Below are 57,671 nucleotides of genomic sequence, written 5' to 3' on the forward strand. Positions count from 1 at the left end.
GTCCGCCACGCGGCCCCGGTCGCCCGCGCCCCAGGCGTAGCCGAGCACGGGCTGGCCGCCGAGCGCGAAGCCGATCACCGGCAGGGTGCCGAGGGTCATCACCCGGAGCGCGATCCCGATCGCGGCGATTCCGGCCTCGCCTGCATGGGCGCCTGCGCTGCGGTAGAGGATGGCGAAGGCGGCGCCGGTCAGCGCGCTGGAGGCCGCGATCGGCAGGCCGATGGCGACGACGGGTCCGAGCACTCTTCGGCGCAGACGCGCGAGCCGCGGCGCCACCCGCAGCACGCCCCAGCGGCGGCGGAAGTAGAGCGCGTAGACGCAGAGCACCACGACCTGCGAGATCAAGGTGGCGAGCGCCGCGCCCGCGACGCCGAGACCAAACCCGAAGATCAGCACGGGATCGAGCGCGACGTTGAGGCCGAAGCCGCCGATCAGCGTCCACATGCTGAAGCGGGTGTTGCCTTCGGAGATCGCGACGAAGTCGCAGATGATCTGCAGCAGGATCAAAGTCGACCCGAGAGCGGCGACGATCAGGTAGCTCTCGGCCATCGGCAGCGTCGCCTCCGGCGCGCCGAACAGCTCCAGCAGCGGCCTTCGCGCGAGGATGGTCACGGCCGTTAGCAGCAGGCCGAGGGGGATCGCGACCGCGATCACGGTGGAGGCGACGACGCCGGCCTCCGTCTTGCGCCGGGCCCCGAGCAGGCGCCCGATGGTGGCCGCCGCGCCGACGCCGAGGCCCTCGCCGACGGCGGCGATCAGGATGACGATCGGCAGCGCCAAGGTGACCGCCGCGATCGCCTCGACGCCGATCGCCCCTACAAACAGAGCGTTCGCGGTGTGGTGGGCGGCGTTGGCGGACAGGCCGATGACGGCGGGCAGGGCCAGCCGGACGACGAGGCGCTTGAGGTCCGGCGCGCCGAGGTCGGCGGGGGCGAACAGGCCCGCGCTCATGCTGTTTTTTCCGGAGCCCACAGCCGGTCGCCGAAGAAACGCTCGCGCAGGAGCATCACCAGCAGCGCCCGTTTGTGCGGAAAATCGAAGTGCTTGACCTTGGCGAAGCCGGCCTTGTCGAGGTTGCGGATCTGCTGGGCGTGGGTGGCCCTGGGCTCGCCGACGATGCGCCGGGTCCGGGGGTCGTCCAGGAACATGTAGTGCATCAGCGAGGGCAGCCAGGCGGTGATGAAGTCCTTGCCGCGAAAGGCGTCTTCGCCGATCAGCACATGCCAGCCGCGGTCGTGGTCGTCGGCGTCGTAGAACGGTCCGAGCCGATTCTCCTTGGCCCAGTAGAGCTCGAAATAGCCGAAGGGCGCGCCGTCGAACTCGCCGATCAGGGTGAGCAGGTGCGGGTCGGCCGCGCGCTCCTCCAGCGAGGCGCGATGGGCCTCCAGCGTCCCCGCCTCCTCCCAGACCGCGTCGACCCGCGGGTCGTTCATCCAGCGGTGGAACAGGGCAAGGTCGCGGTTAACCTCGAGGGCGCGGAAACGCAACGTCTGGTTAACCCAAGGGATACTCCGGGCGTACACGACGCCGCGCGGTTTCGAAGGTCGGAGCGGATGGCGGCGCCCGGCCGTGACGACCGGCAGCTCCGGGTAGACGGGCCGGTCGCGCTCCGCGAGCCAGGTCGAGGGCCGCTGCCAGAGCAGCTCCGGCCGGACCACCAGCCGCCCGGCGTCGGGAACGACGATCGCCTCCGCGATCAGCCGCGCCCGCCCGGCCTCGTCGGCGCAGACGACCTCGATCGTCGGGGCCTCCCGGTCCTCCGCGGTCAGAGCTTCCGCGACCGCGGCGACGGCCTTCGCAAGCTGGCCCGGCTCGGCCGGCTCCGGCGCGAGGACGACGCCGGCCTCCGACCGCTCGATCCGGACGTCCGGGGCCAGGGAGTGCGCTTGGGCGAGGCTCGGGGTTTTGGCGACGACGTTCATGGCGGTCCTCGGAGTGCTCCCTGATGCGGGAGGCGATTTCGGGGCCTGTTCAGAGCCCGGACGACCGGTTCAGGAGCGCAGCGCGTGCTTCGAGACGCCCCCATCGGCCGCTCCAAACGGGCCTTCACGACCCAAGACGAGGTCCGCACCCCGGAATTTAGGTTCGGATGAAAAATTCGGCGCCGGCCTAAATCCCGGGCGCTCGGGTCCGTCTTGGGGGTGTTCGCTCCGGACATCTCTTCCGAGGACCCAAGCCCCATGACAGACGACGAGCTTTGGCAGGTCGTGCAGGACCGCGAGGGCCGATACTCGGTCTGGCCGCAGGACCGCGCCGCCCCGCTCGGCTGGACCACGACCGGCTTCGCCGGCCGCCGCGCGGCCTGCGTCGCGCACATCGACGCGACCTGGACCGACCCGCTCCCCGCCCGCTGGCGGGCCGTTCTCGACGCCCGGACAACGGCTGAACCGAAGGGGTCCGCCCATGCGTGAACCCGTTCTCGCCGCGCCCGCCGACGTGGTGGACCTCGCCCGGCCGGCGGAGACCGCCGCCGGCTTCCCGCTGTCGGTCGCGCAGAAGCGCATCTGGTCGCTCGGCCTCGTCGGCGCCCACGGCGTCTTCCCCGCCCAGACGCTGGCGCTGGTCTTCGCGCAGGCGCCGGACGACGCCGCGCTCCGCGCGCTCGCAGCCATCCACCCCTCGCTCCGCACACGCTTCCGGCGGTTCGCCGGCGGGCGCATCGAGCAGGTCGCGGCGCCCGCGGAGGAGTTGGTCGTCGAACGGCTCGACCTCGCCCTGCATCCGGCCGAATCCGAAGAGGCCGGCCTCGCCCGCCTGGTCGACGCCTTCGCGGCCCGCCCGTTCGATCTCGACCGCGAGCCTGCGGCCCGCATCGCCCGCATCGCCCTCTCCGGCGGCCGTTCGGCCATCGCCCTCACGCTGCACCCGATCGTCGCCGACCCCGCCTCGCTGCGCGTTCTCGCCCGCGACCTGGCGGCGGCGGCGAACGGGGACGCGCCCGGCGAGGTTCGCGACGCCGCGCTGACGCTGGCCCCGGCCGAGCAGGCGTGGCTGCGCGCGCCGGCTTTCGCGGACACCCTGGAGTACTGGCGCGCGGCCTTCGCGGGCGAGCACGCCGCGGCGACGCTGCCGCTGAAGAACGGCCTCGGCGCCGCCGCGGCCGGCGTCCGCGGGCGCAGCGCGTTCCGGATCGCGCCCGAGACCGTGCGGGGCCTTGAAGCGCTTGGCGCCCGCGAGGGCCTGCCGCTCCCGACGCTGGTGTTCGCCGGCTTTCACACCCTGCTCGCCCGCTACTCCGGCCAGTGGGCGCTCCGCACCGGCATCGTGATCGAGAACCGGGCGGACACCGCCCGCGCCGGAACGGTCGGCCGCTTTGAGGACGTGGCGCCGCTGCACCTCGACCTGGCCTCAAGCGCGAGCTTCGTCGCTCTTGCCCGCGCGGCGCAGGCTAGGCTCGACGACGCCCTCGCCCACCACGCGCCGATCGAGCGGCTGGCGCAGGAGCTGTGGCGCCACGAGGGCGACGCCAGCGAAAGCCTGGTGAAGACGCTGTTCGAGTTCCGGGAGGCGCTTGGTCTGGACGAGGCGGCCCCCCTCACCCGCCCCCTCGCCGCCCGGGCGGACACCGACTTCATCCTCACGGTTCAACCCGCTGCGGACGGCGGGCTGGACGCGGTGATGGACTACGCCGAGGGGCTCTACGACGCCCGGCTCGTCGCCCGCGCCGCGAACGGCCTGACCCGGATTCTTCGGGCCGCCGCCGAGAACGGCGCGGTGCGCCTGCGCGACATCGCGCTGGTCGAGGCCGACGAACTGGACTGGCTCTCCGCGCCCTACCCCGACGACGTGATCGACGACGACCGTCCCGTGCACGAGCTGATCGCGGACCACGCGGCGCGGACCCCCGACAAGGTCGCGATCCTCTACGCCGAGGAGAGCTGGACCCACGGCGAGCTCGACCGCTTCGCGAACCGCCTCGCCCATCGGCTCGTCCGCGAGGGCGTCGGTCCCGAGGACTGCGTCGCGATCGCGGTGAAACGCAGCCCGCAGGCGATCGGCGCGATGCTCGCGACGCTGAAGGCCGGCGGCGCCTACATCCCCGTGGAGCCCGACCACCCGGCGGTCCGCAACGACCACATCTTCCGCGACGCGGGCGTGAAGGTCATCGTCACCAACAGCTGGCTGACGGCGAAGATCCCGACCGGGGTCGACGCCGTGGTGCTGGAGCTCGACCGCATCGACCTCGAGGCCGAGCCGGCGGCGGCCCCCGAGACGCCTCCGGTCCACGACGACCAGCTCGCCTACGTGATGTACACCTCCGGCTCCACCGGCCTGCCCAAGGGCGTCGGCGTGGAGCACGGGCCGCTGACGCATCACCTGCAGTCGACGGCGCGGGTCTACGGCATGACCGAGATCTCGCGGGAGCTGCCGTTCCTGCCGTTCTCCTCCGACGGCGGGCATGAGCGCTGGATGAACCCGCTGATGGTCGGCGGCTCCATCATCCTGCCCGACCAGCCGCTGTGGACGCCGGAGGAAACGCTCGCCGCGATGCGCCGGCATGGGGCGAACAACGCCTCGATCCCCACCACCTACCTCCAGCAGCTGGCGGAGGAGGCCGACGCCAATGCAAGCGCGCCGCCCATGCGGCTCTACTCCTTCGGCGGCGAAGGTCTGCCGCAGACCACCTTCGAGCTGCTGTCGCGCTCGCTGAACTCCGAGTGGCTGATCAACGGCTACGGCCCGACCGAGACCATCATGACGCCGATGGTCTGGAAGGTGCGCGCCGGCGCCCGCTTCGAAGGGACCTACGCCCCGCTCGGCTGGTGCGTTGGCCGCCGCCGCGCCTATGTGCTGGACGCCGACCTGAACCCCTGCCCGATCGGCGTGACCGGCGAGCTCTATCTCGGCGGCGAAGGCGTGGCGCGCGGCTATCTCGGCCGGCCCGGCGTCACCGCCGACCGCTTCATGCCGGACCCGTTCAGCGCCGAGGGCGGCCGGCTCTACCGCTCCGGCGACATGACGCGCTGGCGCGAGGACGGCTCGGTGGAGTTCGTCGGCCGCGTCGACCACCAGGTGAAGCTGCGCGGCTTCCGCATCGAGCTCGGCGAGATCGAGGCGGCGCTGCTGGCGCAGGACGGCGTGGGCGAGAGCCTCGTCATCCTGCGCGAGGACGACGGCCGCAAGGCGCTGGTCGCCTATGTGGTCCCGAAGGCCGGGGCGACCCTCGACGGCGACGCGCTTCGCCGCGCGCTGGTGCGGGAGCTGCCGGACTACATGGTCCCGGCCGCCATCGTGCCGCTGGAGCGCATGCCGACCAACCCCAACAGCAAGCTCGACCGCATGGCGCTGCCGGCGCCGAAGCTCAAGCTCTCCGAGAGCGTTCCGCCCGCGACGCCGCTGGAGGAGGAGCTGCTGGCGCTCTGGAAGCAAGTGCTGAACGTCGAGGCGCTCGGCGTCACCGACAACTTCTTCGAGATCGGCGGCCATTCGCTCGCGGCGGTCAAGATCGTGAGCCGGCTTCGCGCGCTGAAGCCGAAGGCCAAGGTGACCATCGCCGACCTGTTCAACGAGGCCACGGTGCGCAAGCTCGCGGCCTCGATCGAGCGCGGCGGCGAGGCGACCGGCGGCCAGGTGATCCGCCTGCGCGAGAGCGGCTCCCGGCCGATGCTGTACTGCTTCCCCGGCCTGCTGGTCTCGACCCGCGAGTACGTCAAGCTCGTCGACTTCCTCGGGCCGGAGCAGCCGGCCACGGGCTTCATCTGCTACTCGCTGTCGGAGGAAAAGAAGCTCGACGCATCGGTGGAGGAGATCACCGGGCGTTACGTCGACCACATCCGCAAGGAGAGCGCTGGCCGCCCCTGCTTCTTCCTCGGCTGGTCCTGGGGCGGGCTGCTCGCCTACGAGGCGGCGCGGATGCTGGGCTCCGACATCGACCTCCGGCTCGTCGGCATGATCGACGTCTGCGACCTCGGGACCGAGTTCGCGATCGGCGCGACGCCGCAGTTCGCTCCGGGCGAGCGCGACGAGCTGCAGCGGCTCGTCACCGAATGGCTGGGCCGCACGAGGATGCGCGCCGACTGGGACCGCCTGCTCGGCTCCATGGACGCGCGCACCTACGACCAGTTCCTGCGCTTCGTGGGCGACGAGGAGGAGAGCCTGCCGACCGACGGGCCGGACATCTCCAGCCGCGAGCACACCTTCTGGATCCTGATCGACAACGCGCTGATCTTCCGCCGCCACGTGCTGCAGCCCTTCGACGCGCCGATCCACTCCTGGGCGGCCGAGGACAGCCTGCACCGCGGGCTCAACCTGATGGACTGGCGCCGACTCTCGCGGCGGGCGAACCCGGCCGAGATCATCGCCGGCACCAACCACCTCCACGTCATCGGATCGAGCGCCTTCCACAGCCGCTTCGCGGCGCGGATCGACGAGGCGATGGCGGGGCTGGACGGGACCGAGAGGCGAAAACGCATGAGCGGGTGAGGCGTCCCCCGCCCGCCAAACGCCTTTCCCAACAAAGCCCTTCCTGTCCAAGGACCTGACGACGATGAGCGACACCGCCCGTACGACCGACCTCGACAGCATCGAACCCCTGGACCTCGCCGGCGTCGGCGTCGGCCCGTTCAACCTCAGCCTCGCCGCCCAGCTCGACAGCGTGCCGGAGCTCTCCGCACGCTTCTTCGAGCGCCGCCCGCGCTTCGACTGGCACCCCGGCATGATGCTGCCGGACGTCGAGCTGCAGTCGTCCTACCTCAAGGACCTCGTCACCTCGACCAACCCGACGAGCCCGTGGTCCTTCACCTCCTACCTCGTCCAGACCAAGCGCTTCTTCGCCTTCCTCAACGCGCACTACGACGCCGCGCCGCGGAAGGAGTTCGCGCGCTATTTCGCCTGGGTGGCGGAGCAGCTGCCGACGCTGACCTTCGGCGCCGACGTGAGCGAGGTCGACCACGACGGGCGCGACTTCGTGCTGACGGTGGACGGGACGAAACGGCGCGCGCGCAACCTCGCGATCGGCGTCGGCATGCAGCCGCAGCTGCCGGACTGGGCGCAGGGCTTCGACCGCGGCCGCTGCTTCCACGCGAGCGAGGCGGTGGACCGGCTGCCGGGCCTGCCCGCGGGCCGCGTCGCGGTCATCGGCGGCGGGCAGAGCGGCGCGGAGATCGTGCAGCATCTGCTCGCCCAGGAGACGCCGCCGCAGGCGCTGAGCTGGCTCAGCCGCCGCCACAACTTCGAGCCGCTGAACGACACGCCGTTCTCGAACCAGGTGTTTTCGCCGGAGTACGTCGACGCCTACCGCAAGCTCGGCGACGAGCGGAAGACCGCGGCCTTCGCGACCGCGGTGCTGACCAGCGACGGCGTCTCGCCCTCGACCATCGACGCGATCTACCGGCGGCTCTACGCCATGCGCTACCTCGAGGACAGCCCGGTCGACGCCGCCATGCTGCCGAGCCGCGACGTGATCCAGGCCGAGGAGCGCAACGGCGAGTACCGGCTGATCGTGCGCAACGGATTCGACGGCGGCATCGAGGTGCTGTTCGCCGACGCGCTGGTGCTCGCCACCGGCTACCGCTTCCGCCTGCCGGACGCGCTGGCGCCGCTGAAGCGCCGGATCGCGACCGACCGGCAGGACCGGCTGATCCTCGCCGACGACTACTCCGTCGCCTGGGACGGGCCGCGCCACGCCCGCATCTTCGCGCTCAACGCCGGCCGCCACAGCCACGGCATCGCCGAGAGCCAGCTCAGCCTGATGGCCTGGCGCAGCTCGGCGATCGTGAACGCCCTCGTCGGCTACGACCGCTTCGACCTGGAGCTGCCCGAGCCGATGGTGAACTGGGCCTCGATCGCCCCGGCCGTCGCCGGCGCCGCCCGGGCCGACGCGTGAGAGACGTCGCCCCCTCGCCCGTGTCGCGCCTTCGCGGCGCGCGGCTTCCCGCACGGAAGCTTGACGGCGGACGCCGGCCAAGCGAGGGGGCGCGCCCAACCTCGAACCGCCGGACATCGCCTTGACCGACCTTCCCGTGACCCTGCCCGGCTGCGTCCGGTTCGACCTCGCGCCCGCTGCGGGCGGCGCGCCCTACCGCATCTTCCTGCGGACGCCGCCGGGCGAGGCGCCCGCCGCGGGCTGGCCCGTGATCTATCTCCTCGACGGCAACGCCGTGTTCGCGACCGCCGTCGACGCGCTCCGGTCACAGACGCCCTGGCCGATGGGGACGGGGATCTCCGACGCCGTGGTCGTCGCAGTCGGCTATCCCACGGACGGGGCCTACGACAGCGTGCGCCGCTCCTGGGACTACGGCCCGCCGCCCGGCGCGACCTACCCCCGCCACACGCCGGACGGTCCCGAGGTGCGGACCGGCGGCGCGGCCGACTTCCTCGCCTTCCTCGCGGACGAGCTGAAGCCCGAGATCGCCCGCCGGGTCGCGACCGACCCGGCCGGGACCGCGCTGTTCGGCCACTCCTTCGGCGGCCTCTGCGCGCTCTACGGGCTGTTCACCCGGCCCGAGGCCTTCTCGCACTGGATCGCGGTGAGCCCCACGATCTACTGGGAGGACTTCAACCTCCTCCCCCACGCCGACCGCTTCGGCGCCCGCGCCGACCGGCCCGCCGGCCTCAAGGTGCTGATCTCGGTCGGCGAGTACGAGGAGCGGCTGGCGCCCTTCCAGATCGGCGCCGCCGACGAGGACAAGCGCCGCGCGGCGCAGGCGCGTGCGCAGACTGAAAGCCACGCGCGCGCCATGCACGCGCGCCTGGGCGCGCTCGACGGCGTGACTAGCGCCTTCGCGCTGATCCGCGGCGAGACCCACATGTCGGTGCTTCCGACAGCAGTCAACCAGGCCATCCGCTTCGCCTTCGGCGCATGGGACTGATTTCGTTTGATTGTAAAAATTAAAAACGCCTCACGCGATAGTTCACGACCGCGTCATCTCGAGGGTCTGACTTCGACGGCGCACTGAAATAGAACGGCGCGACTGGACGTTCCGGTCGGGGATCTGCGGGACATACTGAGACTGGGGATGGCGATGAAGGCTGATGTACTGAAGTTGACGCGCGCGGCGTCTCTGGCGGGCGCGGCGACGGCCGCGGTTCTCTGCGCCGGCGGGGCTCAAGCCCAGGAAGGCGGGACCACCGCGCTGGAGGAGATCCAGGTCACCGGCGAGGGCCGCAAGGACACCGCGCGCGGCCCGGTCGAGGGCTACGTCGCCACCCGCTCCAGCGCCGGCACTAAGACCGACACGCCCATTCTCGAGACCCCCCGCTCCGTGGAGGTGATCGGGCGGCAGGAGCTCGAGGACCGCGGCGTGACCACGCTGCCGGAGGCGGTGCGCTACTCGCCGGGCGTGACGACCAACGGCTCCGGCTTCGACCCCCGCTTCGACCAGATCTCGATCCGCGGCTTTGCGGTCAACACTTATGGCGACTACAAGGACGGCCTGCGGCAGACGCAGGGCCAGTTCGCCACCTTCCGCAGCGAACTGTTCGGTCTGGAGCGCATCGACATCATCAAAGGGCCTGCCGCCGTGCTCTACGGTCAGACGACGCCCGGCGGCCTAATCGACCGCATCTCCAAGCGTCCGACCGAGGCGCCCCGCCTCGAGATCATGACGAATATGGCGAGCACCGGCCGCTACGAGAGCGGGGTCGACGTCAGCGGACCACTTAACGCGGCGGGCACGGTGCTCGGCCGAATGGTGGCTCTGGGTCGGATCGGCGAACTCGACTACGACATCAAGGACGAACGGGCGATGCTGGCGCCGTCGCTGACCTTCGCGCCCAACGATCAGACGAAGTTCACGATCTACGGGCTCGTGCAGAAGGACGAGACCGACAGCAACGTCGCCGTGATGAACACGTCGAGCGGCGACCCCTTCAATGTCAGAGCGAGCGATCCAAGCTACGATCACCTGAAGCAAACCCAGTATCAGGCCGGCTACGAATTCTCGCATGAATTCAATGACACGTTCACGTTCCGGCAAAACGCTCGCTACAACTACCTCGACATGGACGCTCGTTACCTGACAGCGAACGTCTCTGGCGGCGGATACGATCCAACTCGCCCCAACGTCTATCGACGTGGCTCATACGCGATCGAGGAAACCGTTGAAGCGACGCAGATCGATAACCAGCTCGAAGCGAAGTTTGAAACCGGCTTCGTTCGACACACCATGCTGTTCGGCGTGGATCATCAGTGGTCCAAGTCCAAGCAGGGAACCGGGTCGCTCGCGGCCAATCCGGATTACGAACTCGATGTCGACGACCCCAATTTCGGCCTAGATGGGCCGACCCCGCCCATCACGACGCGGACCGATGTCGGCTTGAAGCAACTCGGCCTCTATGCGCAGGATCAGATCAAGATCGGCGATCACTGGAACATCGCCGCAGGCATTCGGCATGACTGGGCGAAGCGGACATCCGACGTCACGCGGTACGACGGCTTGCCGCTCACGTCTTCGCAGTCGCCGGTCGAGCGCAAGGACAAGGCGCTGACCTACAACATCGGCGTGCTCTATGCGTTCGACAACGGCTTCTCGCCATACGCCAGCTACGCCACTTCGTTCCTGCCCGCAGCGGTGCGCGCAAGCGGCGGAGGCGGCCTTCTCAAGCCGACCGAGGGCGAGCAGTTCGAAGTGGGTTTGAAGTATCAGCCGCCGGGCACCACCAGCCTCTTCACTGCGGCGGTCTATCATCTGACCGAGAAAAACGCGGTGAAATATGACCCGACAACCAGCGCGCCCCTTGCGATCGGCGAGATCGAAACAAAAGGCGTAGAGTTGAGCGCGCGCGTCGACTTGTCCCTAGGGGCAAAGATTATCGCATCCTACAACTACAACGACGCTGAGATCACGAAAGACTCCGTTGAGGCCAACATCGGCAACGAACCGCTTGTGACGCCGCGACACACAGCGTCGCTTTGGGCGGACTACACCTTCCAGAACGGCGTTCTTGAAGGCTTTGGCCTAGGCGCTGGCGTGCGTTACGTCGGCAGCACCTTCTCCACCAACTCCAACGTGACGAACATACCTGGAAACCTCGCGCGAAAGAACGACGCCTACACGCTGTTCGACGCCGGCGCGCGCTACGACTTCGGAAAGGCGAGCCCCAAGCTTCAGGGCGTCACGCTCGCCGTCAACGCCACCAACCTCGCCGACGACGAGGCAGCTGTCTGCAACAGCGGTCGGTGTTATCTGAGCCAGGGCCGCACCGTCATCGGGACGCTGCGCTACCGCTGGTGACGTTCCCGCCTGCGCGGTCTTGCGCTAAGGGGCTGCCTAGACATTGAGAACGGCTGCTGGAGCGAGGTGCGTGCTTCGAGACCCCGACCTCCGGTCGGCTCCTCAGCATGAGGACGTTGGTGTTTCGGGAGATAAAGCTCCTCATGCTGAGGAGCCCGCCTCTTGGCAGGCGTCTCGAAGCACGCAACGCGCCCGTCAAAACCGCCCCTCCCATGCGGGCTCCAAGCCTCGGCCAAACAGGCTCTTTCCACAGAAGGCCTTCGACCTGAAACCGCCGTTCGCACGTCCCTCGCTCCCCTTCCCCGGCCCGGCGCTCACGCGCCGGGCTTTTGCGCGTCTGGCGGGGATGGCCGTGCTGGCGGCGCCGGCGGTCGCGCGGGGGCAAGCGGTCGCGCCGCCGCAGCGGGTGGCCTCGCTCGATTACGCCATCGCGCAGACGCTGATCGAGATCGGCCGCCCGCCGATCGCGCTCGCGGGCGCCGACGGCTGGGACAAGTGGTGCGTGGAGCCGGCCCTGCCCGCCGGCCTCGTCAATCTCGGGACCGCGCGGGAGATCAACCTCGAGATCCTGCAGCAGCTGAAGCCCGACCTGATCCTCTCGACGCCCTATCTCGAACGCATCAAGCCCAAGCTAGAGCGCATCGCCCGAGTCGAGACGCTGCCCGTGCACGCCACCGGCTCGTCGCCCTGGCCGCACTTGGTCGAGGCGACCCGCCGGCTCGGCGACCTGCTGGGGGCGCGCGACGAGGCGGAGGCCTTTCTCGCCCGCACCGACGCGACGCTCGCGGGCTACCGCGATCGGGTCGCGCCGTTCCGCGACCGGCCTGTCCTGCCGGTGTTTTTCCAGACCGCCCGCACCGCCTGGGTGTTCGGCCGGAACAGCCTCTACAACGACGGGCTCGTCCGGCTCGGCCTCGTCAACGGCTGGCCGCGGCAGCCCAACGCCTGGGGCTTCTCGCAGGTCGGTCTCGAAGCGCTGGCGGAGGCGCGCGAGGCGCGGCTGATCGCCTTCGAGCCGGTGCCGGCCGACGCGCTGGCGCTGCTCCGGGACAGCCCGATCTGGCAGGCGGTGGGCTTCGCGGAGCCGGGGCGGACGATCCGTCTGGCGCCGACGCTCGCCTTCGGCAGCCTGCCGGTGCTCACCCGCTTCGGCCGCCTGCTGGCGGAGGCCGCCGACCGTGCATGACGGCTTTCGACCGGCGCTGGCGGCCGCGCTCGCGCTGCTGGCGCTGGGCTGTCTCGCGCTCGGGCTCGGCCTCGCCGCCCGGCTGCCCGCGGCCGACTGGCCGCAGGCGCTGTTTGCGCCCGACGCCTCGAGCCTGCCGCAGCTTCTGGTGCACTACAGCCTGGCCCCGCGGGCGACGCTGGCGCTGCTGGTGGGCGCGGGCCTCGGCCTCGCCGGCGCCGCGCTCCAGCAGGCGCTGCGCAACCCGCTCGCCTCGCCCTCCACGCTCGGCGTCTCGGCCGGGGCGCAGCTCGCGCTCAGCGTCGCGACGCTTTTCGCGCCCGCCCTCGTCGGCGCTGCGCGCGAGCTGGTGGCGCTCACCGGCGGCGCGGCGGCGGCGGCGCTGGTCTTCCTGCTGTCGTGGCGCGCGCGGTTCACGCCGCTCACCGTCATCCTGTCGGGCATGGTGATCACCATGTTCGCGGGCGCCGCCGCGGCCGGGCTGACGCTGTTCAACGAGCATGCGCTGATGGGCGTCTACGTCTGGGGCAGCGGCGCGCTGAATCAGCAGGACTGGTCGCTGGTCGGGCCGCTGGCCTGGCGCGCGGGCCTCGCCGCCCTGGCGATCGCGCTGCTCGCCCGGCCGTTGCAGCTTCTGGAGCTGGACGAGCCCGCCAAGAGTCTCGGGCTCTCGGTGACGCGGCTGCGGCTCATCTGCCTCGGCGTCGCCGTCGCGCTCTCGGCCTCGCTCGTCAGCGCGGTCGGCGTCATCGGCTTCATCGGGCTCGCCGCCCCCGCGCTCGCGCGCGGGCTCGGCGTGCGCCGGCTGAAGCATCGCCTGGTCTGGAGCGCCGTGCTGGGCGCCGGCGTGCTGTTCGCCACCGACGCCTGGCTGCAGACGCTCGAAAGCTGGACCGCGATCAACATCCCGACCGGCGCCGCGACGGCGCTGATCGGCGCGCCGGTGCTGCTGCTGCTCGCGCCCCGGCTGAAGCGCACGCCTTCGCCGGAGGCGGCGTCCGCGCCCGCGCCGCGCGGCGAGCGCGCCGGGCTGGTGCTCGCGGCGCTCGCGGTCAGCCTGCCGCTGCTCGCCCTCGTGGCGCTCGGCCTCGGCCGCACGCCGGACGGCGGCTTCAGCTTCGCCTCCGGCCCGGAGCTCGGGGCGCTGCTGCCCTGGCGCTGGCCTCGGGCGCTCGCCGCGGTCGCGGCCGGCGCGATGCTCGCGACAAGCGGCCTCTTGCTGCAGCGCCTAACGCGCAACCCGATCGCGAGCCCCGAGGTGCTGGGCGTCAGCTCCGGCGCAGCGCTCGGCCTCGTGCTCGCGCTGATGTTCGCCGCGTCCCCGACCTACGCGGTCCAGATCGGCGCGGCGGCGCTGGGCGCGGGGCTCACCGCCGGCGTGCTGCTCGCCTTCGGCGCCAAGGCGCGGGCGCCGGAGCAGCTGCTCATCGGCGGCGTCGCGCTGGGCGCCATGGTGGCGGCGGTGCTCGCCATGCTGATGGCGACCGGCGACCCCCGCATGCTGCTGATCGCCAACTGGATGGCGGGCTCCACCTACGACGTCGAGCCCGGCACGGCGCTCGCCGTCACCGCGATGGGGGCGGCGCTGCTCGCGCTCTCCGGCCTGGTGCTGCGCTGGCTCACGCTCGCGCCGCTCGGAAGCGCGACCATGCGCGCGGTGGGCGTGCGGCCCGCGGGCGCGAGCTTCGGCATTCTCGCGCTCGCCTCGGCGCTCGCGGCCGGCGCCACCATCGCGGTGGGCCCCTTGAGCTTCGCCGGGCTGATCGCCCCCCACCTCGCCGCCCGCCTCGGCCTCGGCCGGCCCGCCGCGCAGCTCGTCGCCACCGCCCTGATCGGCGCGCTGGTGATGCTGGGCGCCGACTGGCTCGGACGGGTGATCTACCCGCCGTTCCAGGTGCCGGCCGGCCTCATCGGCATGTTGGCGGCCGGCCCGCTCCTGATGTGGCTGCTGCAGCGACGCTGAGGCTTGACCCGCCCGCCCGGCCGGGCGACGACGAACCCGTTCCCTTGCGAGAGAAACCCGCCGATGATCTTCGCCAACCGCGCGGTCCGCACCGACGACGCCGCGCCCTCGTTCGAACTCGACGGGCTGACCTTCGCCATCGACGGCCGCACGCTGCTGCAACCGCTGACCCTCGGCTTCGAGGGCGCGCGCGTGGTCGGGCTGATCGGCCACAACGGTTCTGGCAAGTCGACCCTGCTCAAGCTGATCGCCCGCCAGCAGCAGCCGACCGGCGGCTCGGTGCGCTTCGGCGGCGAGCCGATCGCGAGCTGGGGCTCGCGCGCCTTCGCCCGCGAGGTCGCCTACCTGCCGCAGCAGCCGCCGGCCGCGACCGGCATGACGGCGCGCGAACTGGTCGCGCTCGGCCGCTACCCCTGGCACGGCGCGCTCGGCCGCTTCGGCGCGGCGGACGCCGCCGCCGTCAAGACCGCGATGGAGCTGACCGACATCGAGCCCTTCGCCGACCGGCTGGTGGAGGAGCTTTCGGGCGGCGAGCGCCAGCGGGTGTGGCTCGCCATGCTGGTGGCGCAGGAGGCGAGCTGGCTGCTGCTGGACGAGCCGACCTCGGCGCTCGACGTCGCCCACCAGGTCGAGGTGCTGGCGCTGGTGCGGCGGCTCTCCGAGGCGCGGGGCCTCGGCGTCATCGTGGTGCTGCACGAGATCAACATGGCGGCTCGGTTCTGCGACGAGATCGTGGCGCTGCACTCCGGCCGGCTGATCGCCCGCGGCGCGCCGCACGAGATCGTCGACCCCGCGACGCTGGAGCGGATCTACGGCGTGCCGATGGAGGTGATCCCCCACCCGCAGACCGCGGCGCCGCTCGCCTTCGTGCGCTAGGCCCGCGAGCGCGCCATGGCCGATCCCGAGATCTGGGCGCTCTACGGCCGCCGCGCCGGCGACAACCGCCAGATCGCGACGCTGGCCGAGGCCACGGGCCTGCCGTGGCGGCCGGTGCAACTCGCCTTTAACGGCTGGAGCCGCCGCCCGAATTTCCTGCTCGGCGCGACCCGCCTGTCCCTGACGCGCGAAGCCACGGCGGCGCTGCGGCCGCCCTGGCCCGCCGTCGTCATCGGCGCGGGGAAGCGCTCCGTCCCGGCGGCGTTGTGGATCCGGAAGGCGTCCGGCGGCGCCACGAAGCTGGTTCACATCGGCCGGCCCTGGGCGCCGCTCGACTGGTTCGACCTGATCGTGACGACGCCGCAGTACCTGCTGCCGGAGCGGCCGAACGTCATCATCAACGCGCTGCCGCTGAGCCGCCCGCCGGCGCCGACGCCGGTCGCGGCCGATCTCGCCGCCCTTCCCGGCCCCCGGCTGTGCGTCATCGCCGGCGGAAACAGCCGACCGCTGGTCTTCGACGACGCCGCCGCCCGCGCCCTCGGGGCGGAAGCCGTGCGCCGGGCGCGGGACAGCGGCGGCTCGCTGATGGTGGCGACCTCGCCGCGCACCTCGGCGGACGCCGCCACAGCGCTTCAGGAGGCGCTGGCGGGCGCGGACGTTCCGGTTCGGCTCTCCCTGTTCGGCGCGGGCGCCGATCGCTACCTGGACTTCCTCGCTGCCGCCGACGCCTTTCTCGTCACCGACGACAGCGCCGCGATGACCGCCGAAGCGGCGCTGCGGGGAAGGCCCGTGGCGCTGTTCCGGTTGGAGCGGCGGCCGGACCGGAAGACATGGCGGATCGACATCGCGCGCCGACTGGCCGCCCGCAGCGCTCTGACGCGCCGGGCGTTCGCCGCACTCGAAGCGTCGGGGATCGTGTCCACCGACCGCGACCTCGACGCCTTCGCGCAGTCCCTGGACCAGACCGGCCTGCTTCAGGGGGGCATGCGGGCCGCGACGCGCGCGTCGGAGGAATTGGCGGCGGCGGCCGCCGCCGTGAGATCCGCGGCGGGGCTCCGGGTCTGAAACCGCGCGGCGTCAGCGCGCGGTCAGGCGAAACACGCGCTCGGAACGGGCGGCCACCTTGGGTGGGCGGATCCCCAACCGCTCGCCATACGCGTCAAGCCGACGCTGCACATCCGCCGCCGCCATGGCCGGAAACTTGTCGGCCGGCGGCGCCTCGCCGTCCGTCTTCTTGAGCTTGCGATAGCGCCGGACCATCGAGCTGATCTTGCCCGCCAGCCGGCCCGCCGGGGAGCCTCGGGGCAGATCCCCCCGATCGAACAGCTCCGAGAGGACCGTCGCGATCTCCTCGCTGGCGAGCGGGCCCGCCCGCTGGGCGACCATATGGTCGAGCTTGCGAAGAAGGTCCTGAGAGCGCGCAGCCCCGCCCGCAGGATCCGACAGCAGCCCGACCAGCTCATCCTCGCTGCTTGCGATGACGCTCGCGGCGCTGGACTGCCGGAACTCCAGACCGGCTTGCGGATAGGGCCGGTAGTAGATCGGGTCGAGGCCGATGAAGGCGGCTTCGATCGCGGTCGTGCTGCCGGAATGGATCATGTGGCGAGCGGCGGAAAGCCAGGTCACAATCTCGAGGTCATTGCGTATGACGACGTTCGCAAGCCCTGCGGCGGCGGCCCGCCACACCTCGACGTCTTCGGCCGGGTGCGGCCGCAGGACGATCTTCCGGTCGGGAAACCGGCGCGCGAGCTCCGGCAGCAGGCGCTGGAAGGCTTGGAACGTCTTCCAGCTGTTCTCAACATACTCAGGCGTAAACTGGGATTCGTCGGAAATCTTCTGAAGATCGTCGCTCGAAAGTGGCCAGCTTCGTTTATATCGGCGGTCGTTTATCCATCCGAAACTCGAAGTGACGAGAATAAAATCGCCCAACTCCTGCTTCAACGCGGCGGCGTCGTTCGCCTTGGCGGCGCAGATCTCCGGTCGGAGCAGATCTATACGCGGGTGCCCGGTCTCGACCACTCTCACGGGAAGATCGCGACCTGCGGACCGCAGGATGTCCCCCTGCTCCTTGCCCCACGCAAATACAACGTCGAGATTGGCGAGCGTCTTCAAGCTTATCCGGCGATGGCAATAGCTTTCGGCGTCATGCCAGACGAGCCCTGCTTCGTCGAAGGCCGCTGTGGCGTGGCCAAGCTGCCGGGCGATCGCGGATATCTTCGCGCTGCCTGCGGTGAAGCTTGGGCAGATATAGACGCCTGGCTTGAACAAATGGAGATCGAGATTGATCATCGTGTGGCTTCCGATGATGGAATCGATCCCGGCGCGCGCGGCGTGGAGCGCCATAAGCAGCTTCGCATCCAGCTCCCGGGTCGACACGATCACGGGAATGATAACTTGTCTCATGCCTAGCCCGCTAAGCTGGTTGTCTTGGATGCGGAGCGCAGCCTCCGCCCCGACGATCCCGCGCTCCGCCGCCGGCAGGAACAACGAGCGGCCGGCTGTGCGTCAGCCGTGGACGCAACGCCTTCAAGGTCAAAGGGAAAAGTCGAGCGCTCAGCCGGGTCCCGGCCGCTCACGCCCGGTCCGGAGCCCCCGGATCGCACCTCATAGGGCTCGCCGGGGCAGTTCCAGGACGTCGAACAGGTTCTCGGCGCTTTCGGGAAACGTCGCCATCGAGCGATCGTGGAAGCCGGACCGGACCGTCGTGTCCCACGCCAGCGACCAGTGAACCGGGCTCGGCAGAAGCACCAACGACATCATGTGGCGGACGCCGCGGCTCGGAAGAAACCCGCGGTGCAGCACCCGCGAGGGGAAGAAGATAAAGGCCTGACCGGCCGCAAGCTCGGGGCGCTCGACTTGAGGAGCCACTCCGATCTGGGCGCCGAGCCGCTTCAGATCCGGCACGCGCTCCTTGTTGGGGCCGAAGGTGTAGCCGACGCGCTCGAACGCCGCCGACTGCCCGAGATCGATGAACTCCGTGGTCCCGCCGTGATCCTCGGTCGCATCCAGGAACATGTTGATCTTCAGAAAGTTCAGCGGTCCGCGGTCGCAATGCCACAGGAACGAGCGCTTCGACGCCTTCGCCGGCATGGTGCGATTGACGACCAGCGAGTGGACGTAGAACTCGCTTCCGAACACCGCCTTGACCTTTTGCGACATCTCCGGCGAGAGCATTTTCTCGACCACGCCGCGCAGAAACTCGGTGTTCTCGAACGAAAGCACGTCGGCGTAATCGATTTCCGCCTTCGCAGCTTCCATCTTCTTGGCGTTCGCGAGGCAGGCCTCCTTCGCGCTCTTCGCCTCTTCGGGCGAGAGCAGCGTCACGATCTCGAAGCCGTCGGCGTCGAGACGGCCTCCGTCTCCGCCCGCAGGCGCCGCGGCGCCCGATTGGCAAAACGCCTGCCACGCGTCGTATTTGCCGTCGGCGTCGAAGGCCTGCCGAGCCTGACGCGTGCGGCTCGGATCGAGCCGGGGCGTGCGGGAAGGCCTCAGGAAGGACAGAAGGTTCATCGTCGGAACGCCTCTTGCGCTGTTGCGAGCGTGGCGACCGCTATAACGCAACTGCCTGCGCCGCGCATCAGCTCTCGCTTGGGAAACCGCCGCGTCGCGTCAGGCCATCACCGTGTTCTGCGTGGACAGGCCGCGGCGGGCGATCGCGTTGCGCGTGTCGATCACGAGGTGCGCCTCGCGCGCGATCAGTTCGTAGTCGACCGCGTCATGGTCCGTGGAAATCAGAACCGCGTCGAAGGTCTTCAGCGTGTCCGCGTCGAGCGCCACCGACCGTCGTCCGGCGAGCGCCGCGTGTTCGCGCGTCGGAGGGACCTCGGACACATGCGGATCATGGAAGGCGGTCGCGCCGCCCCGTTCTTCAATCAACTCGATCAGTCGGAACGACGGGCTTTCGCGCACGTCCGACACGTTCTTCTTATAGGCGAGCCCGATCACCAGAACTTTGGCCCGGCTGAGAGCGACGCCGCGCCGGCGGTCGAGCGTCTCCGCCAAGCGCTCGACCACATGGCGCGGCATCGCGGAGTTGATCTCGCCGGCGAGCTCGATGAAGCGGGTCGGCAAGCCGAACTCGCGCGATTTCCATGTGAGATAGAACGGGTCGATCGGAATGCAGTGCCCACCGAGGCCGGGGCCGGGATAGAACGGCATGTATCCGAACGGCTTCGTCTTGGCCGCGTCGATCACTTCCCAGATGTTGATGCCCATCGCGTCAAAGACGACCTTGAGCTCGTTAACAAGAGCGATGTTCACGGCCCGGAATATGTTTTCCGTTATCTTGGACGCTTCGGCGGTGGCGTTGGTCGATACGGGCACGACCTGCTTCACCACGGCGGCGTAGAACGCCGTCATCAGCTCGAGCGCCTGCGCGCCGTCGCCTGCGACCACTTTCGGGATCGTCACCGTCTCGAACTGCGGATTGCCCGGGTCTTCGCGTTCCGGCGAGAACCCGAGGTAGAAGTCCACGCCGCAGCGAAGCCCCGAGGTTTCGAGCAACGGACGCAGCACCTCGTCGGTGGTGCCGGGATAGGTCGTGGACTCGAGCGCGACCAGCTGGCCCGGCCGCAGCCTCAGGGCGATTTCGCGGCCCGTCTCCTCGATGAACCGAAGGTCGGGCTCGCGATGCCTGGTGAGTGGCGTGGGGACGCAGATGATGACGACGTCGCAGTCGGCGAGCAGGGCGAAGTCGGCGGTCGGCTGCAGCCGGCCGATCGCCATCGCGTCCGCCACATGGGCCGGCTGGACGGTGCCGAGATAGGACTGGCCCGCCTCGAGCTGAGACACCTTGTCCGCGTCGATATCGAACCCCTTGACGAAAAATCCCGCCCGCACGATCGCAAGCGCCAGCGGCAGGCCGACGTAACCTAGGCCGACGACGCCGGCGGTGGCGGTCCGCGACACGATCCGGGAGAGCAGCGAAGCGAAGGGGTCTGCGGCGGTCACGTTCCGTCTCGTGTGCGCCTCGCGCCTACGAGATGACAGCCTGGGAAGCTGTTCCGTTCGGGCGTCGAGCATGGGAGAGGACGCATACATCGCCGGACTGTCCGCCCGTTGCAAGCCGGAATCGGATGGTGTACCCCGCCGGCATTGGGCGCGAGCGTCTCCGGTCCGCACCCGCCGGGAACCCCAGTGGACCATCGCCAGAAGCACCTGATCATTCCGGTAGAGACCGCGGCGCGTGAGCTCGACGCGAAGTTGCTACTGTCGTTGCACGCCGCGCAACGTGGCATCGCCGTGACGATCGGCGTCAAAGCCCTGGTCAATCTTTCGATCCACCGCCTCTCGCCCGGGGTTTTCCTTCCGCCGAATTTTCATCGCTCCAGCGATGTCATGATAAAGATTGCTGGGAACCTTGGCCATGTGGTGGCGGCCTGGGACGAGGAAGGCATGGTGTGGTTGAACGAGCCGTCCTATCGGGAACGCCGCGCAAGCCGCGCGGCGCTCGCGGGGCTCGACGCGATCTTCCTCTGGGGCGCGCAGCAGGCCGCGGCGCTGGCGCCGGCGCTCGCAGGCCTGTCGGCCGACGTCTCGCTCGTCGGAAATCCGCGCGCGGACCTTTTGAGGCCAGAATTGCGGACGCCGTACCAAGCGCGCGCGGCCGCGCTGAAGGCCGAGCATGGCGACTTTATCCTCATCAACTCGAACTTCGGCTGGGTGAACCACCTGCTGGGGCATGGGCAGGGCGGAGACGGCAGCCGCGATCTGGAGGCGATCGCCCGCAAGTCCAAATTCCCGGCGGCCTATCTCGCCCACCGTCTGGCGCTCTACGAAGAGATGACCGCCGTGCTGCCTGCGATCGCGCGCCGGTTTCCAAACCGCCGGATCGTCGTACGCCCGCACCCCGACGAGAACGACCGACGCTGGCGCGAGGCGAGCGCGGGTCTGCCCAACGTGATCGTGCGCTACGACTCGGACCTGCTGCCCTGGCTGCTCGCCGCCGGACACATCGTGCAGAACGGCTGCACCACCGCGATCGAGGCCGCGATGCTCGACAGGGTCGCGATCTCCTACCGTCCGATCGTCGCGCCGGACCACGAAATCCCTCAGCCGACGCAGGTGAGCCTCGACGCGCGGACTCCGGACGCGCTGCTCGAGATGCTGGCTCAGGCCGATCTGACTGACTCCTTCCCGGCCGACAAACGCGCCGCGCTCGAAACCATGGTCGCCTCGATCGACGGCCGGCGGTCGAGCGAGCGGGTGATCGACACGATCGAGGCGCTGCTCGCCGCCGGGCGCCCCGCGCCTTCGCCATGGCGCCGTGTCATCGGCCACGGCCAGGCCTTGCGCCGCAGGATCAGCCAGAAGCGGCGCGCCGGCGTCCCCGGATCCTCGGCGAGCCCGGCCTACTTCTCCCACAAGTTTCCGCCCATCGAGACGTCCGAGATCGAACGCCGGCTCGCCGCTTTCGGCGAAGCGCTGGCGATGAAGCCGCCCTCCGTGCGGCGGATCTCCGATCGCATCTTCCGTCTGACCCCAACGTGAAGCCGATCCCCGCAACGTGACGACCCCCCTCGCCCCCCACTGGCTCGCCTCTCCCGAACCTGGCGCCTCCTGCGCCGTCATCGCCGAGATCGCGCAGGCGCACGACGGCAGCCTGGGACAGGCGCACGCCTACGTGGACTGCGCCGCGCGGGCCGGCGCCCACGCCGTCAAGTTCCAGACGCACATCGCCCAGGCCGAAAGCACCGCCGCCGAGCCGTGGCGTCTCAAGTTTTCCCAACAGGACGACAGCCGCTTCGACTATTGGCGGCGCATGGAGTTCACGGCCGAACAGTGGGCCGGCCTGAAGGAGCACGCGGAACGCCGCGGGCTGGTCTTCCTGAGTTCGCCGTTCTCGCCGGACGCCGTCGAGCTGCTGCGCAGGCTGGGCGTCGCTGCCTGGAAGGTCGCGTCGGGCGAGCTCACGAACCTGCCGATGATCGCCGAGATGGCGAAAGATCGACGGCCGATCATGCTCTCGACCGGGATGAGCCCGCTGGACGAGATCGACCCCTCGGTCGCGCTCGCGCGCGCCGCCGGAGCCCCGTTCTCCGTCTTTCAGTGCACCACGCGCTACCCCTCGCCGCCGGAGGCGATCGGCCTCAACGTGCTGGACGAGCTGCGCGCGCGCTACGGCTGCGCGGTCGGACTGTCGGACCATTCGGGTACGATTTTCCCGGCGCTGGCCGCGGTCGCGGCGCATCGCGCGGAGGTCGTCGAGGTCCACCTCACCATGAGCCGCGAGATGTTCGGGCCTGACGTCGCCGCGTCGGTGACGCCGGACGAGCTGAAGACGATCGTGGAGGGCGTCGCCTTCGTCGAGCGCATGCGGGCGGCTCCCCTCGACAAGACGGTGGTCGGGTCCGACGTCGCCGGCATGCGCGACATCTTTTTCAAGAGTGTGGTCGCGGCGCGCGACCTGCCGGCCGGCGCGCTGCTCGCCCGCGACGACCTCGCCCTGAAGAAGCCCGGGGGCGGGATTCCCGCCGCCGAGCTGGACACGCTGATCGGCCGCCGTCTCGCCCGGGACGTGGCGAGGGACACTCGGATTTTCCGCAAGGATATCGCACCGTCATGACGCGAAAAGTCTGCGTGGTCATCACCGCGCGCCCAAGCTACTCACGCGTGCGGACGGCGCTCGAGGCGATCCGGGACCATCCGGACCTCGAACTGCAGCTCGTCGTCGCCGCTTCGGCGCTGCTCGACCGCTACGGCGGCGCGATCAAGGTCATCGAGAGCGACGGCTTCAAGGTCGACAGAACCGTCTACATGATCGTCGAGGGGGAGAACCTCGTGACCTCGGCGAAATCGACCGGGTTCGGACTTGCCGAACTCGCGACCGTGTTCGACGATCTCAAGCCTGACATGGTCATCACCATCGCAGATCGCTACGAGACCATCGCGACGTCGATCGCCGCCGCCTACATGAACATTCCTCTGGTTCATCTGCAGGGCGGGGAAGTCACCGGCTCGATCGACGAGAAGACCCGCCACGCCAACACCAAGCTCGCCGACGTCCATCTCGTCTGCTGCGAGAGCGCCCACAAGCGGGTGCAGCTTCTGGGCGAGCGGCCGGAACGGATCTTCTTGACCGGCTGCCCCTCCATCGACCTGGCTAGGCAGGCGCTGGAGGCCGACCCGGCCGACATCTCGGCCATTGTCGGCCGCTACGCAGGCGTGGGGCCGGGGATCGACGTCACGCAGCCCTACGTCGTCGTGATGCAGCACCCCGTCACGACGGAGCACGACCAGAGCCGCGCGCAGGCCGAGGCGCTCATCGACGCCGTCGAGGCGGCCGACAAGCCGACGCTCTGGTTCTGGCCCAACGTCGACGCAGGGTCGGACGGCACCTCGAAGGCGCTCCGCGTCGCGCGCGAGCACGGCAAGCTCAGGCGGACGCATTTCTACCGCAACATGCAGCCGCTCGACTTCCTCAAGGTGCTGATCGGAAGCCGCGGCATCATCGGCAACTCCTCGGTCGCGCTGCGCGAATGCGCCTACCTCGGCGTGCCGGCCGTCAACATCGGAACGCGCCAACAGGGCCGCGACCGAGGCCGGAACGTCGTCGACGTCGGCTACGGGAGCGACGACATCGCCGCGGCCATCGAGCGGATGTGGACGCTGTCGGAACGGCCCCGCGACTTCATCTACGGCGACGGGTTCGCGGGCAGGCGCATCGCCGAGGTGCTCGCGACCGCCGATCTCTCGATCGAAAAGATGCTGACCTACTCATGGTGAGGGGCGAACCGCTCACCGCGATCATTCCGGTCCGGGGCGGGTCAAAGGGCATCCCGGGGAAAAACATGCGCCCCGTCGGCGGCGCCACCTTGCTGGAGCGCGCCATCCGGTTCGCGCTGGCCAGCCCGCGGATCGACCGAGCCTGGGTTTCGACCGACGACGCGGAGATGCACGCCGTCGCCGGGCGTTACGACGTGCAGACGCCCGAGCTCCGTCCCGCCCACCTTGCCGACGACGCGGCGACCACGGCCTCCGTGGTCGCGCATCTGATCGGGCAAGGCCTGGTGCGCGACGGCTATCTTCTCATTCTTCAGGCCACGTCGCCGTTCCGGCGGCTCGACGATCTGGAGAACCTCTGCGCGGCTCTCGAGAGCTCTGACGCGGAAGCCGCCGTCAGCGTCGCCGTTCATGACGAGCCTCGTCCGGAAAAGCTCAGAAGGATCGTCGACGGCCGGCTGGTTCCCTACCTCGACGCGGGCTTCGAGGGCCCTCGCCAGGCTCTGCCGCAGCCCTACCGGCTGAACGGAGCCTTCTACCTCATCTCCGTGCAGCGTTTCCTGCGCGACGGCGTGTTCCTTCCCGCAGGAACGCTGCCCTTCGTCATGCCCGAAGATCGAAGCCATAATCTCGATTCCCAGACGGACTGGGCGATCATGGAAGCGATGATCGCGACCGGCGGCTGGCGGCTCGAGGATCTGCCCTGACGACGCCTCCGGACGACCGTCCTGCGGTCCGCCCCGACGACGCGGCGGAAGGTCGACCGATCTCTGCGGTTGATCCCGCGAGTCCGAGCAGGGTTGAGCGCGGGCGCGATTGGCGGTACCGGTCCCGACCTCGTCCAAGCGGGTTTGAGATCATTTTGGCAGCCGTCCCTCCGATCCCGGAACGCGCATCGCACCGACGGCTGGCGGGCCTGAACCAGCTCGCAACCGTTATTCCCTTGCGGCGCAGCGTCCTTATCCTGTTCTGCCTTGTGCTCGCAGGCGTCGCCGAAGGCCTGGGCGTCGCAAGCCTGCTGCCGCTGATCACCCTCATCGGCGAGGACGGCGGCGGCTCCAAAGGGGCCAAGGTCGCCGACGTCCTGAGCACCGTCGGCCTGCAACCGACGATCGGCGTGTTCCTGGCGATTCTGGTCATCGGCATGGCGCTCAAGGCGACCCTCAGCCTGGTGGCGCTGCACCAGGTCGGCCGCGCCGTCGCCGACGTCGCGGTGAAGATGCGGCTCCAACTGATCGACGCGCTTCTCGCCGCGCGCTGGTCCTACTACGTGCGCCAACCGGTCGGGCGCTTCTCGAACGCCCTCGGCGGCGAAGCGAACCAGGCCGGCGAAACCTACAATCAGGCGGCCCAGCTGGTGGCGGACCTGATCCAGGTCGCGACCTACGTCACGATCGTGGCCCTGTTCTCGTGGAAGCTCGCGCTGCTGTCGCTCGCCGTCGGACTGCTGATGGTGCTGACGCTGAACCGGTTCGTGACCATCGCGAAGCGGACCGCCCGTAAGCAGAACCGTCACGTCAAGCGCATGATCGGCGGCCTCACGGACCTTCTCGTCGGCATCAAGCCCATGAAGGCCATGGGCCGCCACGCCCGCTTCCAGTCGCTGTTCGAGCGCGACGCCGAGACGATCCGCAGGGCGCAGCGCAAGCAGTCCTTCGCGCGCCACGCCAACAAGACGCTGCAGGAGCCGATCCTGGCCATCTGCCTCGCCGCCGGCATCTACGCGGCGCTAGTGCTTGGTAGCGCCCCTCCGGGAGAGGTGCTGGTGATGTCGGTCCTGCTGGTGCGGACCGTGACGACCATCGGCAAGGCCCAGCAAGGCCTGCAGGCTCTGCGCATCGCCGAAGCCGGTTTCGTGGCGGTGACGGAGACGATCGAGCTCGCCCGACGCGCGCGGGAATCGCTTCATCCCGGCGCGACGCCCAGCTTCGAGCGCGCGGTCGCGTTCCGGGACGTGAGCTTCGCCTACGACCGCGAGCCCGTCATCGAAAACGCGTCCTTCGAGGTTCCGAAGGGCCTCGTCACCACGATCACCGGCGGCTCGGGCGCGGGCAAGACCACCACCGTCGACCTGCTTCTCGGCCTGCACGAGCCGACCGCCGGCGAGATCTTGATCGACGGCGCGCCGCTGGCCGGCCTCGACCTCGTCGCCTGGCGGCGGATGACCGGCTACGTGCCGCAGGAGCTCATTCTGTTCCACGACACTTTGCTCTCGAACGTCACCCTCGGCCAACCGGAGTTCACCCGCGAGGACGTCGAGCGCGCGCTGGAGGCGGCCGGCGCGGCGGACTTTGTGGCGAAGCTGCCGGAGGGCGTCGAGACGATCGTGGGCGAGCGCGGGGCGCGGCTCTCCGGCGGGCAACGCCAGCGCATCGCCATCGCGCGGGCGCTGATCCACCGTCCGCAACTCCTCATCCTCGACGAGGCGACCACCGCGCTCGACCCCGACACCGAGGCCAACATCGTGCGCAACGTGATGGACCTCGCCCGCTCCACGGGCCTGACGGTGCTCGCGATTTCGCACCAGCCGGCCTGGGCTCGGGCGGCCGACCACGTGGTTCATCTGGCCGAGGGGCGCGTGGTGAAGGTTGACAGCCACGCCGCGTGATGCGACCCGCGGCGGAGCGCCTCCCGCGCCCCTCTTGGACCAAGCCTGCGCATGACGGACCGCCATCCCCCGCACGAGACCATCCTCGACGCGCTCGACGCCGCGGCGACGGGCGACCGCGGCTTCACATTCCATTCGGCGCGCGGCGAGGTCCTGGCCGATCTGCCCTACGCCCGGCTGCGCGACGACGCCCGCGCTCTGGCCGCCCGCCTGCTCGCCGCGGGCCTGACGCCGGGCGATCGCGTCGGCCTGATCGCCGAGACCGAGGCCGACTTCGTGCGGCTGTTCTTCGCCTGCGGCTACGCCCGGCTGGTGCCGGCGCCGATGCCGCTGCCGATGGCCTTCGGCGGCCGCGAGACCTACCTCGCCCACATCCGCCGCATGGTGGAGACCGCGGACGCCGCGGCGGCCTTCGCGCCGGCCGCCCTCAAGGCGTGGCTGCTGGAGGCGGTCGACGGGCTGCCGCTGAAGCTCGCGGGGTCGATCGCGGACGTCCCCGAGGCGGAGGCCGGCGGCGACCTCGACCGTCCGGCGCCGGAGGATCTCGCCTACCTGCAGTTTTCCTCGGGCAGCACGCGCTTCCCGAAGGGCATCATGGTGACCCACGCGGCGCTGATGGCGAACGCCGCCGGGATCAGCCGCGCGGGGCTCGAAACCACGCCGGACGACCGCTGCGTGTCGTGGCTCCCGTTCTACCACGACATGGGTCTCGTCGGCTTCATGCTCACGCCGATCGTGGCCGGGCTCTCGGTCGACTACCTCTCGACCCGCGACTTCGCGCGGCGGCCGCTGATGTGGCTGGAGCTGATCTCACGCAACCGCGCCACGATCTCCTACAGCCCGAGCTTCGGCTTCGAGCTCTCGGTGCAGCGCGCCGCGACGCTCGACCTCGGCGCGCTGGACCTGACGTCCTGGCGGATCGCCGGCATCGGCGGCGACATGATCCGTCCCCATGTGCTGCGCCGCTTCGCCGATCGCTTCGCCGCCCACGGGTTCCGGCTCGGAAGCTTCGTGCCGAGCTACGGCATGGCCGAGGCCACGCTCGCGCTGTCCTTCGCGCCGCTCCGCGAGGGGCTCCGCACCGAGACGCTCGACCTCGACCGGCTGGAGAGCGACGGCGTCGCCGCGGCGGCGGGCGAAAGCGTCCGGACGCGCGAGTTCGTGCTGTGCGGCGCGGCCCTCCCCGGCCATGCGATCGAGGTCCGCGACCCCACGGGCGCGCCGCAGGCGGACCGCGCCGTCGGCCAGGTGTTCGCGCGGGGCCCGAGCCTGATGCAGGCCTATTTCCGCGAGGACGAGGCGACGGCCGCCGCGATCGACGCCGCCGGCTGGCTCGACACCGGCGATCTCGGATACCTCGTCGACGGCCAGATCGTGATCACCGGCCGCGCCAAGGACCTGATCCTGATCAACGGGCGGAACATCTGGCCTCAGGACATGGAGTGGGCGGCCGAAAGCGAGATCGCCGGCCTGCGCAGCGGCGACGTCGCCGTGTTCTCGGTGGACTCCGCCGACGACGAGGAGGTCGTGGCGCTAGTCCAGTGCCGCGCGAGCGCGCCCGACGTCCGCGAGGCGTTGCAAGCCGAGGTCGAAAAGGTGCTCAGGATGCGATTCGGCGTCGCGCCGGTCGTCCGGCTGGTCGGGGCGCACGCGCTGCCGGTCACGTCATCCGGAAAGCTCAGCCGGAGCCGCTCGCGGGAGCTCTATCTTTCGCTGGGTTCCGCTCAGGCCTGAACACATTCGGCGCCGTTCTGTTTCAATGCCGGACAGCTCCGACGGCGCACGCGCCAAGACGCCGTGCGGCTCTGCAACGTCCAGAGCGCGTCACACGCGCCGCCGACCGCGCAGACGCTTCGTTAACCAGCTGTGCCGTTTTCTGGATTATCAGGAGTTTTCACCGCTGGAAGGCCGCCCAGGAGGGCGCCGCCCCGACCGGAAAGCCAGGAGCGACACGCGGTCTGGGCATCCCTGCCGGCCCATCGGCCGGCGTTGCCTTTTTCGCAACACTTGCCGGCGGAACGACCGGCCGGCGAAACATTCGGCCGAATTCGGCCCCGGGGGAGACATCACGCATGTGTAACACGCTGAATCCCCTGTTGATTTGCTGACATGCTCAGAAACTTTACAGATCGACGACAACTCCATATTTTCCGCGCTGACAACGAAATATGGATCCGTCCGCCTGGACGAAAAGATGAGTGAAGAGAAAAACGAGTTGCTCGCCGAGATTTCCGAAGTGCTAGAGACGGTAGTCAATCGGCGGGTCGAGTTACGGACGGATATGAACATCGTGAACGATCTTGGCCTTGATTCAATTGCCGTGATGAACTTCTGCATGGCGCTGGAGGACAAGTTCGACATCTCGATTCCGCTGCATGACATGGCGAGTGTTGTGACCGTCGACGATCTAGCGAAGACGATCCAAGCTCTGCGGAGTAATGCGTGATATGTCGATTTTTGGTAAGTTTGCGGCGCTCAGCGCGCGGTACGATCGTCTGAAGCAGAGCGGGGCCGATCCGTTTTCGGTGAAGTTCGACGACATCCTGTCCTCGGTCGAAGGCGTCGTGCGCGGCAAGAAGACCTTGCTGTTCGGCACCAACAACTACCTCGGCCTGACCTTCGACGAGGTCGCCATGGAGATGTCGGCGGACGCCATCCGCCACCACGGCACCGGCACCACCGGCTCCCGCATCGCCAACGGCAGCTACAAGGTCCACGCCGAGCTCGAGCGCGAGCTCGCGGACTTCTACCGCCGCAAGCACTGCATGGTGTTCTCCACCGGCTATCAGGCCAACCTCGGCATGATCTCGACGCTGGTCGGCAAGGACGACCACCTGTTCCTGGACGCCGACAGCCACGCCTCGATCTACGACGGCTCGCGCCTCGGCCACGCGCCGGTGGTCCGCTTCCGCCACAACAACCCCGACGACCTCGCCAAGCGCCTCCGCCGCCTCGCCGACCAGCCGGGCGACAAGCTGATCGTGGTCGAGGGCATCTACTCGATGCTGGGCGACACCGCCCCGCTGAAGGAGTTCGTCGACGTCAAGCGCGAGTACGGCGCCTACCTGATGGTGGACGAAGCGCACTCCATGGGCGTGCTCGGCCGCGACGGCCGCGGCCTCGCCGAGCGTGAGGGCGTCGAGGACGACGTCGACTTCGTGGTCGGCACCTTCTCGAAGAGCCTCGCCAGCGTCGGCGGCTTCTGCGTCTCGAGCCTCGAGGGCTTCGAGATCCTGCGGCTCGCCTCGCGGCCCTACATGTTCACGGCCTCGCTGCCGCCCTCGATCATGTCCTCGACGATCTCGGCGCTGAAGACGCTGCGGCGCGAGCCGGAGCGTCGGACGAAGCTCACCGCCAACAGCCGCCGGTTCTACAACGGCCTGCGCGGCGCCGGCTTCAACGTCGGCCCGGAGTGCACCCCGATCGTGGCGGTCATCATCGACAACCCCGACATCGCGGTGGCGTTCTGGAAGCGGCTGCTAGAGGAGGGCATGTACCTCAACCTCGCGCTGCCGCCCGCAACGCCGAACGCGTCAGCCTTCCTGCGCTCCAGCGTCAGCGCGGCGCATTCGGACGAGCACATCGACTTCGCGATCGCCCTGATGACCCGCATCGGCCGCGAATTCGGCCTGCTGCCGAACGAGACCAACGTCTGCCCGTTCCCGGTCAGCGCAGAACGCCTCGGCGCCACAGCCGCCACAGCACGGGCCCTGCCGACAGCAGTGGGTGCCGGCGCTGGAATGGCGTGACGACGATCGCGTGGCCCGAGTGCCGCTCGATCTTCCAGGCGATGTAGTCCACGCCGCCTGAGAACGTGAAGACCGCCTTGGCGAGCCGCGCGAGATTGAGCGGCTTCGCCAGGCGCCGCCGCCGGGCCCAGGCCTTCGCGGCTTTGGCGCGGCTCTCCGGAGCGACGCGCGGCGACAGCGCCCCATCCGTCTCCGTCGCGAACGGCACGCCCTCCGCGGCCCATCCCAGCGTCAGCATGCGCGCAAAGCGCTCCGGCGCCCGCTCGACGATCGAGGACGGCCGCGCGGCGCTCTCCACCCGCAGCTCCGAGGCGTAGGTGCGCTGGAACAGCGCCGTCCAGAACGCCGCCGCCGGCCCGCGCTCCGGCCCCAGATGCGCCGCCCACCACGCCGCGGCGCCGACCGCGGTCGCCACCGCATCCGCGATCGCCCTCGCTGCGGCTTCGTCGCGCGCGTAAGGCAGGGCCGCCGGCTGGCAGAAGCGCGTCCAGATCGTGGTGTCGCGGCTCAGAGCCCGGGCGTGGCGCGCGAACTGCGCCACCGACATGATCGCCACCTTGGCGCGGAGCTGCGGGGCGTCGCCTGCGCTCTCGGCGTACTCCACGTTCGGCGGCAGCAGCCGGTTGCCCGCGGTCGCGAACCGGCTCTGGTTCCACGCCGCGAGGTCGTCGAGCAGCACGTAGAAGTCGAGCAGGCCGTCGGTCTCGCCGGTGCGCAGCGCCGAGCCGTAGAACAGCACGCCCGCGACGCCCCCTCCCCCGCGCGCCGCCAGCTCGGCCGCGAAGGCCCGCACGGCCTCAGGCTGAGGCGCGGCGAGCTCCGCGGCGACGGCGGACGTCAGGGGCGCTCGTGCGGGGTTCGGGAGAGGCGGCATGGGATCAGAGCGCTTTGGGTGGGGATGTTCGGGGGCCGGGATGGGAAGCGAAGATGGCGGTTTGTGACCCGCGCCGGTTGCATCCACGTGACGAACCACGACGTCATTCCGGCCGAAGCGCCGGAATCCATCACCCCGCCGCCCAGCGTCTGCGTGATCGGCGGGGTGATGGGCCCCGGGACAAGCCCGGGGCGACCGCGGAGCGTGAGACTAAGTCGCGCGCTCCCGGCGCGAAACAGCTCCCGCCGCTCAATACGTCACGAACGTCACCGCCGGCCCGGTCGCGATCTCGACCTTGCGGTCGGGACCGGCGTGGAACGTGTCGCCGTCGAGGATGAAGGGCGCGGCGAGGTCGAGCGCGACGTGGTCCGCGCGCTGGCTGACGTAGCCGGCCTCCGCCATCCACGGGGCCGGGCTCCGCCGGCCGACCGCGAGCAGCGCCCGCGCCAGCCGCCGCGGCGGCGCGGCGACGTCGAGCAGGCGGATCGCGCCCTCGCCCTCGCCCCAGAACGGCCAGAGCCCCAGCATGAGCTTGTGGAGCGAGGTCGCGAGCAGGACGAAGCGGTCTTGCGCGACGGCGGGCCCGCCGTCGACCGCGACGGAGGCGGCGACGCCGCTGCGCCACGCCTGCCGCTCGGCCCCGGAGAACGCGGCGCTGATGCTGGAGGCGACCGCCAAGCCAAGGCCGACGCCCTGCGCGAAGCCGCGCTTGTGGACCTGGGCGTTGGCGAGCCGGACGCCGCGCTCGAAGGCGCCGCAGCCGAACACGAAGCCGTAGCGCGTGACGCCGTCCGCGGTGACCCGCATCGGCCGGCGGATCTCGCGGCGGCGCGGCGGCGCGCCGGACGCGACCGCCGCGGCCAGGCCTGCGAGGTCCTTCACGCCGCCGACGTCCGCCGCCGCCACGTTGGTCTTGCCGCGGGGCACGAAGGCGATCGGCGGCGGCGCGCCGTCGTAGGCCGCGATCAGCGCGGTGAGCGCCTCGCGCAGGGTGCCGTCGCCGCCGGCGATCGCGATCACCCCGACGCCGCCGGCCTTCAGCCGGGCGATGGCCGGGGCGTAGCCGTCGATCCCGTCGGGCGTTTCCGCCACGACGCCGGGCGCGCCGACAAGGCCCTCGACGCCGCGCCAGCTCTTGGCGTTCGCGAGAACGCCAAGCGTCGTCACGCCGCGTCCAGCCAGGAGACGATCGGCGTGCGGCGGCGGGCGATCACCGCCTGGACGATCTGGGCGGTGTGCACGAGGAAGCTCAGCACGATCCACACGATCACGGCGTACATCCCGAGATCGGGACGGCCGAAGAGCGTGAAGGCCGTCAGCAGCACCAGGTTCGGATTGCGGCGGGCGGTGATCAGCCGGAAGAAGCTGTCGAACGGCCGCCAGACGTGCATGTGCATCCCGAACAGCCTGAGGAAGATGCCTTCCTCCACCCGCTGCAGGATGTAGCCGCCGAAGATGATCGCGATCATCCACTCGGCCCCGGCTCCCGAAAACCCGGCCGCCGGAAGGCCGAAGACCCAGGCCATCCACCAGAACGGCGGGTGCACCAGGTCGATGCCGTGGTCCAGCACGTTGCCGAACTCGCTCGAGGTCATGGTGACGCGGGCGAGCTTGCCGTCGACGGTGTCGAGGAAGGTCATGATCCAGGCGGCGACCAGTCCCGTGCCGTAGTGCCCGTTCCAGAACGCCCAAAGCGCGTAGAACACCAGCGCGAGGCCGACATAGGTGACCGCGTTCGGCGTTATCCGGCGCACGGCGCACCACTTGGTCACGATGCGCGCCGGAACCGGCCAGACGTATTTGGTGACCGCGTCGGTGACGCCCTTGTAGGAGCCCGCGAAGCTGCGCGCCTCGACCTCGTCCACCGTCTCGGGGCTGAGCGGGATCAGGTAGGCGATCTCGCGCTTGCGCAACTTCCTGTTGTAGGAGCCGGCGAGCCCCTCGGAATCGAGCCGCTCCACCGTCGCGGGCAGCCCCGTGGCCGCCCCCTGCGCGATGGCCGCGGCCACGCCCGGCGCCTCGGCCGCCGGCACATGCGCCGCGACCGGGACCGCCCCGTCGAGCAGCACGGCGCCCGGCCGCTCGGCCAGCGCGTCGATCAGACGCTGCTCGAACGCGTAGTCCACGCGCAGCAGCAGAACCGCGCCCTGGTCGGGAAGCGCATCCGCCGTTTCGCGCACCTCCGCCACGCCGGCGCGCGCAAGCTGTCGGGTCAGGCGTTCGGCCGAGGACATCCCCCAGATGCGCGCGTCGGACCGTCCGAGAAGGACAGCGACGGCTGCCTGGCGTAGCTGCGTCATAATTTGGTCGTCCGCATCGTCGTTCGTGTGAATGCGTGCTCTTTAAAGCCGAAACGCCTATCCTGCCAGCCGCCGCGTCCATGGCGCTCCCCCAAGCCAACGCACTCGAAGCCCATGCCCAATCCTACGATGATCAAGTTCGGCCACCCCGAGACCGTGGTCGGGGAGACCGACCTGTGGTCGATCCAGATCCGCCCGAAGCAGCCCGGCTTCGGGTCTCTGGTGCTGGTCTGCAAGGAGGACGCCTCCGCCTTCGGCGCCTTGAGCCCTGCGGCGTTCGCGGAGCTGGGTCGCGTCGTCGCGAGCCTGGAGCCGGCGCTGAAGCGCTTGGCCGGCTACGACAAGATCAACTATCTGATGCTGATGATGGTCGACCCCGACGTCCACTTTCACGTGATCCCCCGCCACGAGACGCCGCGCGCCTTCGAGGGCGTGACCTTCGTCGACGCCGGATGGCCCGGGCCGCCCGCGCTCGGCGAGGGACCCGAACTCGACGCCCGGACCATCGCCGCGCTCCGGACCGCCCTGGCGGCCATCTGGACCGCGCCGTGACGCAACCGTCCAAGGCGCGCGGAACGGCGCTCGGCTTCGGCCTGCTGCAGCGCTACGTCACGGGGCTGGCGCTGCGGCCGATGATGCTGTCGCTGGGCGTGGTGCTCGCGGGGCTGCTGCTCGAGCGCGTGCTGCGCATCGTCGACGTGCTGGCCGCGGCGGGAGCCCCGGTCTATCTCGTGTTCGCGCTCTCGGCGAACCTCGTCCCGCATTACCTCGGCTTCGCCATGCCGGCCGCCTTCGCGCTCGGCGTGTTCGCGGCGTTCTCGCGGCTGTCGAGCGGGTCCGAACTCGAGTCGATGCTGTCCTCGGGCGTCTCGGTCTGGTCGCTGGCGAAGCCGCTGATGGCGATCGGCGCCGTGATCGCCGCGCTCAACCTGCTGGTCTCCGGCTACCTCGACCCCTACAGCCGCTACAGCTACCGCGCGATCCTGAACTCCTCGGTGTCCTACGCCTGGCGTGCGCACGCGCCGGCCGCCACCTTCATCAACGTCCGCGACGGGCTGACCGTCACCGCCGACGAGGTCGACAACACCGGGCGCAACCTGACGGGCGTCTTCATCGAGGATCGCGCCGGCGACCTCGAGACCCTGACCACGGCGCGCGCCGGCAAGCTCGAGGTGACGCCGGACGGAAAGCAGCTCCAGCTGCGGCTCTCCGACGGCGTCGTGCTGCGCAACGCCGATGGGCAGCGTCCGAACACGCTCCGGTTCCGCGAGCTGGTGTTCGACAAGAAGTTCGCTCTGGAGGCGCCGCCCTTCCGCCCGCGCGGCGGCAACGAGCGCGAGATGACGATGAACGAGCTCTGGAGCGAGATGGGCGAGGCCGCGCCCTCGGCCTCCTATCCCAAGCTGTCGGCGGAGTTCCACTCGCGCATCGTCCGCTCGCTCGCGATCGTGTTCCTGCCGCTGCTGATCATCCCGTTGAGCATGACGATGCGGCGGCAGAACCGGGTGGCCAACATGGGGGTCGCGGCGCTCGCGCTGATCCTGTTCCAGAACGTGCTGCAGATCGGGGAGACGCTCGCCGAAAAAGGCTTGGCCCCCGCGCCGCTGCTGACCTGGGGGCCGCTGGCCGGCCTCGTGCTGGTCTCGGCGTTCCTGTTCACGACCGGCACAGATCGACCGGGGGATTCCGCGATCTCGCGCTTCACCGACCAGCTCTCGGCGCTCGGCGCCGCGGCGGGGCGCGCGCTCGCGCCGCTGTTCCGCCGTCGGGCGGCCGCGAGGGGCTGATGCGCGTTCTCCGCTACATGAGCCTGCGCTTCCTTGCGCTCGCGACCGTCGCCACCCTCGTGCTCGCCTCGATCGCGGAGGTGCTCGACCTCGTGGACAACGCGGGCGACATCCTCGATCGCGGCCAGGGCGCCGCGGGCTTCGGAACCTACCTGCTGCTGCGCGTGCCGACGCTGATCTCCCACGCCATTCCGCTCGGCGTTCTGGTCGGCGCGCTGATGACGCTCAGCCTGCTGGCCCGCAACAGCGAGATCGTCGCGATGCGGGCCTCGGGGCGCAGCTCCTGGAACCTGTTCGCGATGATGTTCCCGGCCGCCTTCGTGATCGCGAGCGTCCATTGCGTGCTGCTGGACGCGGTGCTGCCGAAGACCGAGCAGCGGCTCGCGCTGTGGTGGGCGGAGGGCCAGGATCCGAAGTTCGACGGTGCCAAGCCCGTGTGGCTGCGGATCGGCGACGACGTCGTGTCGTTCGAGGGCATCGCGAACCGCGGCCGGACGCTGAAGAACCTCAAGGTGTTCGAGCGGGCGCCCGACAAGACCGCGACGGGAAAGCTGACGGCGGCGGAGGCCCGCTGGGAGAAGAAGCGCTGGATGCTGACAGGCGGGACCTACGCCTCGTTCAAGCGCGGAGCCTCGAACGCGGCCACGCCGGCGGACGGGGAGTGGAAAACCACCTTCACCCCGGCCGACGCCGTCGCCGCCATGGAGCCCTTCGGCCAGATTTCCGCCGCGGCGGCGCAGGCCGTGATCAGCGGCCAGCGGGTGGCGAACGCGCCGCTCTCGTTCTACGAAACCCAGTTCCACCGGGTCTTCGCGGCCCCCATGGCGGCCGTCGTCATGCTGCTGCTCGCGATGCCGGGCGCCTTCGTGAACTGGCGCGACGCACGCTCGGCGAAGCACGCCATGGCCGGGCTCGCGCTCGGCCTCGTCTTCCTGGTCTGCGACGGGCTGCTGACCTCGCTCGGTCTCGCGGCGATTCTGCCGCCGATCGTCGCCGCCTGGTCCGGAACCGTCCTGTTCCTCGGGATCGGCGCCTTGAACCTCAACCGCATGGAGCAGGGCCTCGCGCGGCCGAGCCGCCGGCGGACGCTCGCCCTGGAGACCGGCCGATGAGCCAGATCGACGTCCGTCCGGTGGAGGGCAAGCGCGACCTCGACCGCTTCATCACGCTGCCGAACCGGCTGCAGGCGGCCGACCCGAACTACGTCGCGCCGCTGATGATGGAGCGGCGCGAGTCGCTATCGCCGGCCAAGAACCCGCTGTTCCGGCACGTCGACGCGCAGTTCTTCCTGGCCTGGCGCGACGGCGTTCCGGTCGGCCGCATCAGCGCCCAGAGCGACGACCGGGTGGCCGACTGCGGCCACTTCGGCCTGCTCGCGGGCGAAGACGACCCCGAGGTGTTCCGCGCCCTGTTCGCGGCCGCCGAGGGCTGGCTGAAGGCGAAGGGCCGGACGGAGGTCCGCGGGCCGTTCAACCTGTCGATCAACGAGGAGTGCGGCCTGCTGATCGACGGCTTCGACACCCAGCCGATGCTGTTCATGCCGCACGACGCGCGTTACGTCGCGGCCCGCGTCGAGGAGCAGGGCTACGCCAAGGCGATGGACCTGTTCGCCTATCTGCACCTCACCAGCGACCCCTTCCCCAAGGCGATCGAGCGCATCATCGAGCGCCCGCGGCCGCCGGAGGTCGTGGTGCGGCACCTCGACTGGAAGCGCTACGACGAGGAGATCGCGACCGTCATCGACATCTTCAACGACGCCTGGTCGGAGAACTGGGGCTTCGTGCCGTTCAGCCCGGAAGAGCTCCATCACCTCGCGAAGTCGCTGAAGCTGCTGATCGACGAGCGGCTGCTCTGGATCGTCGAGGTGTCCGGCCGCGCCGCGGCCTTCGGCGTCGGGCTGCCGAACCTGAACGAGATGATCGCGGACTTCGACGGCAAGCTGCTGCCGTTCAACTGGGCGAAGCTCGTCTGGCGGCTGAAGCGCATGACCTACACCAGCGGTCGGGTGGCGCTGATGGGCGTGCGCAAGGAGTACGCCCGCTCGTTCCTCGGGCGCGCCATGCCGATCTACATCTTCGACGAGTTCCGCAAGGAGGGTCGCCGCCGCGGGATCGAGCGGGTCGAGATGTCCTGGGTGCTCGAGAGCAACATGCCGATGCGGCACATGGGCGAGGCGCTCTCGAACGGCTCCGCCTACAAGACCTACCGCATCTACCGCAAGGCGCTGGCGTGACCCGCACCGCGCTCGTGCTGGCGGGCGTCCGGCCGGGCCGCGACGCGCTCGCCGACTTCGCCGGCGTCACCCACAAGGCCCTGATCCCGATCGGCGGCGTTCCCATGGTGGAGCGGGTGATCGCGGCGCTGCGCGACAGCGGCCGGATCGACCGCATCGTCGTCTCGATCGACCGGCCGGAGCTGATCGACCTTCCCGGCGTCGAGATCCTGACGTCGTCGACCTCGGTCAGCCGGAGCGTGGGCGAGGCCTTCGAGGCGCTCGGCGCGCCTCTGCTCGTCACCACCGCCGACCACGCGCTGCTGGAGCCGGAGTGGATCCGCTGGTTCCTCGACCACCTGCCGGACGCGGACGTGGTGGCGGGGCTGGCGCGCGACCGCGACGTGATGGCGGCGGCGCCGGACACCAAGCGCACCTTCCTGCGCTTCCGCGACGGCCGCTTCTCCGGCTGCAACCTGTTCTACCTGCGCGACCCGCGGGCCGTGCGGGCGATCCAGATGTGGCAGATCGTGGAGAACGAGCGGAAGAAGCCCTTCACCCTGCTCCGCCGGCTGGGAGTGAGGGCCGTGGTCGCCGCCCTGTTCGGGCGCCTGACGCTTGGCTACGCCATGCGCCGGATCGAGCAGATCGCCGGCTGCTCGGCGGGGGTCGTCGAGCTGCCCTTCGGCCGCGCGGCGATCGACGTCGACAAGCCGTCCGACCTGATGCTGGTCCGGAAGATGGTCGAGGGCTGACGCCCGAGCCGACGAAAAGGACGAGCGGTTCACGCCGCTCGTCGAAGTCGGGGGCGTCGACGCCCCGGCGCTGGCCGGGACGGTCGGACGGCGCCTCCGCGCATGCCGCGGACGCGCCGAAGCTTATGGTTCGTGTGACGTCGGGGGACCGCCGCAGTGAGCGGCGATCCCTCGGAGGCCGCGTGTCAGACCGCGCGCAGGGGCGCCTCGGCGGCGAGCGGGATCGTCGGCTGCTCGTCCTGCGACAGGTAGCGCAGCCGGAGCGGCTTGAGCACGAGCAGCGCGAGCAGCGCCGCGGCGACGTTCAGGCCGATGATCAGCGCGAACACGGCGGACCAGCCGTAGGCCGCGGACAGCACGCTCGCGAACGGGACCAGGAAGGCCGCCGAGCCCTTGGCCGTGTAGAGCAGGCCGGCGTTCGTGGCTGCGAACTTCGACCCGAAGGTGTCGCCGCAGGTGGCCGGGAACAGGCTGTAGATCTCGCCGAACACGCCGAAATAGGCCGCGGTCGCGAACACGAAGACGATCGGGTTGTGGCCGAAGGTCAGCAGCGTGCAGACGGCGGCCGCGGCGATCGAGAACGCCAGGAACATCGTGTTCTCACGGCCGATCTGGTCGGAGAGATAGCCGAACAAAGGCCGGCCGAAGCCGTCGAAGATGCGGTCCAGCGAGATCGCGAGCGTCAGCGCCGCCATCTGCAGGCCGAACATGCTGACGGGGACGCCCGCCACGTTGAAGTCCTTGGCGATCGGCGCGATCTGCGCCGCGGCCATCAGCCCGCCGGACGCCACCATCACGAACATCGCGTACATCACCCAGAACACGGGCGTGCGCAGCGCCTCGCCCGGCTTCCGATCCACCGAACTCTGCGGCAGGCGGAGCGTCTTGCGGCGGATGGGGGCGAGCACCGCGGGCTTCTTCAGCAGGAAGGAGACCACGACGACCACCGCGCCCTGGATCAGGCCGAAGGTCAGGAACGCGCTTTCGTAGCCGCTCGAGGCGATCATCTTGGCGATCGGCACGACCGTCAGCGCGGCGCCGGCGCCGAAACCCGCCGCCGTCGCGCCTGCCGCCAGACCGCGGCGGTCGGGGAACCACTTGAGGGCGTTGCCGACGCAGGTGCCGTAGACCGACCCGGCGCCGACGCCGCCGATCACCGCGGCGAGGTACAGCAGGGGAAGCGAGTCCGCGTAGGAGTCGAGCACCCAGGCAAGCGAGATCATGACGCCGCCGAAGCCGACGACGACGCGGGGGCCGTAGCGGTCCACGAACCAGGCCTCGACCGGCACCAGCCAAGTCTCGGTCGCGACGAACAGGGTGAAAGCGAACTGGATGGCCGCGCGGCCCCAGTGAAATTTGGCGTCGATCGGATCGACGAACAGCGTCCAGCCGTACTGGAGGTTTGCGATCATCGCCATGCACAGCACGCCGAGAGCGAGCTGCGACCACTTGGTCGCAGATACGTTTGCGTTTTCCATCCCACACTCTGTTGTTGTTTGAATTCAGAGATTGGGATGAGCCTGCGCGCATCCTCTGGCATACGGAATGCCACTTATTGGAATGCCAGCCATGCGACGTTCGGACACATCCGGGAGGGTGCGCGCCATGATTTCGCTGCAAACAAAGAGGCGTCGATCACGGCTCCGTGATACGCCTCTTTGTTTGGCGTAAGCGACGATCGGACGGCGAGCGGCGCTAGAGCCCGCGTTCGACCCAACGGCCGGTCAACTCCACCGCGTGATCGACGTCGGCGGGGAAATCCAGTTCGCCCCATTCGAGGCCCTCGATCGAGCGCACGCCGACGCCGCCCTTGTAGCGGGCAATGCCGTCGATGGCGGAGAGGTACCAGCGCTTGAGGCCCTCCTCCGAGCGCATCAGGCGCTCGATCTCGCTGACGAAGGTCGCGCCGCCCTCCTCCGTGAAGCGCAGGAAGCCGATCGACTCGCCGGTGACGAGATCGTCCGGCAGCGTCTTGCCGATGGCGAGCAGCCGGCCGCCCTCCTCGCGCACCTTCATGTCGTCGGTGTCGTAGTCGGGCTTGCGGTCGATCGTCACCGTGATCGGGGCGGTCGCTGGGCTTTCCAGCACGCGCCGGACGATGCCGGGTTCGATCAGCGTGTCGCCGTTCAGGATCAGGAATTCGCCGGTCATCCGATGACGGGCGATCCAGCAGCTCGCGAGGTTGTCCGCGAGCTCGTAGAATGGGTTGTGCGTGGTCCGCAGCGTCGCGCCGGGCAGGTCGATCTCGGCCAGCGCCGCCTCGACCTTCTCGGCCTCGAAGCCGGTGACGACGGTGACGTCGTCGACGCCGGCGGCGACCAGCGCCCGCACCTGCCACTCAAGCAGGCTGCGCCCGGAGAACGGGATCAGGCACTTCGGCGTCTCGGCGGTGAGCGGGAGAAGGCGACGGCCCTGCCCCGCGCTTAGGATGACGACCTTCACGCGGGGGCATCCTCTTCATCGACGATCTCGGTGGTCTCGATCGCGATGCCGAAGCCGGCGAGACCGACGAACTGGCGCTCATGGCCGGCCAGCAGGCCGATCTTGCGCACGCCGAGGTCGCGCAGGATCTGCGCCCCGACGCCGATCTCGCGCCAGCGGGCGCGGCGCTGGCGCGCGCTCATGTGCTTTTCCTCGGACGGGTCGGCCGGGCCGCCCTCGTCGGCGGCGTCGCGCAGCACCGAGGGGTCGCGGATCAGCACGAACACGCCTCGCTTGGCGTCGCCGAAGCGGGCGAGCGCGTTGTCGAGCCAGCCCTTGGAGGTGGCCGCCCCGCGCAGCAGGTCGGACAGCAGGTGCTCGCGGTGGATGCGGCAGGGCGTGGCGCCGGCCGCGCCGACGTCGCCCACGGTGATCGCGAGGTGCTGCGTCTGCTCGAACGGCGTCTCGTAGATCGTGATGGTGGCGTCGCAGCCGTTGATCCGGCGCTCGAACCGGTCGATCCGCTTCACGAAGGTCTCGCGGCGCGAGCGGTGGTCGATCAGGTCCTCGATCGAGACGATCTTCAGCCCGTGCTCGCGGGCGAAGGCGATCAGCTCCGGCAGGCGCTTCACCGTGCCGTCGTCGTTCACGACTTCGGCCAGCACGCCGACCGGCGGCAGGCCGGCGAGGGTCGCGAGATCGACGCCCGCCTCGGTGTGGCCCGAGCGGGTCAGCACGCCGCCCTCGCGGGCGATCAGCGGGAAGATGTGTCCCGGCCGCAGGAAATCGGCGGCGACGGCGTTGTCGCTCGCGAGCCCGCGCACGGTGTTCGCCCGCTCCTCCGCCGAAATACCGGTGGTGAGGCCGATTTTGTAATCGACCGAGACCGTGAAGGCGGTGCGCATCGGGTCGCGGTTGTTCGCCACCATCGGCGCGAGGTTGAGCTCGTCGGCGCGGTCGGCCGTCATCGGCGCGCAGATGATGCCGCTGGTGTGGCGGATCATGAAGGCGAGCGTCTCGGGCGTCGCCTTCGAGGCCGCCATGATGAGGTCGCCCTCGTTCTCGCGGTCGGTGTCGTCGACCACGACCACCAGTTCGCCCGCCGCGATCGCCGCGACCGCCGCATCGATGCTGTCGAGTTCCATCTGCCCACGCTCGTTTCGCGCGGTTTTTTTACCGCGCCGGTCGAATGCACCCCATGTCACGGGGGGTCAAGTGCGACGGACGCCGGGCCACTGCGCGCCGACCGGGCGCCTTGACCCCGCCTCCGCCGCCGCTAGCCTCCTGCTCCCCAACGTTCGTGAGTCCGGCATGCCCGCAGAAATCGTCCTGATCCCCTGCCTCTCCGACAATTACGCGGTGCTGATCCGCCATGGCGCGAGCGAGACCACTGTGCTGGTGGACGCGCCCGAGGCCGGCCCGATCCTGCGGACGCTGCAGCTGAAGGGATGGGACCTCACCCATGTGCTGATCACTCACAAGCACCCCGACCATATCGACGGCCTGCCGGCGCTGAAGGCGAAGTACCATCCGCGGGTGTACGGCCCCGCGGCGGAGGCCGACGCCATCCCCGGCCTCGACTTCGGCATGGGCGAGGGCGACGTCGCCGAGATCGGCGGCTTCCGCTTCGAGGCGATCGAGACGCCGGGGCACACCAAGGGGCACATCGTGTTCCACGAGCCGAACGAAGGCTGGCTGTTCGCGGGCGACACGCTGTTCGTCATGGGCTGCGGGCGCCTGTTCGAGGACACGCCCAAGGCGATGTGGCGCTCGCTGTCCAAGCTCGCCGCGCTGCCGGCCTCGACGCGGGTCTGGTGCGGGCACGAGTACACCCTGTCGAACGCCAAGTTCTGCGCGTCGATCCTCCCCGAGGATCAGGCGATCGCCGAGCGGCTCGCCAAGATCGAGACGGATCGCGCCGCCGGCAAACCGACCGTGCCGACGACGATCGGGGCGGAGAAGGCGACCAACGTCTTCCTGCGCGCCGGCGAGGCCAAGGTCGCCGCGGCGCTCGGCATGGACGCGGGCGATTCGGCCGCGGTCTTCGCTGAGCTCCGCGAACGGAAGAACCGGGGATGACCGAGCTCGAAGGCCTTTCGGCGCGCGAGGTCGTCCGCAAACTAGGACTTCAGCCGCACCCGGAGGGCGGCCATTACCGCGAAACGTTCCGGGACCCCGCCACCGACGCCGCCGGACGGTCGCGCTCGACCGCGATCTACTTTCTCCTGGGCCTCGACGAGGTCTCGGCCTGGCACCGGGTGGACGCGGTCGAGATCTGGCACTTCTACGCCGGCGCGCCGCTCGCGCTGACGCTGTCGTCCGACGGCCATGACGCGCAGGCGCACCGGCTCGGCCTGAATTTCGCCGCCGGCGAAGCGCCGCAGATCGTGGTTCCGGCGGGCTGGTGGCAGGCGGCGGAATCGCTGGGCGCCTGGACCCTGGTCGGCTGCACGGTGGCGCCGGGGTTCGACTTCGCGGGCTTCGAACTCGCCCCGCCGGACTGGCGCCCGACGCCCCGGCCTTCAGGCCGCGGCTGACGAGGGCTTGCGCCGATCGCGTCCGCGGAAGGTCGCGATCAGCGCGCCCGCCACGATGAGCCCGCAGGCGACGGCCAGCGCCGGGGTGGCCTGCGCGTAGCCCGCCGCGATCAGCAGCAGCGTCGAGAGCAGCGGCGCGGCGTAGGACAGCACGCCGAGCAGCCGCACGTCGCCGCGCTTCATGCCGACGTCCCAGACATAGAAGGCGAGGCCGACCGGCCCGAGGCCGAGGCCTGCGACCGCGGCCCAGGCGAGCGCGCCCTGTGGCCAGACGGTCTCTTCGAAGGCGAGATGGCAGAGCGCCGCGAGGAGCGCGGTGGCGAGGCAGAAGCCTGCGACCGCCTCCGTCGGGGTCGTCCGGAACAGCCGGGAGGCGACCGAGTAGCCGGACCACAGCAGGGCGCAGGCGAAGGCCGCCGCGTAGCCCGGCGCGTAGGCCGCGTCGAAGCCGAAGCCGCCGGAGCGTCCGCCGATGATGAGCGCCGCGCCGCCGAGTCCCAGCAGCGCGCCCAGGACGTGGCGCAGGCGCAAGCCGCCCCCGGGCAGGAAGGCCGACAGAAGGACGATCAGAAGAGGCCAGAGATAGGCGATCAGGCTCGCCTCGGCCGGCGGCGCGAGACGCAGCGCGGCGAAGTAGCAGGCGTGGTAGCCGAACAGCCCGCCGACGCCGTGCAGCCACACCGGCCAGGGCTGGCGAAGGGCCGCGAGGCCGCAGGGCCGGCGCGCGGCGACCGCGAGGCCCACCGAGCCTCCGATCGCGAAGGTCAGCGCCGTCATCAGGAACGGGGGAACGGCTCCGCTCGCGGCGGTGAGCGTCGCGAGCGAGGACCAGAGCAGGATGGCGAGGGAGCCGACGAGGGTGGCGCGCAGCGGACTGTTCATGTCGCGCTTCATAATAGGAGTCGCCGGGACCTGAAACGGAGACTGCCCGTCAGGCCGTCTCGAAGGCGAACCAGAGGGCGATGGCGCCCATGGCCAGCGCCAGGCCCCGCCGCACGACGCGTTCGGTCCCTCCGGAGACGAGAAGGCCGCGAAGTCTCGCGGCCAACAGGACGACGGCGACGTGAACAGCTGTCGCGACCGACACATAGATCGCTGCGAGCGCCACATTCTGGCCGATGACCGATCCCGCCGCCGGGTCCACGAAGGTGGGCAGCACCGCGACATAGAAGACCGCGGCTTTCGGGTTGAGGAGATTGACGATCAGTCCCTTGACGAACAATGCGCCGTCGCTCTCGGGCTGGTCGTCGACTTTCGCGACGTCGGCGGCGTCGCGCCATGCGTCCCAGGCCAGATAGAGCAGGTAGCCGACGCCCGCCCAGCGGAGCGCCTGATAGAAAAGCGGCTCTCCGGCGATCAATGCGGCGAGGCCGAGAGCTGCGGCCCCGCCGACGATCGCGAGGCCCAGAGCCACGCCCGCCACGGCCGCAAGGCCGGCCCGGCGGCCTCGCTGGAGAGCCAGCGAGGCGAGGGTTCCCATGTTGGGCCCCGGCGTCAGTTCGAGCACCAGCGCCGTGAGCAGGAACCCCAGCATCGACGCCTCAGGTGATGTACTGGCCGCCGTTGATGGTCAGCGTGGAGCCGGTGACGAAGCCGGCCTTGTCGCCGGCGAGGTAGACCACCGCCTCCGCGATCTCGTCCGACTCGCCGAGGCGGCCGACCGGGATCGTCGCGATGATGCTGTCGCGCACCTTCTCCGGCACCGCCATCACCATCTCGGTCGCGATGTAGCCCGGGGCGATCGCGTTGACGGTGACGCCCTTCTTGGCGTTTTCCTGCGCGAGCGCCTTGGTGAAGCCGATCACGCCGGCCTTGGCCGCGGAGTAGTTCGCCTGGCCCATCTGGCCCTTCTGGCCGTTGATGGAGGTGATGTTGATGATGCGGCCGAAGCCGCGCTCGCGCATGCCGTCGATCACCGGGCGCGTCATCGTGAACATCGAGTCGAGGTTGGTGCTGATGACCTCGCGCCACTGCTGGAAGGTGGACTTGTGGAACATCGAGTCGCGGGTGATGCCGGCGTTGTTCACCAGCACGTCGATCGGGCCGACCTCGGCCTCGACCTTCGCGATCCCCGCCGCGCAGGCGTCCGGATCGGCCACGTCCCACTTGAAGACGGCGATGCCGTGCTCCGCCTTGAAGGCGTTCGCCTTCTCGTCGTTGCCGGCGTAGGTGGCGGCCACGTTGTAGCCGGCGTTCTTGAGCGCGATCGAAATCGCCTCGCCTATGCCGCGCGTGCCGCCGGTGACGAGCGCCGTCCGTGCCATTTCAGCCTCCCAGGAATCCAGACAGAGTCCGGGCGTTGTCCCCGCCCGTGAAGGAATAAGGCCGGCCGCGCGCGGCCGGCCGGAGAGCGGCGCCGCTCAGTCGCGCGCGACCGTCAGCGCGATGCCCATGCCGCCGCCGATGCAGAGCGTCGCGAGGCCCTTCTTGGCGTCGCGCTTGATCATCTCGTGCAGCAGCGTGACGAGCACGCGGGCGCCCGACGCGCCGATCGGGTGGCCGATCGCGATCGCGCCGCCGTTGACGTTGACCTTCGACAGGTCCCAGCCGAGGTCCTTGTTCACCGCGCAGGCCTGCGCCGCGAAGGCCTCGTTGGCCTCGATCAGGTCGAGGTCGGCCGCCGACCAGCCCGCCTTCTCCAGCGCCTTGCGCGAGGCCGGGATCGGGCCGGAGCCCATCACCGAGGGATCGACGCCGGCCTGCGCCCAGCTGACGATGCGCGCCAGCGGCTTCAGGCCCTTGGCGGCGGCGGCCGCCGCGGAGGTCACCACCAGCGCCGCGGCGCCGTCGTTGATGCCCGAGGCGTTGCCGGCGGTCACGGTGCCGTCCTTCGAGAAGGCCGGACGCAGCTTCGCCATGGATTCGAGCGTCGCGCCGTGGCGGATGTACTCGTCCTGGTCGACGATGATGTCGCCCTTCTTCGACGAGATCGTCACCGGGGCGATCTCGTCCTTGAACTTGCCGGCCTTCTGCGCCGCCTCGGCCTTGTTCTGGGAGGCGACCGCGAACTCGTCCTGCTGCTCGCGGGTGATCTGCCACTGGGTCGCGACGTTCTCGGCGGTGGTGCCCATGTGGTAGCCGTTGAAGGCGTCCCACAGGCCGTCCTTGATCATCGTGTCGATGAACTTGACGTCGCCCATCTTGGTGCCGGAGCGCATGTGCGCGGCGTGGGCCGACTGGCTCATGCTCTCCTGGCCGCCGGCCACGACGAAGGCGCTGTCGCCCTGGGCGACGGCCTGCGCGGCGAGCGCCACGGCGCGCAGCCCCGAGCCGCACACCTGGTTGATGCCCCAGGCGGCCGCCTCGATCGGGATGCCCGCGCCGATGGAGGCCTGGCGCGCCGGGTTCTGTCCCTGCGCGGCGGTCAGCACCTGGCCGAGGATGGTCTCGGAGATCTCGCCCGGCTCGACGCCGGCGCGCTCGAGCGCCGCCCTGATCGCGATCTTGCCGAGCTCGTGGGCCGGCAGGGAGGCGAGCGATCCGTTGAAGGAGCCGACCGGGGTGCGCGCGGCGCCCACGATGACGACGTCGGTCTCTGCCATGATCTTTCCTCCGGTCCTGTCGGAAAAGAAGCGGAGCCGTCGCGAGAAGCGACGGCGTCGGGTTGCGTTTATCGGTAGCCCCGCCGCTTGGCGTCAAGACGACGTCCGTCGATCCGCCCGTGTTTGAGCCCAAAGAACTATGCGGGGATTGGCTCGCCTGCGTCGTTAGCCGTACGGATGGCGTATCGGCCTCGCACTGCACAAAAATCTGGCCGCCGCCCTATTTTAGCCTTATCGTCCCAATGCCTCGGCGGACTCCGATCCGTGTCGCGCCGCGGGAGGAACGTCGTAAAAAGCCCGGGAAGGGCGGAGATGTGCGCGCTATGTCGAGTACGACCGATCCGATCACGATCAAGAAATACGCCAACCGGCGCCTCTATAATACGGGCACCAGCACGTATGTGACGCTCGAAGACCTCGCCGCGATGGTCAAGAAGGGCGAAGACTTCCATGTGGTCGACGCGAAAAGCGGCGACGACATCACCCATCAGGTGCTGACGCAGATCATCTTCGAGCAGGAGAACAAGGGGCAGAACCTGCTCCCGATCACCTTCCTGCGGCAGCTGATCCGGTTCTACGGCGACAGCGTGCAGAGCTTCGTGCCGAAGTATCTCGAGCTGTCGATGGCGGCGCTGACCCGCGACCAGGACAAGATGCGCTCGTCGATGGGCGGATTCGGCGCAGCCGCGCCGTTCCAGTCGGTGGTCGAGGAGCAGATGAGGACGAACGTCGCGATCATGGAGCGCGCGTTCCGCATGTTCACCGCCTTCCCCGGCCAGACCGAGGGAGCCGCGGCGGGAGCCGAGCCGGCGGCTCCGGCCCCGCGGGAAGAAAAGTCCGCGGCCGAACTCGACGACCTTCGCCGCGAGATGGCCGAGATGCGCGACCGCCTCGACCGGATGGCGACGCCCGCGAAGGGCTGAGCTGCCGACGGGCGCTCCGGATCCTGCCTTGCGATCACAAAGCCGCGGCTCTGAAACGAGCCGCGGCTTTTTTCATCGTCAGGCCGCCGTGTCTTCCAGCGCCTCGAGCTCCGCGATCATGCGCTCGATGAGACCGAGGCCGGTCTGCCAGAACGCCGGATCGCGGGCGTCGAGGCCGAACGGCGCCAGCAGCTCCGGATAGGGCTTGGCCCCGCCCGCCGACAGCAGCGCGAAGTAGCGCTCCACGAAGCCCTCCGACGCGTTCTCGTAGACCGCGTAGAGCGAGTTCACGAGGCAGTCGCCGAAGGCGTAGGCGTAGACGTAGAACGGCGAGTGGATGAAGTGCGGGATGTAGGTCCAGAAGACCTCGTACCCCTCGCCGATCCGGATCGACGGCCCGAGGCTCTCGGTCTGCACGTCGAGCCAGATCGCGTTGAGGCGCTCCGAGGTCAGCTCGCCGCTCCGCCGCTCCTCATGCACCTTCCGCTCGAAGGTGTAGAAGGCGATCTGGCGGACCACCGTGTTCAGCATGTCCTCCACCTTGGAGGCGAGCATCGCCTTGCGCTGGGCCGGCTCCGTGGTCTTGGCGAGCAGGGCGCGGAAGGTCAGCATCTCGCCGAACACCGAGGCGGTCTCGGCCAGCGTCAGCGGCGTCGGCGCCATCAGCGGGCCGTTCGGCGCGGCCAGCACCTGGTGCACGCCGTGGCCGAGCTCATGGGCGAGCGTCATCACGTCCCGCGGCCGGCCGAGATAGTTCAGCAGCACATAGGGGTGGGCCGAGGGAACGGTCGGGTGCGCGAAGGCGCCCGGCGCCTTGCCGGGACGGGTCGGCGCGTCGATCCAGCCGCGCTCGAAGAAGCGGCCGGCGATCTCGGCCATCTCCGGCGCGAAGCCGCCGTAGGCCCCGAGCACGGTGTCGCGGGCCTCGTCCCAGGGGATCGTGCGGGTCGGGGCGGTCGGCAGCGGCGCGTTGCGGTCCCAGTGATTCAGCGCGTCCATGCCGAACCACTTGGCCTTCAGCTTGTAGTAGCGGTGCGAGAGCCGCGGATAGGCCTCGCGCACGGCGGAGACCAGCGCGTCCACCACCTCGCGCTCGACGCGGTTGGCGAGATGGCGGCTGTCGGCCACGTCCTCGAACCCGCGCCAGCGGTCGGAGATCTCCTTGTCCTTCGCCAGCACGTTGGTGATCAGCGTGAAGGTGCGGACGTTCGCCTTGAAGGTCTTAGCGAGCGCATGGGCGCCCTTCTCGCGCGCCGCCGGGTCTGGGTCGGAGAGCATGTTGAGCGTGGGCTCGAGCGTCAGCGTCTCGCCGTCAACCTCGAAACGCAGGCCCGCCATGGTCTCGTCGAACAGCCGGTTCCAGGCGCCGCGCCCCGTGACGGACTTTTCGTGGAACAGCTGCTCGACGCTATCCTCGAGCTGGTGCGGCCGCTCTTTCCGCACGTCGTCGAGGAAAGGGCGGTAGCGGGCGAGCTCGGACTCCACGAGCGCCTGGTCGATGACCGCGTCGTCCAGCCGGTTGAGCTCGAGCGTGAAGAACAGCAGGTGCGACCAGACGGTCGTCAGCTTCTCCTGCACGTCGCCGTAGAACTTGGAGCCCTTCGGACTCGTGGTGTCACCGGCATAGACGAGGCTGGCGTAGGAGGCGACGCGGCCCGTGAGATCGTCCAGCGCCTCGTAGGCCTTCACCGCCTCCACCAGACGGCCGCTCGCCGCGAACTCCCCGAGCTTGCCCTTGTAGGCCGCCTCGAAAGCGCGCGCTTCGGTCTCGGCGCGGGCGAGGTCGGCGGCGACCTCCGGACTGTCGAGGCCGGGATAGAGGTCGGCGAGGTTCCATTCGGGCAACGACCCGAGGGCGGCTGAAACTGTGGACAAGGGCAAGCCTGCTCGTTCGTGGGGGACCCGGACGGCGCGCGCCCGGCGGCGCATTGGTCGCCAATGATATCGCAAGCGGGTCGCCGCCGATCAATGGCGCGGCCTGAGGAGAAGGCCCCGCGCGGCAAATACGCGTTTCGACTTAAGCGGCCATTTACCCTGAGCGCGGATGCTCGCCCGGTTCGCTTCTGATTTCCTTCCGGTTTCGCGAAAGCTCCGTATGAGCGCCACGATCCTCATCGTCGACGACGATCCGGTCCAGCGCCGCCTGCTCGAGGCGCAGGTTCGACGCTTCGGCTACGAGGCGCGGACCGCCGAAGACGGCGCCGGCGCGATCGAAGCGCTGACGCTTCCGGGCGCGGCCTACGACCTGATGTTCCTCGACCTAGTCATGCCCGGCATGGACGGGCTCGCCGTGCTCGAGCGCATGCGCGAGCTGGGCTCCCCCACGCCCGTGATCGTGCAGACCGCGAACGGCTCGATCGAGGCCGTGGTCACCGCCATGCGGGCGGGCGCGGCCGATTTCGTGGTGAAGCCGGTCGGCCCCGAGCGGCTGCAGATCTCGATCCGCAACGCGCTCCGCGTCGACGCGCTCGAAGGCGAGATCCGCCGGATCGGCCGCCGGGCCGCGGGCACGCTGAGCTTCCGCGACCTGCCGACCCGCGCGCCGGCGATGGCCGAGGCGGTGCGCATCGGCGAACGGGCCGCGGCCTCCAACATCCCCGTTCTGATCGAGGGCGAATCCGGCGTCGGCAAGGAGCTGTTCGCCCGCGCCATCGCCGGCTCCGGCGAGCGCCGCGGCAGGCCCTTCGTGGCGGTGAACTGCGGCGCGATCCCGAACTCCCTCGTGGAGTCGATCCTGTTCGGCCACGAGAAGGGCGCCTTCACCGGCGCGGTCGAACGCCACGTCGGCAAGTTCGCCGAAGCCGATGGCGGCACGCTGTTCCTCGACGAGATCGGGGAGCTGCCGCAGGACGCGCAAGTGAAGCTGCTGCGCGCGGTGCAGGAGGGCGAGGTCGATCCGGTCGGCGCCAAACGCCCGCTCAAGGTCGACATCCGCGTGATCTCGGCCACGAACCGGGACCTGTTCGCCCGCGTGCGCGAGGGCTCGTTCCGCGAGGATCTCTATTACCGGCTGAGCGTCTTCCCGGTGAAGGTGCCGCCTTTGCGCGCCCGGCGCGCGGACGTGGCCGACCTCGCCCGCCGCTTCCTGGCGCGCTTCGCCGCCGAGGAGAACCGGGCCGTCCGCGATCTGAGCGCCCAGGCGCTCGGCCTGCTGGAGCGCTACGACTGGCCGGGCAACGTCCGCCAGCTCGAGAACGCCGTGTTCCGCGCCGTCGTGCTGGCGGAGGGCGACGTGCTGCGCGCGGTCGATTTCCCGCAGATCGCCGCCCTGCTCGGCGCCGCGCCGGAACAGCTGACGGAAGAGCCGCCGCCCTCGCTCGCCCGGGACCTCGCCGAACCGGAGCTCGAGCGCCGCCTCGACGCGCCCGCTCTGCCGCTGTTCGACGCCGAGGGGCTGCTGCGCCCGATCGAATCGCTGGAGCGCGATGCGATCCGCTACGCCATCCGCCATCTCGGCGGCCAGATGACCGAGGTGGCCCGCCGCCTCGGGATCGGACGCTCGACTCTCTACCGCCGCCTCAAGGACCTCGGTCTGGAGAACGAATGTGGCGGCCGGGACACGAGCGACGACGAAGCCGTCGCCTGAGGCGCCGGACCTGATGCTGACGATTGAACCGCGCCGCGCCGACGCCCATGGTCGGCCGGCTTTACGGGGGAAGTGACGCCATGATCACCAGCGCTGACCGCGGACCGACGACGGCTCCGACGCCAAAGCGCGCCTGGCGCGCCGCCGCCCTCGGCGTCAGCCTGTCGGCCCTGACCTTCGCCGGCGCTCTGGCGCAGGCGCCGGGGACGACCGCCGCCGTCGCGACGCCCGAGGCCGCCCAGACGCCGGCGCCGGCGCCGATCGTCCCCGACGTCACCGGTTCGGTCGACGCCGCGGGCGAGGCCAAGGACGAGCCCGCCGCGGCGCCCGCGGCCCCCGACGCCGAGCAGGCCGCGCCGGCCACCCCCGGCCCGGTCGAGGCGATCCATCCGACCGACCCGCTGCAGACCGCGGTGACCGCGCTGCTCGCCACCGACGGCGCCGGCCAGAGCCTCAAGATGCCCGCCGGCGACCGCGCGGCGCTGATCGCGTTCTACGCCGCCCGCAACGGCTCGCCACTGTGGCTCGCCGACAGCCGGTTCACGCCGCAGGCCGACGCGGCGCGCGCGAAGATCGCCTCCGCCGCCGACGACGGGCTCGATCCGAAGCGCTACGCGCTGCCGAGCTCCCCGGCCTCGTCCGAACCCGCGGTCGTGGCGCGCGCCGACGTCATGCTGTCCGCGGCGGCCCTCGCCTACGCCCGCGAGGCCTGGGGCGGCCGCGTCAACCCGACCACGATCTCCCGCTCGATCGCCGCCGGCGCGTCGCGCTTCGACGCGGCCGCGGCGCTGGTCGCGATCTCGGCCTCCGCCGACGTCGCGACCACGCTCGACGGCTTCAACCCGCCGCACGCCCAGTTCCAGGCGCTGCGCAAGCTGCTGATCGCCAAGCGCGCCGAACGGACGGAGGCCCCGAAGCAGCCCCTGATCCTCGAGGGCAAGCTGCTGAAGCCCGGCGTGGAGGACGAGCGCGTGCCCGTGCTGCGCGCGCGGCTCGGCCTTGACGAGCGTCCGGGCGACCTGATGTTCGACGACGCGCTCGCCGAGGCGCTGTCGGCTTTCCAGAAGACGAAGAAGCTGCCGGTCTCGGGCCTCGCCAACCGCCAGACCATCCGCGCCCTGAACGCCGAGGGCCGCGGCGCCGATCCGACCTCGCTGCTCGTGGCCAACATGGAGCGCTGGCGCTGGCTGCCGCGCGACCTCGGCGCCAAGCACGTGTTCGTCGATGTGGCCGCGTTCGAGCTGCACATCATGCAGGACGGCCGCTCGATCCACGACACGCGCGTGATCGTCGGCAAGAACTCCAACCAGACGCCGCTGTTCTCGAACGCGATCGACCACATCGTGGTCAACCCGTACTGGAACGTGCCTACCTCGATCGCCGTCAAGGAGATGCTGCCGCAGCTCCGCCGGGATCCGAACTACCTCGCCAACCGCGGCTACGAGGTCGTCGTCAGCGACGGCAAGAAGACCCGCGTCGTCGGAGCCGGCTCCGTCGACTGGAGCGGCAACCTGCGGAACGTCCGCATCCGCCAGCCGCCGGGGGAGCGCAACGCGCTCGGCAACATCAAGTTCATGTTCCCCAACGATTACGCGGTCTACCTCCACGACACGCCGCAGCGGAACCTGTTCAAGCTCACGAGCCGGGCGCTCAGCCACGGCTGCGTGCGCGTGAACGAGCCGCTGCAGTTCGCGGACGCGCTGATCGGCGACCAGGGCTGGAGCGGCGAGAAGCTCGGCAAGCTCGTGGGCGGCAAGGAGCGGCGCGTGAACCTCGCGACGCCGATCCCCGTGCACCTGACCTACTTCACCGCCTGGGTGGGCGCCGACGGCGCGCTCCAGACGCGCTCCGACTTCTACGGCCAGGACCCGCGACTCAAGGCGGCCCTGAACGGCGAGCCGCTGCCGCCGCTGCCGCAGGCGGCGCCGGTCGTCGCCATGCCCAAGCCCGAGAAGCCGGTTCGCCGCGCTGCGCCCCCGCAAACTCAGGAGCAGCAGGCGCAGATGGCGGAGCAGGCGCCGGTCCAGCGCCCCCGGACTTTCGGCTCATGGCTGTCGAACGTGTTTGGCGATTCGTCGCGGCGACAACCGTGAACCAAAAGCGTCCAAACGATGAACCAGCCGCGGTTTTGGACCCCCACAGGCTTTTGCGACTAGCTTTCTCGCGATTCTGAGGCTAACAGGACACACACAAGGGGTTCGGGGGCTCATTTCATCGCGTCTGGTTCATGTCGCATTAACCAGTTCCGCAGAGACTTTGTTGATCAAGTGCTGCGTCGTCGCCCCCGCGACGACGTCACAGGCGATCTATAAGAGTCAGGCCGGTTCATTGTCCGAAGCGAAAACGTCTCGACGCACCGCCCTCCGCCGCGCTAGCCGCGGCGTAAGCGCTGCACTCCTCGGAGCCTTCGCGCTGATCGCGGGCTCCGAAGGCACCCAGAACGCTCAGGCGAACGGCGACACCCGCACCCTGACGCTCTATCACACCCACCGCGGCGACCGGATCACGGTCACCTTCAAGCGCGACGGCCGTTACGACGCCAACGGATTGAAGCAGCTCAGCTACTTCCTCCGCGACTGGCGCAACGACAAGCAGACGCGCATGGAGCCGAAGCTGTTCGACATCGTGTGGGAGGTCCACCGCGAAGTCGGCCGCGGCCAGATGATCAACATCGTCTCGTCCTACCGCAGCCCCGAGACGAACGCCTATCTCCGGGCCCGCTCCCGCGGCGTGGCCAAGTCCAGCCAGCACATGCTCGGCCGCGCGATGGACTTCTACATCACCGGCGTGCCGGTCTCCGCGGTGCGCGAAGCCGGCATGCGGCTGCAGCGCGGCGGCGTCGGCTTCTACCCGACCTCCGGGCGGCCCTTCGTGCATCTCGACGCCGGCTCGGTCCGCGCCTGGCCGCGCATGAGCCGCTCGCAGCTCGCCCGCCTGTTCCCCGGCGGCAAGACCGTCCACCAGCCCGCCGAAGGCGGCCAGATGCCCGGCTATCAGGTCGCGCTGGCCGAGCTGAAGTCGCGCGGCTCCGTCTCGGTCGACGAGGCCTACTCGGGGTCGTCGTCGGGCGGCAAGAGCTTCTTCGCCCGCCTGTTCGGCTCCGACGAGGGCGACGAGGCGGACGCCGCTCCGACCGTGGTCGCCTCGGCTCAGCCGGCGACGCGCGGCCGCGCGGCCGCCGCCTCCTCCGCCCCGCAGCGCGGCGGCGACGACGAGGAAGGCGCGGCCCCCGCCGCCGCTCCGACCTCCGCCCCGCAGGTTCGCATGGTCGCGACGCGCGTCCCGGTTCCCACGCCGCGTCCGGCCGACTTCGCCCGCGCCGCCCAGCCGGCGATCGTCGTCGCCGCGGCCGCCGTGCCCATGCCGCCGGTCGCCCCGGCCCGCGCCGTCGCCGCGAAGCCGGCGCCCGAGGCGCCGATCCAGGTGGCGCAGGCCACGATCCCGACGCCGCCCGCAGGCCCCGACATGGTCTGGCGCTCCGGCGCCCAGCCGCTTCGCGGCGCTCAGCCCGCCGCCGAGGCCGGCCTCGCCGCCGTCTCGTCGATCCCGACGCCGCGCCCCCGCCCCGCCGCGCCGCAGAGCGCGGTGGCGGTCCTCGCCGCGCTCCCGACGCCGACCCCGGCCGAGCGCCAGCCGCGCCAGATCGACGCCGCGACCGCCAGCGCCTATCAGGCCGAGGCGACGATGCTGCCGCCGCTGCCGGACGCCTTCCTCTCGAAGCGTCAGCCGCAGCCGGAGATGACCCTGGCCTACGCCGCGCCGCAGGCCAGCGCGCCGCAGCCGACCGACAACCGGTCCCGCGCCGTGGCCGCGCCCCAGGCGCAGCATAAGGTCCCGGCGCCGGTCGTCGCCGCCGACCCGAACGTCCGCGTGCTGTCGCCGGACTCGACGCCGGCCGCGGTCTACGCCGCCGCCACCGCCGTTCGCCGCGCCGTCCTGCCCGCGCCGGCCGAGCCGATGGTCAGCGCCCGCTTCGAAGACGCCGTCCGCGTCGCCGTGAGCGCGACGCCGGCCCTGCGCGACGCCGACGACGCGACCTTCGTCCATCCGGACCAGACGCATGTCGCCGGCCTCATGACGGCTCCCACCGCGGCGCTTGTCGGCGGCTTCGGCGCCGATCCGAGCCACGGCGCCCGCATCGACCGGTTCTCCGGCTCGTCGGTGATGCTCCTCAAGGTGCAGTCCTTCGCCCCGGCGGGGTCCAGCACCGCGAGCCTCGCCCGCTCCCGCGGCTGAGGCTTCTTAAACGACAAACGAAAAAGCCCCGGACGGCGACGTCCGGGGCTTTTTCGTTTGGACCTGCGAGCTCTCTCAGGTCGTGGGCATGCCCAGCGCCTGGAGGTAGAGGTCGAGAATCGCCTCCATCTCGGCGCGCTCGTCCGCGTCCTGCTTGCGCAGCGAGATCACCTTCCGCAGCACCTTGACGTCGAAGCCGTTGCCCTTGGCCTCGGCGTAGACCTCCTTGATGTCGTCGGAGATGCCCTTCTTCTCCTCCTCGAGCCGCTCGATGCGCTCGACGAAAGCGGTCAGCTGATCCTTGGCGATATCGTCCGGATTGACCGTGCTCACATGCCTCTCCTCGAAATTTGGAGCGTTCGGTTCGCAGAACCGCGCCCGGCCGTCAAGCCGGGAGCTATGCGCCGCCCGCGCTTCTCCCGTCCCCTTCGGATCGCGGGACGCGACCGCCCGCCAACCCGGCTACGGTCCCGGCGCGCCGCCTTCAGTGCTTGGCGCGGGCGTCGAAGGCGGCCTTCTGGTCGGGCGTCGCCTCGCTCTGGAAGCGCGCCTTCCACTCCTCGTAGGGCATGCCGTAGACCGCCTCGCGGGACTGCTCCTTGGTGACGGCGAGGCCGCGGGCGTCGGCGGCGTCCTTCATCCAGTTCGACAGGCAGTTCCGGCAGAAGTTCGCGAGGTTCATGAGGTCGATGTTCTGCACGTCGGGGCGGTCGCGCAGGTGCTTGACCAGCCGGCGGAACACCGCGGCTTCGAGCTCGGTCGTGGTCGCGGCGTCGACGCCCGGCAGCTCGGACGGCGGCAGACGGGTGAGATCGACCTTGGGGGCGTCGGGCTTCGGAGCGTCGGGCTTCGGAGCGTCAGTCATGGGGTTCTCCTGCGCGTGTCGGTGCGCGAGCCGAAGTGGGTGATCCGCCGCATCTCCGGCAGATCAAGGATCGGCGGCAGCAGCCGCGCGAACCGGGCGGCCCAGCCGGCCTGGCCGGCGGCGTCGGCGACGAGGTCCTGCCGCAGTTCGACCAGCACGTGCGGCAGCCCGCGCTCGGTGCCGTGGCGGTGCATGGTGTCGCCCTTCAGGGCGCCGTCGTAGGGCTCGTTGTCGCCGACGACGAGGTCGCCCTCGGCTTCGAGCGCCGCGAGCAGGGGCTTCGTCAGTCGGTCGTCCTTGTCCCACAGCAGGCCCGCATGCCACGGCCGCGGGCGGCCCTTCCAGGCGGGGGTGAAGCTGTGGAGCGCGATCACGACCGGCGTCTCGCCGGCGTCGATCATGGCGTCGATGCGCGCGGTGATCGCGTCGTGATAGGGCCGGTGGTAGCGATCGAGACGGCGGCGGACCTCGGCGGCGTCGACCCGCGCGTTGCCCGGCACCACGGCGCCGTCGGAGAGCCGCATCACCAGCGTCGGGTCGTCCTCGCCGCGGTTGGGGTCGATCACCAGCCGTGAGGTCGTCGACAGCACGGCGGGAACGCCGAGCGTTTCCGCGAGCCGCAGCGTCACCCCCCGCATGCCGATGTCGTAGGCGATGTGCCGGTCGAACTCGGACGGCGGCAGCCCGAGGTCGCCGAGCTCGGGCGGCACGCGGGCGGAGGCGTGGTCGCACAGCAGCAGCAGACGGGCGCCGGGGCGGCCCTCGACGACCTCGAACGCGGCGTATTCGTCTTTGGTTGCGGGCGAAAATGGGTCGCAGAGCATGGTCCGGACGACTGTAGTGACGCGCGCCCGTCGATGCCATAGGAAGGGCCGCCCGTCCCGCCGGACGGAGCCGCCAACGACGAAAAGACGCCGGAGAGGATGAGGACCATCGGGGACACGGCGGAGATCCGCGGGGAGCCGCTCGCCGGCGCCTATGCGGCGCTGTTGCTGGGCGCGCTCGCGATGGGCGCGTCGCCGATCCTCGTGCGCCTCGCCGACGTCGGGCCGTTCGCGAGCGCCTTCTGGCGCGTCGCGACCGCGCTCCCGTTGCTGTGGGCCTGGAGCCGGCTGGAGCAGCGCGGAGACGCGAAGCTCGCCGGCGGCTTCACGAAGCCCGTGGTGCTCGCCGGCCTGTTCTTCACCGGCGACCTCGTGTTCTGGCACCTCGCGATCATGAACACGACGGTCGCCAACGCCACCTTCTTCGCCACCACCTCGCCGATCTGGGTCGTCGTGTTCTCGGTGCTGCTGCTGCGCGAGCGCGTCGCGGGGCGCACGCTGCTCGGGCTGGCGCTGGCGCTCGTCGGCGGCG

48 protein-coding genes (2 of these 48 cut by a window edge) are annotated in these 57,671 nt (G+C 70.2%); 29 read left to right on the forward strand and 19 right to left on the reverse strand.

The genetic code is table 11. The features are described from left to right. Positions 1-951: the 5' portion of an MATE family efflux transporter gene (locus JOD31_RS18290; protein ID WP_204951878.1), read on the reverse strand. 432 nt of this gene lie to the left of the window's left edge; 951 of the gene's 1,383 nt are visible here — the first part of the coding sequence; its start codon is at positions 949-951; its stop codon lies off the left edge, out of view. After that, complete coding sequence (locus JOD31_RS18295; protein WP_204951879.1) at positions 948-1,922, reverse strand: GNAT family N-acetyltransferase; 975 nt, start codon at positions 1,920-1,922, stop codon at positions 948-950. The genes JOD31_RS18290 and JOD31_RS18295 overlap by 4 nt, the downstream gene beginning before the upstream one ends. Positions 1,923-2,180: 258 nt before the next feature. Here JOD31_RS18295 and JOD31_RS18300 point away from each other — a divergent pair, with 258 nt between their 5' ends. From JOD31_RS18300 to JOD31_RS18340, 9 genes are all read left to right on the forward strand, one after another. After that, complete coding sequence (locus JOD31_RS18300; protein ID WP_204951880.1) at positions 2,181-2,411, forward strand: MbtH family protein; 231 nt, start codon at positions 2,181-2,183, stop codon at positions 2,409-2,411. Further along, a complete protein-coding gene (locus JOD31_RS18305) occupies positions 2,404-6,423 on the forward strand; it encodes a non-ribosomal peptide synthetase (RefSeq protein ID WP_204951881.1) in 4,020 nt (1,339 codons plus the stop codon). Before JOD31_RS18300 ends, JOD31_RS18305 begins: the two co-directional genes overlap by 8 nt. Before the next feature lie 64 nt (positions 6,424-6,487). Further along, on the forward strand, positions 6,488-7,825 hold the full coding sequence (locus JOD31_RS18310; protein WP_204951882.1) for a lysine N(6)-hydroxylase/L-ornithine N(5)-oxygenase family protein: 1,338 nt from the start codon (positions 6,488-6,490) through the stop codon (positions 7,823-7,825). 121 nt (positions 7,826-7,946) lie between these two features. Further along, the gene (locus tag JOD31_RS18315; RefSeq protein WP_204951883.1) at positions 7,947-8,810 is read left to right on the forward strand and encodes an alpha/beta hydrolase; all 864 of its coding nucleotides are present in this window, start codon (positions 7,947-7,949) and stop codon (positions 8,808-8,810) included. 147 nt (positions 8,811-8,957) lie between these two features. Then, positions 8,958-11,174, forward strand: a complete 2,217-nt coding sequence (locus JOD31_RS18320) for a TonB-dependent siderophore receptor (protein ID WP_246482594.1) — start codon at positions 8,958-8,960, stop codon at positions 11,172-11,174. Between the two features lie 352 nt (positions 11,175-11,526). Further along, a complete protein-coding gene (locus JOD31_RS18325; protein ID WP_271206208.1) occupies positions 11,527-12,360 on the forward strand; it encodes an iron-siderophore ABC transporter substrate-binding protein in 834 nt (277 codons plus the stop codon). Further along, positions 12,353-14,323: a Fe(3+)-hydroxamate ABC transporter permease FhuB gene (gene fhuB / locus JOD31_RS18330; RefSeq protein ID WP_204951884.1), complete on the forward strand. Its 1,971-nt coding sequence runs from the start codon at positions 12,353-12,355 to the stop codon at positions 14,321-14,323. The genes JOD31_RS18325 and fhuB overlap by 8 nt, the downstream gene beginning before the upstream one ends. A 63-nt stretch (positions 14,324-14,386) precedes the next feature. Beyond that, on the forward strand, positions 14,387-15,199 hold the full coding sequence (locus tag JOD31_RS18335) for an ATP-binding cassette domain-containing protein (RefSeq protein WP_204951885.1): 813 nt from the start codon (positions 14,387-14,389) through the stop codon (positions 15,197-15,199). Between the two features lie 15 nt (positions 15,200-15,214). Then, the gene (locus JOD31_RS18340) at positions 15,215-16,264 is read left to right on the forward strand and encodes an ELM1/GtrOC1 family putative glycosyltransferase (RefSeq protein WP_204951886.1); all 1,050 of its coding nucleotides are present in this window, start codon (positions 15,215-15,217) and stop codon (positions 16,262-16,264) included. A 12-nt stretch (positions 16,265-16,276) separates the two neighbouring features. Here JOD31_RS18340 and JOD31_RS18345 read toward each other — a convergent pair whose 3' ends face one another. From JOD31_RS18345 to JOD31_RS18355, 3 genes are all read right to left on the reverse strand, one after another. Continuing rightward, positions 16,277-17,581 carry a surface carbohydrate biosynthesis protein gene (locus JOD31_RS18345; protein ID WP_204951887.1) on the reverse strand — a complete coding sequence of 435 codons (1,305 nt, stop codon included), beginning with the start codon at positions 17,579-17,581 and terminating at the stop codon, positions 16,277-16,279. 222 nt (positions 17,582-17,803) lie between these two features. Continuing rightward, positions 17,804-18,709 (reverse strand): hypothetical protein, encoded by a 906-nt coding sequence (locus JOD31_RS18350; protein WP_204951888.1) that lies wholly within the window; start codon positions 18,707-18,709, stop codon positions 17,804-17,806. 99 nt (positions 18,710-18,808) lie between these two features. Then, on the reverse strand, positions 18,809-20,149 hold the full coding sequence (locus JOD31_RS18355; protein ID WP_271206207.1) for a nucleotide sugar dehydrogenase: 1,341 nt from the start codon (positions 20,147-20,149) through the stop codon (positions 18,809-18,811). 186 nt (positions 20,150-20,335) lie between these two features. Between JOD31_RS18355 and JOD31_RS18360 the strand changes: the two genes are divergently transcribed. The 8 genes from JOD31_RS18360 (at position 20,336) to spt (ending at position 30,277) form a co-directional block, all read left to right on the forward strand. Continuing rightward, a complete protein-coding gene (locus tag JOD31_RS18360) occupies positions 20,336-21,688 on the forward strand; it encodes a surface carbohydrate biosynthesis protein (protein WP_204951890.1) in 1,353 nt (450 codons plus the stop codon). A 16-nt stretch (positions 21,689-21,704) separates the two neighbouring features. Further along, positions 21,705-22,763: an N-acetylneuraminate synthase family protein gene (locus tag JOD31_RS18365; protein ID WP_204951891.1), complete on the forward strand. Its 1,059-nt coding sequence runs from the start codon at positions 21,705-21,707 to the stop codon at positions 22,761-22,763. Next, positions 22,760-23,923, forward strand: coding sequence for a UDP-N-acetylglucosamine 2-epimerase (gene neuC, locus JOD31_RS18370; protein WP_204951892.1), 1,164 nt, complete (start codon positions 22,760-22,762; stop codon positions 23,921-23,923). Before JOD31_RS18365 ends, neuC begins: the two co-directional genes overlap by 4 nt. Beyond that, positions 23,917-24,627, forward strand: a complete 711-nt coding sequence (locus JOD31_RS18375) for an acylneuraminate cytidylyltransferase family protein (protein WP_204951893.1) — start codon at positions 23,917-23,919, stop codon at positions 24,625-24,627. The genes neuC and JOD31_RS18375 overlap by 7 nt, the downstream gene beginning before the upstream one ends. 236 nt (positions 24,628-24,863) lie before the next feature. After that, the gene (locus JOD31_RS18380; protein ID WP_246482596.1) at positions 24,864-26,528 is read left to right on the forward strand and encodes an ABC transporter ATP-binding protein; all 1,665 of its coding nucleotides are present in this window, start codon (positions 24,864-24,866) and stop codon (positions 26,526-26,528) included. 51 nt (positions 26,529-26,579) lie between these two features. Continuing rightward, the gene (locus JOD31_RS18385) at positions 26,580-28,262 is read left to right on the forward strand and encodes a fatty acyl-AMP ligase (protein ID WP_204951894.1); all 1,683 of its coding nucleotides are present in this window, start codon (positions 26,580-26,582) and stop codon (positions 28,260-28,262) included. A 460-nt stretch (positions 28,263-28,722) separates the two neighbouring features. Next, entirely contained in the window at positions 28,723-28,974 is a 252-nt protein-coding gene (locus JOD31_RS18390) for an acyl carrier protein (RefSeq protein WP_020186885.1), read from the forward strand. 1 nt (position 28,975) lies between these two features. Continuing rightward, positions 28,976-30,277 (forward strand): serine palmitoyltransferase, encoded by a 1,302-nt coding sequence (spt, locus tag JOD31_RS18395; protein ID WP_204951895.1) that lies wholly within the window; start codon positions 28,976-28,978, stop codon positions 30,275-30,277. Here the strand turns inward: spt and JOD31_RS18400 are convergent. The 3 genes from JOD31_RS18400 to JOD31_RS18410 form a co-directional block, all read right to left on the reverse strand. After that, positions 30,195-31,151 carry a hypothetical protein gene (locus JOD31_RS18400; protein WP_246482597.1) on the reverse strand — a complete coding sequence of 319 codons (957 nt, stop codon included), beginning with the start codon at positions 31,149-31,151 and terminating at the stop codon, positions 30,195-30,197. The two genes, spt and JOD31_RS18400, sit on opposite strands and share 83 nt — an antisense overlap. A 249-nt stretch (positions 31,152-31,400) precedes the next feature. Next, positions 31,401-32,318 (reverse strand): diacylglycerol kinase family protein, encoded by a 918-nt coding sequence (locus tag JOD31_RS18405; RefSeq protein WP_204951896.1) that lies wholly within the window; start codon positions 32,316-32,318, stop codon positions 31,401-31,403. Continuing rightward, positions 32,315-33,451, reverse strand: a complete 1,137-nt coding sequence (locus tag JOD31_RS18410; protein WP_204951897.1) for a CDP-alcohol phosphatidyltransferase family protein — start codon at positions 33,449-33,451, stop codon at positions 32,315-32,317. The genes JOD31_RS18405 and JOD31_RS18410 overlap by 4 nt, the downstream gene beginning before the upstream one ends. A 114-nt stretch (positions 33,452-33,565) precedes the next feature. Here JOD31_RS18410 and JOD31_RS18415 point away from each other — a divergent pair, with 114 nt between their 5' ends. The 5 genes from JOD31_RS18415 to JOD31_RS18435 are packed head-to-tail and all read left to right on the forward strand — an operon-like array spanning position 33,566 to position 38,205. Next, positions 33,566-34,003 (forward strand): HIT family protein, encoded by a 438-nt coding sequence (locus tag JOD31_RS18415; protein ID WP_246482598.1) that lies wholly within the window; start codon positions 33,566-33,568, stop codon positions 34,001-34,003. Beyond that, on the forward strand, positions 34,000-35,238 hold the full coding sequence (locus JOD31_RS18420) for an LptF/LptG family permease (RefSeq protein WP_204951898.1): 1,239 nt from the start codon (positions 34,000-34,002) through the stop codon (positions 35,236-35,238). Before JOD31_RS18415 ends, JOD31_RS18420 begins: the two co-directional genes overlap by 4 nt. Beyond that, positions 35,238-36,350 carry an LptF/LptG family permease gene (locus JOD31_RS18425; RefSeq protein ID WP_204951899.1) on the forward strand — a complete coding sequence of 371 codons (1,113 nt, stop codon included), beginning with the start codon at positions 35,238-35,240 and terminating at the stop codon, positions 36,348-36,350. The genes JOD31_RS18420 and JOD31_RS18425 overlap by 1 nt, the downstream gene beginning before the upstream one ends. Continuing rightward, positions 36,347-37,471 (forward strand): dATP pyrophosphohydrolase, encoded by a 1,125-nt coding sequence (locus JOD31_RS18430; RefSeq protein ID WP_204951900.1) that lies wholly within the window; start codon positions 36,347-36,349, stop codon positions 37,469-37,471. Before JOD31_RS18425 ends, JOD31_RS18430 begins: the two co-directional genes overlap by 4 nt. Then, entirely contained in the window at positions 37,468-38,205 is a 738-nt protein-coding gene (locus JOD31_RS18435; RefSeq protein WP_204951901.1) for an NTP transferase domain-containing protein, read from the forward strand. Before JOD31_RS18430 ends, JOD31_RS18435 begins: the two co-directional genes overlap by 4 nt. A gap of 185 nt (positions 38,206-38,390) precedes the next feature. On the opposite strand, the gene oxlT is transcribed toward JOD31_RS18435, so the two are convergent. From oxlT to ribB, 3 genes are all read right to left on the reverse strand, one after another. Continuing rightward, positions 38,391-39,683 (reverse strand): oxalate/formate MFS antiporter, encoded by a 1,293-nt coding sequence (gene oxlT, locus JOD31_RS18440; protein ID WP_204951902.1) that lies wholly within the window; start codon positions 39,681-39,683, stop codon positions 38,391-38,393. A gap of 217 nt (positions 39,684-39,900) precedes the next feature. Beyond that, positions 39,901-40,647, reverse strand: coding sequence for a phosphocholine cytidylyltransferase family protein (locus JOD31_RS18445; protein WP_204951903.1), 747 nt, complete (start codon positions 40,645-40,647; stop codon positions 39,901-39,903). After that, positions 40,644-41,771, reverse strand: a complete 1,128-nt coding sequence (gene ribB / locus JOD31_RS18450; protein WP_204951904.1) for a 3,4-dihydroxy-2-butanone-4-phosphate synthase — start codon at positions 41,769-41,771, stop codon at positions 40,644-40,646. The genes JOD31_RS18445 and ribB overlap by 4 nt, the downstream gene beginning before the upstream one ends. Positions 41,772-41,937: 166 nt before the next feature. Between ribB and gloB the strand changes: the two genes are divergently transcribed. After that, positions 41,938-42,705: a hydroxyacylglutathione hydrolase gene (gene gloB / locus JOD31_RS18455; protein WP_204951905.1), complete on the forward strand. Its 768-nt coding sequence runs from the start codon at positions 41,938-41,940 to the stop codon at positions 42,703-42,705. Next, a complete protein-coding gene (locus JOD31_RS18460) occupies positions 42,702-43,163 on the forward strand; it encodes a cupin domain-containing protein (RefSeq protein WP_204951906.1) in 462 nt (153 codons plus the stop codon). The genes gloB and JOD31_RS18460 overlap by 4 nt, the downstream gene beginning before the upstream one ends. Here JOD31_RS18460 and yddG read toward each other — a convergent pair. From yddG to JOD31_RS18480, 4 genes are all read right to left on the reverse strand, one after another. Beyond that, positions 43,149-44,045: an aromatic amino acid exporter YddG gene (gene yddG, locus JOD31_RS18465; RefSeq protein WP_204951907.1), complete on the reverse strand. Its 897-nt coding sequence runs from the start codon at positions 44,043-44,045 to the stop codon at positions 43,149-43,151. The two genes, JOD31_RS18460 and yddG, sit on opposite strands and share 15 nt — an antisense overlap. 49 nt (positions 44,046-44,094) lie before the next feature. Beyond that, entirely contained in the window at positions 44,095-44,697 is a 603-nt protein-coding gene (locus tag JOD31_RS18470) for a LysE family translocator (protein ID WP_204951908.1), read from the reverse strand. A gap of 7 nt (positions 44,698-44,704) precedes the next feature. Further along, positions 44,705-45,427 carry an acetoacetyl-CoA reductase gene (phbB, locus tag JOD31_RS18475; protein WP_204951909.1) on the reverse strand — a complete coding sequence of 241 codons (723 nt, stop codon included), beginning with the start codon at positions 45,425-45,427 and terminating at the stop codon, positions 44,705-44,707. A gap of 96 nt (positions 45,428-45,523) precedes the next feature. Beyond that, complete coding sequence (locus JOD31_RS18480) at positions 45,524-46,705, reverse strand: acetyl-CoA C-acetyltransferase (protein WP_204951910.1); 1,182 nt, start codon at positions 46,703-46,705, stop codon at positions 45,524-45,526. 323 nt (positions 46,706-47,028) lie between these two features. Here JOD31_RS18480 and phaR point away from each other — a divergent pair, with 323 nt between their 5' ends. Further along, entirely contained in the window at positions 47,029-47,628 is a 600-nt protein-coding gene (gene phaR, locus JOD31_RS18485) for a polyhydroxyalkanoate synthesis repressor PhaR (RefSeq protein ID WP_204951911.1), read from the forward strand. Between the two features lie 78 nt (positions 47,629-47,706). Here the strand turns inward: phaR and JOD31_RS18490 are convergent, their stop codons facing one another. After that, positions 47,707-49,557, reverse strand: coding sequence for a M3 family oligoendopeptidase (locus JOD31_RS18490; protein WP_246482599.1), 1,851 nt, complete (start codon positions 49,555-49,557; stop codon positions 47,707-47,709). Positions 49,558-49,723: 166 nt separating this feature from the next. On the opposite strand from JOD31_RS18490, the gene JOD31_RS18495 reads away from it, so the two are divergent. From JOD31_RS18495 to JOD31_RS18505, 3 genes are all read left to right on the forward strand, one after another. Beyond that, a complete protein-coding gene (locus tag JOD31_RS18495) occupies positions 49,724-51,214 on the forward strand; it encodes a sigma-54-dependent transcriptional regulator (RefSeq protein ID WP_204951913.1) in 1,491 nt (496 codons plus the stop codon). A gap of 80 nt (positions 51,215-51,294) precedes the next feature. Beyond that, on the forward strand, positions 51,295-53,307 hold the full coding sequence (locus JOD31_RS18500; protein ID WP_204951914.1) for a L,D-transpeptidase family protein: 2,013 nt from the start codon (positions 51,295-51,297) through the stop codon (positions 53,305-53,307). A gap of 235 nt (positions 53,308-53,542) precedes the next feature. Then, on the forward strand, positions 53,543-55,450 hold the full coding sequence (locus JOD31_RS18505) for a peptidoglycan L,D-endopeptidase MepK (protein WP_246482600.1): 1,908 nt from the start codon (positions 53,543-53,545) through the stop codon (positions 55,448-55,450). 75 nt (positions 55,451-55,525) lie between these two features. On the opposite strand, the gene JOD31_RS18510 is transcribed toward JOD31_RS18505, so the two are convergent. The 3 genes from JOD31_RS18510 to JOD31_RS18520 all read right to left on the reverse strand — a co-directional run bounded on the left by JOD31_RS18510 (position 55,526) and on the right by JOD31_RS18520 (position 57,139). Continuing rightward, on the reverse strand, positions 55,526-55,783 hold the full coding sequence (locus JOD31_RS18510) for a DUF2312 domain-containing protein (protein WP_020186909.1): 258 nt from the start codon (positions 55,781-55,783) through the stop codon (positions 55,526-55,528). A gap of 151 nt (positions 55,784-55,934) precedes the next feature. Next, a complete protein-coding gene (locus JOD31_RS18515; RefSeq protein ID WP_204952058.1) occupies positions 55,935-56,237 on the reverse strand; it encodes a DUF1244 domain-containing protein in 303 nt (100 codons plus the stop codon). 74 nt (positions 56,238-56,311) lie between these two features. Then, positions 56,312-57,139, reverse strand: coding sequence for an N-formylglutamate amidohydrolase (locus JOD31_RS18520; RefSeq protein WP_204951915.1), 828 nt, complete (start codon positions 57,137-57,139; stop codon positions 56,312-56,314). A 99-nt stretch (positions 57,140-57,238) separates the two neighbouring features. Here JOD31_RS18520 and JOD31_RS18525 point away from each other — a divergent pair, with 99 nt between their 5' ends. Next, positions 57,239-57,671, forward strand: the 5' portion of a protein-coding gene (locus JOD31_RS18525) for a DMT family transporter (RefSeq protein ID WP_204951916.1). Its footprint extends 482 nt past the window's final position; 433 of the gene's 915 nt are visible here — the first part of the coding sequence; the start codon lies at positions 57,239-57,241; its stop codon lies off the right edge, out of view.

This window comes from Methylopila capsulata (genome assembly GCF_016907975.1).
GTDB classification, from domain to species: Bacteria; Pseudomonadota; Alphaproteobacteria; order Rhizobiales; family Methylopilaceae; genus Methylopila; species Methylopila capsulata.

Coding starts and splice junctions, on each gene's coding strand:
- JOD31_RS18410 (WP_204951897.1), bottom strand. CDS start 33,451: ATGACGCAGCTACGCCAGGCAGCCGTCGCTGTCCTTCTCGGACGGTCC.
- JOD31_RS18350 (WP_204951888.1), bottom strand. CDS start 18,709: ATGAACCTTCTGTCCTTCCTGAGGCCTTCCCGCACGCCCCGGCTCGAT.
- JOD31_RS18295 (WP_204951879.1), bottom strand. CDS start 1,922: ATGAACGTCGTCGCCAAAACCCCGAGCCTCGCCCAAGCGCACTCCCTG.
- JOD31_RS18460 (WP_204951906.1), top strand. CDS start 42,702: ATGACCGAGCTCGAAGGCCTTTCGGCGCGCGAGGTCGTCCGCAAACTA.
- JOD31_RS18415 (WP_246482598.1), top strand. CDS start 33,566: ATGCCCAATCCTACGATGATCAAGTTCGGCCACCCCGAGACCGTGGTC.
- JOD31_RS18310 (WP_204951882.1), top strand. CDS start 6,488: ATGAGCGACACCGCCCGTACGACCGACCTCGACAGCATCGAACCCCTG.
- JOD31_RS18430 (WP_204951900.1), top strand. CDS start 36,347: ATGAGCCAGATCGACGTCCGTCCGGTGGAGGGCAAGCGCGACCTCGAC.
- gloB (WP_204951905.1), top strand. CDS start 41,938: ATGCCCGCAGAAATCGTCCTGATCCCCTGCCTCTCCGACAATTACGCG.
- oxlT (WP_204951902.1), bottom strand. CDS start 39,683: ATGGAAAACGCAAACGTATCTGCGACCAAGTGGTCGCAGCTCGCTCTC.
- JOD31_RS18470 (WP_204951908.1), bottom strand. CDS start 44,697: ATGCTGGGGTTCCTGCTCACGGCGCTGGTGCTCGAACTGACGCCGGGG.
- spt (WP_204951895.1), top strand. CDS start 28,976: ATGTCGATTTTTGGTAAGTTTGCGGCGCTCAGCGCGCGGTACGATCGT.
- neuC (WP_204951892.1), top strand. CDS start 22,760: ATGACGCGAAAAGTCTGCGTGGTCATCACCGCGCGCCCAAGCTACTCA.
- JOD31_RS18480 (WP_204951910.1), bottom strand. CDS start 46,705: ATGGCAGAGACCGACGTCGTCATCGTGGGCGCCGCGCGCACCCCGGTC.
- JOD31_RS18495 (WP_204951913.1), top strand. CDS start 49,724: ATGAGCGCCACGATCCTCATCGTCGACGACGATCCGGTCCAGCGCCGC.
- JOD31_RS18335 (WP_204951885.1), top strand. CDS start 14,387: ATGATCTTCGCCAACCGCGCGGTCCGCACCGACGACGCCGCGCCCTCG.
- JOD31_RS18500 (WP_204951914.1), top strand. CDS start 51,295: ATGATCACCAGCGCTGACCGCGGACCGACGACGGCTCCGACGCCAAAG.
- JOD31_RS18385 (WP_204951894.1), top strand. CDS start 26,580: ATGACGGACCGCCATCCCCCGCACGAGACCATCCTCGACGCGCTCGAC.
- JOD31_RS18305 (WP_204951881.1), top strand. CDS start 2,404: ATGCGTGAACCCGTTCTCGCCGCGCCCGCCGACGTGGTGGACCTCGCC.
- JOD31_RS18300 (WP_204951880.1), top strand. CDS start 2,181: ATGACAGACGACGAGCTTTGGCAGGTCGTGCAGGACCGCGAGGGCCGA.
- JOD31_RS18520 (WP_204951915.1), bottom strand. CDS start 57,139: ATGCTCTGCGACCCATTTTCGCCCGCAACCAAAGACGAATACGCCGCG.
- JOD31_RS18340 (WP_204951886.1), top strand. CDS start 15,215: ATGGCCGATCCCGAGATCTGGGCGCTCTACGGCCGCCGCGCCGGCGAC.
- phaR (WP_204951911.1), top strand. CDS start 47,029: ATGTCGAGTACGACCGATCCGATCACGATCAAGAAATACGCCAACCGG.
- ribB (WP_204951904.1), bottom strand. CDS start 41,771: ATGGAACTCGACAGCATCGATGCGGCGGTCGCGGCGATCGCGGCGGGC.
- phbB (WP_204951909.1), bottom strand. CDS start 45,427: ATGGCACGGACGGCGCTCGTCACCGGCGGCACGCGCGGCATAGGCGAG.
- JOD31_RS18375 (WP_204951893.1), top strand. CDS start 23,917: ATGGTGAGGGGCGAACCGCTCACCGCGATCATTCCGGTCCGGGGCGGG.
- yddG (WP_204951907.1), bottom strand. CDS start 44,045: ATGAACAGTCCGCTGCGCGCCACCCTCGTCGGCTCCCTCGCCATCCTG.
- JOD31_RS18425 (WP_204951899.1), top strand. CDS start 35,238: ATGCGCGTTCTCCGCTACATGAGCCTGCGCTTCCTTGCGCTCGCGACC.
- JOD31_RS18390 (WP_020186885.1), top strand. CDS start 28,723: ATGAGTGAAGAGAAAAACGAGTTGCTCGCCGAGATTTCCGAAGTGCTA.
- JOD31_RS18320 (WP_246482594.1), top strand. CDS start 8,958: ATGGCGATGAAGGCTGATGTACTGAAGTTGACGCGCGCGGCGTCTCTG.
- JOD31_RS18490 (WP_246482599.1), bottom strand. CDS start 49,557: ATGCGCCGCCGGGCGCGCGCCGTCCGGGTCCCCCACGAACGAGCAGGC.
- JOD31_RS18400 (WP_246482597.1), bottom strand. CDS start 31,151: ATGCCGCCTCTCCCGAACCCCGCACGAGCGCCCCTGACGTCCGCCGTC.